The following is a 55,703-nucleotide window of genomic DNA, read 5'->3' as shown; positions in this document are numbered from 1 at the left end:
CGTGTTCAGGATACGCGCGCCCGAAGCGCCGATCGGGTGGCCGATGGCAATCGCGCCGCCGTTCACGTTCACGATCGACGGGTCCCAGCCCATGTCCTTGTTGACTGCGCAGGCCTGGGCGGCAAAGGCCTCGTTCGCCTCGACCAGGTCCAGATCGCCGACCTTCCAGCCTGCCTTCGCCAGCGCCTTGCGCGACGCATGGATCGGACCGACGCCCATGATCGACGGGTCAAGCCCGGCGGTCGCGTAGGAGGCGATCCGAGCCAGCGGCGTCAGCCCGCGCTTGGCGGCTTCCTCCGCCGTCATCAGCACCACTGCAGCCGCGCCATCGTTCAGACCCGAGGCGTTCGCCGCGGTGACCGAACCGTCCTTGGTGAAGGCCGGGCGCAGTTTCTGCATGCTCTCCAGCGTCGCGCCGTGACGGATGTATTCGTCCTGATCCACCAGGATGTCGCCCTTGCGGGTCTTCACGGTGAAGCCGATGATCTCGTCCTTGAACTTGCCAGCCTTCTGCGCGGCTTCCGCCTTGGTCTGGCTGGCCAGCGCGAATTCGTCCTGCATGTCGCGGGATATCTGCCACTGGTTGGCGACGTTCTCGGCGGTCTGGCCCATGTGATAGCCGTTGAAGGCGTCCCAGAGCCCGTCCTTGATCATCGAGTCGATGAAGTTCATGTCGCCCATCTTCTGCCCCGCGCGCAGATGCGCGACATGGGGCGAAAGCGACATCGATTCCTGCCCGCCCGCGACGATGATCTTGGCATCGCCCAGCTGGACATGCTGCGCACCCAAAGCGACGGCACGAAGGCCCGAGCCGCAAACCTGGTTCAACGACCAGGCGCTGGCTTCCTTGGGCAGCCCCGCCTTGATATGCGCCTGCCGTGCCGGGTTCTGTCCCTGGCCGGCGGTCAGCACCTGGCCCAGGATCGTCTCTTCGACTTCGGCCTTGTCGATTCCGGCCCGTGCCACCACGGCCTCGATCACCGCGGCCCCAAGATCGTGCGCCGGTGTGCTGGCAAACGAGCCGTTAAAACTGCCCACGGCGGTGCGGCCCGCCGACACGATTACGACATTGGTCATCTGGTTCCTCTCCCACTAGCGCCCGAGCACGGCACCACGGCACGAGGGGCTCGCGCCGCATCCATTCATGCCCTAAGGGCATCTTGCTGCAAGTGCAAGAACGATGGAGTCGCACAGGCGATTCCCGGAAATCCGGTGCAAATCGGTGTCGGTGGCAGGGGCCTGCACGGCGTCACGAGGCTTTCAGATTGGGCCGCCCATGCCGGAAGGCGCGGAAGTCGGGCGTCACCGTCGGCGGGCCGAAAAGGTAACCCTGCAGGCATCCGACCCCGGCCTGACGAAGCCAGTTCGCCTCCCCCTCGGTTTCGACCGATTCGGCGACAACATACATCCCCAGCTCTTGCGCGATCGCGATGGCAGCCTTGGTCGCGCCCTGTGCATCGGGCAGGCGGTCGATGTGCTTGATCAGGCTGCCGTCGATCTTGGCGATTTCGAAGGACAACTCCTGCAGCGTCCGCAGCGAGGTCATCCCGGCGCCGAAGTCATCTAGTGCAAAGACGATGCCATATTCGCGCATTTCCGTCATGAAGGGTTTCAGCACGTCAGGCACCTGCATCGCCGAGGCTTCGTTGATTTCCAGGATCAGGTTCGCCCCCAGACGGGGCGCCTCCTGCAGGGCGCGGCGCAGGATGTCGGACCAGGGGCGATAGCCAACTGACCGCGCCGACATGTTGATCGACACCCGGATCTGCGGGTTGCGCTGCATCGCCAGCAGGCCCAGTTGCAGCGCCGCGCAGTCGATTTCGCGCCCAAGCTGCCGTTCTTCCACCGTGGGCATGAAGTCACGCGCCGGTATCACCTGGTCGCGCAGGTTCAAAAGCCGGATGAAGCCCTCGAAGAAGCCGATGATCGACGAGTCGGCAGCATAGACGACGGGCTGGAACGCCAGCCGCATCCGTCCGTCCTTCAGCGCGGCGGCGACCATCGACAAGGTCTCGCGGTCCTGAGCCGAGATCGCCGCGTTCAACGGGCTGGAAACCAGCGGGTCGCGGTCGAACTTCGACACCCTCGGTCCCTTCATATAGCTCATGTCCTGCCCCCGGCCGCTGACTTCATGCTCGACACCCTAGGCCCGGATGGGTAAACGGAAGGTCAATATTCCTATTTTGTTCCAATTCGCCGGACCGCCTTCCCAAGGGCCTTCGCCATGAAAAATGCCGACAATTCGACCCGTTGCCCGTGGTGCGGCACTGATCCGCTGTACACGGCCTACCACGACCAGGAATGGGGCCGTCCGGAGCGCGATTCGCGCCGGTTGTTCGAACTCCTGATTCTGGAAAGCTTCCAGGCTGGCCTGTCCTGGATCACCATCCTGCGGAAGCGCGACACCTTCCGCGCCGCCTTCCAGGGCTTTGACCCCGTCGTCATCGCCACCTGGGGCGAGCCCGAGATTACCCGTCTCCTGCAAGACCCCGGCATCGTCCGCCACCGTGGCAAGATCGAGGGCACGATCCGCGGCGCGCAAGCCTATCTCGGGATCGAAGCGCGGCAGGGGTTCTCTCCCTTCCTGTGGTCCTTCGCCCCACCGCCCGGCCCACGTCCCGCGACGATGGCCCAGGTCCCGTCACAGAGTCCGCAATCCCAGGCCATGTCCAAGGCGCTCAAGGCCGAGGGGTTCAACTTCGTCGGCCCCACCATCACCTACGCCTTCATGCAGGCCTCCGGCATGGTCAACGACCACATCGCCGCCTGCGATTGGGCTGACCCCTTGGCCTTTTCCGCACCAACGGCCATATAAGGGGCCAAACATCCACCAAGGGGTCCACCATGCTGGGTCTGGGCGAAAAACCGCAAGCCGACGCGAACCTGATCAAGGACGCAACCGAGGCCAGTTTCCTGGCCGATGTGATCGAGGCCAGCCAGACGGTTCCGATCATCGTCGACTTCTGGGCCACCTGGTGCGGCCCCTGCAAGACGCTGGGCCCGATGCTGGAAACCGCGGTCAAGGCCGCGGGTGGCAAGGTGAAGATGGTCAAGGTCGATGTCGACCAGAACCAGCGCATCGCCGCGCAGCTTCGCATCCAGTCGATCCCCACCGTCTACGCCTTCTGGCAGGGCCAGCCCGTCGACGGCTTCCAGGGCGCCGTACCCGCCTCGGAGCTGAAAGCCTTCGTCGACCGCGTCTCGGCCCTTGCCGGTGACGGTGGCCTTGCCGAGGCGATCCAGGCCGCCGAGGACATGCTGACCGAAGGCGCCGCCGCCGACGCCGCCGAAACCTTCGCCGCCATCCTGGAGGAAGAGCCCGAGAACGCCGTCGCCTACGGGGGCCTCGTCCGCGCGCATCTCGCGCTGGGCAACCTCGACCAGGCCGAAGCCTTCATCACCGCCGCCCCCGCCGCCATCGCCAAGTCCAAGGAACTCGACGCCGGCCGCGCCCAGCTGGAACTCGCCCGGCAAGCCGCCAATGCGGGCCCCGAAGCCGAACTCCGCGCCGCCGTCGAGGCCAGCCCCGACGACCACCAGGCCCGTTTCGACCTCGCCGCCGCCCTCCTGGCCGCCGGAAACCCGCAGGAAGCCGTCGACCAGCTACTCGAACTCTTCCGCCGCGACCGCGAGTGGAACGACGGTGCCGCCAAGACCCAGTTGTTCACCATTTTCGACGCGTTGAAGCCGCAGGACCCCATCGTCCTGGCCGGTCGCCGTCGCCTGTCGTCGATGATATTTGCCTGACCCCAACCTCGGGCTACCTAGGTGTCCATGATCACCGCAGCCGACTTGCCGGACACCATTCCGGTCTTCCCACTGCCCGGGGCGCTCATGCTCCCCCGGGCGCGTCTTCCCCTGCACATCTTCGAACCGCGCTACCTCGCGATGATCGAAGACTGCATGAAGACCAAGCACCGCCTCATCGGCATGATCCAGCCGCGCGAAACCCCGGGCGGTGAGAAACGCCTTCAGGCCATCGGCTGCGCCGGTCGCCTGACGGGCTTCTCGGAAACCGAGGATGGCCGCTACATGGTTACCCTCTCCGGCGCCTCCCGTTTCCGCGTCAAGGAAGAGGTCCAGGGCTTCACCCCCTATCGCCGCTGCCTCGTCGACTGGGCCCCCTTCGGCCGCGACCTTGGCCCGACCGAAGAGGACCCCGGCTTCCGCCGCGCCGAGTTCATGTCCCTCCTTGGCCGCTACTTCACCCGGCTGGAACTTTCGACCGACTGGAACAGCCTGCGCGAGGCCGAGGTCGAGCTTCTGATCAACTCGCTCTCCATGCTGTGTCCCTTCACGCCCGAGGACAAACAGGCCCTCCTCGAAGCCCCCACCCTCGTCACCCGCCGCGAAACCATGGTCACGCTGATCGAATTCGCTCTGCGTGGCAGCGGCGAAGAGGAAATCCTGCAATGAGCCAACCCACCGACCGCCGCATGCTGGAGGCGCTGGTCTGCCCGGTCACCAACGCCGTCCTGACCTACGACGCCGAGAAACAGGAACTGATCTCCAAGGCCGCCCACCTGGCCTTCCCGATCCGCGACGGCATCCCGATCATGCTGGTCAGCGAAGCGCGGCAACTGGACTAAGCTTGGCAACAGTCTGACTCTCGGCTACTAGCCCACCAACGAACATGGAGCGGGGTGCAATTCCCGGCTGGCTCTTCCGGCCGCCGATCCGCCGGACAACCGTCAGACAGACCCTTGCAAAACTCCAACCGTCAGTCGCTGGCGGATTGGTCTGGACCGGAATTCACATGATCTCACTCGACGCCTACCGCAACCAGTGGTTCGGCAGCATCAAGCCCGACCTGTTGTCGGGCCTTGTCGTGGCCCTCGCCCTGATCCCCGAGGCGATAGCCTTTTCCATCATCGCGGGGGTGGACCCGAAGGTTGGCCTCTACGCCAGCTTCTCCATTGCCGTCATCACCGCCATCGCAGGCGGCAGGCCCGGGATGATCTCGGCCGCCACGGCGGCCACGGCGGTTCTGATGGTCACGCTCGTCAAGGATCACGGCCTGCAATACCTGCTGGCCGCCACCGTCCTTGCGGGCCTTCTGCAGATCGCGATGGGCCTCGCCCGACTGGGCTTCGTCATGCGCTACGTCTCGAAATCGGTGATGACCGGCTTCGTGAATGCGCTGGCGATCCTGATCTTCATGGCCCAACTGCCCGAGCTTGACCCCCGGCAGGTCACCTGGCTGACCTATGCCCTCGTCGCCGCAGGCCTCGCGATCATCTACCTCTTTCCCTATCTCACCAAAGCCATCCCCTCGCCCCTCGTGACAATCCTCGTGCTGACCGCACTGACGCTGACTTTCGGCTGGGATGTCCGCACCGTTGGAGACATGGGCGAGTTGCCCGACACGCTGCCGGTCTTCCTGATCCCCGACATTCCGCTGAACCTGGAAACCCTGCAGATCATCTTCCCCTACGCGCTTGCCGTGGCCGTCGTGGGCCTGCTGGAAAGCCTCATGACGCAGACGCTGGTCGATGACCTGACCGACACGAAATCCGACCGCAACCAGGAATGCATCGGCCAGGGCCTTGCCAATACCGCCACCGGCTTCATCGGCGGCATGGCGGGTTGCGCGATGATCGGCCAAAGCATGATCAACGTGAAATCCGGCGGGCGCGGGCGGCTCTCCTGTGGCTTCGCCGGGGTCATGCTCCTCATCTTCTGCGTCGGCCTTGGCGACTGGGTCAGCCAGATCCCGATGCCCGCGCTGGTGGCGATCATGATCATGGTATCGATCGGCACCTTCTCCTGGTCCTCGATCCGCAACCTGACCACACACCCGCGCTCGTCCTCGGTCGTCATGCTCGCGACCGTGGCCGCCGTGGTCTACACGCACAACCTCGCCATCGGTGTCCTGATCGGGGTGCTGCTCTCCGGCATCTTCTTCGCCCGGAAGATCGCGCAACTGTTCCGCGTCACCAGCACCGCCAGCGCCGACGGCCTCACTCGCACCTATCGGGTCGAAGGCCAGCTCTTCTATGCCTCGGTCGAGGATTTCATGGCTGCCTTCGACTTCAAGGAAGCCCTAGACCGAGTCGTGATCGACGTCACCGACGCGCATATCTGGGACATCTCCTCGGTTCAGGCGCTGGACATGGCGGTCCTGAAATTCCGCCGCGATGGGGCCGAGGTCGAGATCATCGGCATGAACTCAGCGTCCGAAACCATCGTCGACAAGCTTGCGGTCCACGACAAGCCCGGCGCGATGGACAAGCTTCTGGCCCATTGATGGGGAACCAGACATGACGCAAAGGATCATCGCACTGGTCGACGGCTCGATCTACTCGGCCAGCGTCTGCGACCACGCCGTCTGGGTTGCGGGCCGCACGGGCGCTCCGGTGGAACTTCTCAACGTCCTGGGCCGCCATGAAGGCCCCCAGACGCAAGATCTGTCCGGCGCGATCCGGCTTGGCGCCCATAGCGCTCTGCTAAAGGAGCTTTCCGACCTCGACGCGCAGCGCTCCAAGCTCATGGCACAGCGGGGCCGTGCCATTCTGGAAGATGCCCAGGCGATTTTGATCCGGGACGGGGTGGCCGAGATTGCCACACGCCTCCGCCACGGCGACATCGTGGAAACGGTGGACGAGGCCGCAAAAGACGCAGCAATGATCCTGATCGGCAAGCGCGGCGAGGCGGCGAATTTCGCCAAGGGTCATCTGGGCTCCAACCTTGAACGCATAGTCCGCGCCAGCAGCTTGCCGGTCCTCGTCGCCCCCCGCGCGTTCAAGCCGATTGCAAAGGTTCTTCTGGCCTATGACGGTGGCGGTTCCGCCCGCAAGGCGGTGGACCACATCGCTCGCAATCCCCTGTTCGCCGGTCTGGCGGTGCATGTGGTGACCGTCGGCTCTGCCTCTCCCGAGGTGACGAAGGGGCTGGCAGATGCGGCTGCCCGCTTGCAGGGTGCCGGGTTTTCGGTCCAGACCGCCGTGATACAGGGCCAGCCGGACACCGCGCTGGGCCAGATGGTGGAAAGTGACGGTTTCGACATGGTGGTCATGGGCGCCTACGGCCACTCCCGCATCCGCGGCCTGATCATCGGGTCCACCACGACCCAGATGATCCGTTCGTGCAAGGTGCCCGTCTTGCTGATCCGCTGACGACCATCAGCGGTTGAAGCTTGGGGCCAGACCGACCCCGCCCCCGCCGTCAGGAGAGGACGGGTCAGATCAGTCGTCAGGGACTCAGAACAGCCCGTCGCCGCCCTGGTCCTGCTCGATGACCTCGTCTGCAACCACTGCACCCGCCCCGCCGATGAGCAGCGGCGCGCAGCCCGAGGCCAGAAGCCCCATCATCAGAACCGCCAAGGTCAGACCCGTTTTCCGCATCTTCCTGCCTCCTGCCAATGTCTTGCCAAATGCTTAACGTCCACAGCCATGTACCTGATTTCGCTGGGCCCGCGAACCGCGCCACGCGTGGGCAGGTTCAGAACTCCACCCCCGGCTGGGCCTTGATCCCGGCCCGGAAGGGGTGTTTCACCAGCGTCATCTCCGTCACCAGATCCGCCGCCTCGATCAACTCTTCCTTCGCATTGCGACCCGTTAGGACCACATGAGTCAAGGGCGGCTTTTCTGATTTCAGGAACTCCAGCACCTCGGCGATATCCAGGTAGTCGTACCGCAGCGCGATGTTGATCTCATCCAGCAAGACCATCCGGACCTCCGGGTTCCGGATCAGCTCCTTCGCCTTCTCCCACCCCGCCCGCGCCGCCGCGATATCGCGGGTCTTGTCCTGCGTCTCCCAGGTGAACCCCTCCCCCATCGCATGGAACTGGCAGAGGTCGCTGAAATGGGTCGTGATCAGCCGCCGCTCTCCGGTATCCCAGGCTCCCTTGATGAACTGCACCACGGCCGAGGGCATCCCATGCGCGACGCAGCGCAGGATCATCCCGAACCCGGACGAAGACTTCCCCTTCCCCGCTCCGGTGTGGACGATGATCAGCCCCTTCTCGCCTTCCTTGCCGGCCATGATCTTGTCCCGCGCGGCCTTCTTCTTCGCCATCTTTTGGGCATGCCGGGCAAGGTCATCGACAGCAGCTTCGGGGGCAGGTGTCGCATCGGTGTCGGTCATGGTCGGTGGTGTCCTTGACAAGGGGGGGGTGCTTGCCTCAGGTGGGCTGGCGCTGGTTCCTGTTTATGACAGGCGAAGAGGGAATGCGACAGGTCGGATTCGACCCCAAGCAGCCGCCCCCGCGACCGTGACCGGAGAGGTCTCCAATGCCACTGGCCAAGGCCGGGAAGGCGGGGGGCCGTGGGGGCAACCCCGTATCCGCAAGCCGGGAGACCTGCCAGCGCAGACGGTAACCGGCGGACGGGGTGTTCCGCGACCGGTGATCGGCGGCCCATCAGCGGGCTGCCCCTCGCTGGCCCACCCTTGCCGCCTTAGAAAGGCTGAAATGGGCACGACCCTTTACGTCTGCACCACCTGCAAGGCCGGCTCGCCGGTACCCGAGGGCGATCTGCCCCCCGGCGCGCAGCTTCATGCCGCGCTGACTGCCAGCGGCGCGCCCGATGTCCGCATCGTCGGTGTCGAATGCCTGTCCGCCTGCAACACCGGCTGCGCTGTCTCGCTGACCAAACCGGGAGCCTGGTCCTACGTCTACGGCCGCCTCACACTGGACGACGTCCCCGCAATTCTTGAGGGCGCCACCAAATACGCCGCCACCGCAGACGGCATCGTCCCCTGGCGCGAACGGCCTACCGTTTTCCGCAAGCAGTCCATCGCCCGCATCCCGCCGCAAATCCTAGACGAGGCCGCCGAATGACCGACCTGACCAAAATCCCCGTGACCGTGATCACCGGCTTCCTTGGCGCGGGGAAAACCACCCTGATCCGCCACCTGATGCAGAACCCGCAGGGCAAGCGGCTGGCGATCCTCGTCAACGAATTTGGCACCGTGGGCGTCGACGGCGACATCCTGAAGTCCTGCGCCGATGAGAACTGCCCCGTCGAGAACATCGTCGAGCTTGCCAACGGCTGCATCTGCTGCACCGTCGCCGATGATTTCATCCCGACGATCGAGGCGCTGATGGCAATGCCCGTCCGCCCCGACCACATCATCATCGAAACGTCGGGCCTCGCCCTGCCAAAGCCGCTCCTCAAGGCCTTCGACTGGCCGGCGATCCGTAGCCGCATCACCGTGGATGGTGTCATCGCCCTTGCCGATGCCGAGGCCGTTGCCGCCGGCCGCTTTGCCCCCGACGTCGCCGCCGTTGACGCCCAACGCGCCGCCGACCCCTCGCTTGACCACGAGACGCCGCTGTCGGAGGTCTTCGAAGACCAGATCCTCTGCGCCGACCTGATCCTTCTCTCCAAGGCCGACCTGGCCGGCGAAGCCGGTCTTGCCACCGCGCGCGAGGTCATCACCGCCGAGATGAACCGCCCGATCCCGATGCTCTCGATGACCGAAGGCGTCATCGACCCCCGCGTCATCCTGGGTCTCAACGCCGCCGCGGAGGATGACCTGGCCGCCCGCCCCTCGCACCACGACGGCCACGACGACCACGAACACGACGACTTCGACACCATCGTCGTCGACCTGCCCGAAGTGACCGACCCCGAGGCTCTGTCCACTGCCATCCAGCGCCTTGCCGACGAACAGAAGATCCTGCGCGTCAAGGGCCACATCGCCGTCGCGGGCAAGCCGATGCGGATGCTCGTCCAGGCCGTCGGAGCGCGTGTCCGCATGCAATACGACCGGCCATGGGGCACCCAACCGCGCCGCTCGCAACTGGTGGTCATCGCCGAGCATGACGACATCGACGAGACCGCGATCCGCAAGGTCCTGGGGGCCTGACGGACGTGAACCGCACCCTCTTCACCCTCGGGCACGATGCGCCCCCCTCCCTCCACCATCGGGAAGGGCAGGGGTGGGCGCGCGGGTTGCCCCTCCGGAGGACGTGACCGATGCACGTCGTCTTCCGCGAAAGTCACGGGCTCGAGGAAACCGAGACCCCCTTCGACGTCGGGCAGGACCCGGCGGATCTGGTGGTTCTCAGTTTTTCCGACAGCGATCTCGGAGCGTTCACCGCAGGCTATGAGCGCATGCGTAGGGTGGGCAATACTGCCCACCCCACCGTGCGTCTTGCCAACATCATCGCGCTGAAGCACCCGATTTCCGTCGACACCTACGTCGAGCGGACGCTCTTCGCCGCCAAGGCCGTCCTCGTCCGGATCATCGGTGGTGAGGCCTACTGGCCCTATGGCCTTGCCACCCTGCAGGACCTTGCCCGGCGCAACGGCATCGCCCTCGCGGTCCTTCCCGCCGACGGCCGTCCGGATCCGCGCCTCGATGAACTCTCGACGCTCCCCGTTTCAACCCTGCGCCGCCTGCAGGCCCTGTGCGACGAAGGCGGGGCGGTGGCTGCCCACGCCGCGCTGGCGCAGCTTGCGCTTGCCGCCGGCATCTATGCGGCCCCCGTGATCGGGGACAAGACAGTACCGCAGATGGGCTTTTACGACCCCGAGCATGGCGCGATCCCTGCGCCGGAAGGCCCCCACTTCCTTCCCCTCTCCACGAAGGGGAATTCAAGCCGATCCGCTGCATCCACGAGTGCCCCGGTGCCAGCACATGGCGCCCTCCCCCTCGCGTCCGGGCGGGATGGGGAGGGGTGCACGCCCGCCACCAAGGGCACCGTCCTCGTCATCTTCTACCGCAGCTACCTGACCGCCGGTGACACCGCCCCCATCGACGGGATGATCCAAGCCCTCCGCGCTGAAGGCTTCACGGCCTTCGGTGCCTTCGCCCCCAGCCTGAAGGCCCCCGGCGTCGCCGATTGGCTCTCCGCATACCTTGGCGCAAACCCACCCGTCGCCATAATCAACGCCACCGCCTTCTCCGCCAAATCCGACGACGGCCGGACCCCTTTCGACGTCGCCACTTGCCCCGTCTTCCAGGTCGCCCTCTCCACCGCGCGCCGCCGCGACTGGGCGGCGTCCGACCGTGGCCTCTCTCCCGCCGACCTGGCGATGCACGTCGTCCTGCCCGAGGTCGACGGCCGCCTCTTCGCAGGCCTCATCAGCCACAAATCCCCCGGCAAGAAGCACGCCGATCTGCAATTCTCCCGCTTCGCCCACCGCGCTGACGCCGCCCGCATTCAGGCCGCGGTCGACCGAGTTGCCCACTGGCACCGCCTCGCCACAACCCCGGCGCAAGACCGCCAGCTTGCGGTGATCCTCTCCACCTACCCCGGCCGGGCGCACCAGATGGCACATGCCGTCGGCCTCGACGCACTGGCTTCCACCGAGACGCTTCTCGATACTCTGGCCACCGAAGGCTACAGCACCGCCGAAGGCACCCCGCTTCCACAGGCACTGACAGAACCCCTGACCTGGCCTCTGCAAGCCTACCAAGCCGCCCTCCAGACCCTCCCCGAGCCCCTTCGCCAGACCCTGCATGACGCCTGGGGGGACCCCACCACCGACTCCTCCGTCCAGGACGGCGAGTTCCACTTCCCCGCCACCCGCCGGGGCCACACGCTCATCGCGCTCCAACCCGAACGCGGCGAGGTCCAGACCCGCGACGACAGCTACCACGACCTCTCCCGCACCCCGCGCCACGCCTATGTCGCCTTCTACCTCTGGCTCCGCGGCCAATCCCCCCACGCGCTGATCCACATGGGCGCGCACGGCACGCTGGAGTGGCTGCCTGGCAAATCCGTCGCCCTGAGTGACACCTGCTGGCCCGAGGCGCTGATCGGCCCCACTCCGGTCATCTACCCTTTCATCGTCAACGACCCTGGTGAGGCCGCCCAGGCCAAGCGCCGCATCGGCGCCGTGACCCTTGGCCACCTGCCGCCGCCGATGGTGCAAAGCCAGACGCCGGCGGAACTCCTCCGCCTTGAACGCCTCCTCGACGAATACTCCACTGCCGACGGCCTTGATCCCGCGCGCCGCACCCGCCTGATCGCCTCGATCCGCGACGAGGCCCAAGCCTCCGGCGTCGCCGCCGACCTCGGCCTGCCGCCCGACGCCACCCCCGCCGAGGCGATCACAAGGATCGACCGCTTCGTCTGCGACCTGAAGGAAAGCCAGTTCGGCCACGGCCTGCACATCTTCGGCCAAGCCCAAGGCGAGACCGAGGGCCTCCTCACCGCCCTTAACGGCCACAAGGTCGCCCCCGGCCCCGCAGGCTCCCCCAACCGGGGCCGCTCCGATGTCCTCCCAACAGGCCGAAACCTCTTCTCCGTCGACCCCCGCGCCGTCCCCTCCCGCAACGCCCATGCCCAAGGCGTCAAGCTGGCCGAGGAACTGATCCGCCGCCACCTGCAGGACCACGGCGATTACCCGCGCGGCCTTGTCGTCGACCTCTGGGGCAGCGCGACGATGCGCACGGCCGGCGAAGAATTCGCGATGGCCCTCCACCTCGCCGGCCTCGCACCGAAATGGGACGACGGCTCCGCCCGAGTGGGGGGCTTCGAAATCCTCCCCCTCGCCATCCTCGGACGCCCGAGGATCGACGTCACGCTCCGAGTCTCTGGCCTCTTCCGCGATGTCTTCCCGACCCTCGCGCAGCTCTTCGAAGCCGGGTCCGAAGCGCTGAGCCAACGCGACGAAACCCCCGAAGACAACCCCTACACTACCCGCTCCGCGCGCGTCTTCGGCCCCAAACCCGGCCTCTATGGCCTTGGCATGGGCACCGCCGCCGACACCTTCACCGATGAGGCCCGCGCCGCCGCCGGCGAAGCCTGGCTGACCGCATCCAGCTGGGCCATCGGCCAGGACGGCCAGTCCACCGAAAACCGCGCCGCCCTCGAAACCCGCGTCCTGAACGCCGACGCCTTCGTCCATCCCCAGGACCTGCCAGAAACCGACGTCCTGATGGCTGCTGACTACGCCGCCCACGAGGCCGGTTTCGCCGCCGCGGTCGCCAAGCTGGGTGGCCAAACTCCCACCCTCTACCACCTCGACGCCACCCGCGTCGGCGACCCCCGCGCCCGAACCCTGACCGAGGAAATCGCCAGAACCGTTCGCGCCCGCGCCGCCAACCCCCTTTGGGCGGAAGGCATGATGAACCACGGCTACCGCGGTGCCGCCGAAATCGCCGCCACACTCGATCACATGGCCGCCTTCGCCCATCTCGCCCAGGTTGTCCCGCCGCATCTATTCGACCTCTACCACGATGCCACCTTGGGCCGCGACGAAGTCCGCGACTTCCTCCAGCGCGAAAACCCCGCCGCCCTGGCTGCAATGGAAGACCTCTTCCGCCGTCTCCGCGACGCGGGCCTCTGGCAGACCCGCCGCAACTCCATCGCCGCGACGCTGGACGGTGCGGCATGACCTTCCCCTTTCACGTTTGCCCAAATATCCCCGCCGGAGGCACCCCGAGCCGTTGCGCGTTCTTCACGCGCAAAAGGCGAGACAAAAGTCTTGCGCGGAACGCGCTCACTTTGAAAACCGCCCTCACCCCAGGTCACGCCGCATGACCGCCTGGGAGATCAAGGGCTGGTGCCCCGGCGCGCTGCGTCCGATGCAGTCCGGTGACGGGCTTGTGGTCCGCATCCGTCCGCCGCTGGGCCGCCTCACCGCCAAGCAAGCCCTTGCCATCGCCGATGCCGCCCAGACCCACGGCAACGGCATCATCGACCTCTCGGCCCGCGCCAACCTGCAACTGCGGGGCGTGACCGAGGCGTCCCACGGCCCCCTGATCGCCGACCTTGGCGCCCACGCCCTCATCGACCCCGACATTCAGACAGAATCTCTCCGCAATCTCATCGTCACCCCCTTCCGCGATGACGAGACCGCCGCTCTCGCCGCCACCCTCACGGCTGCCCTGACCCAAATGCCGAAGCTCCCCGGCAAATTCGGCTTTGCTCTCGATACCGGCCCGCATCCGGTGCTGACCGGAACCTCCGCCGACATCCGCATCGAACGTTCCACGGGCGGCACCCTGATCCTCCGCCCCGACGGTCATCCCCTTGGGCAGCCCGTCACCGATCTCCCGCGCGATGCCCTCGCGCTTGCCCAGTGGTTCGTCTCGAACGGGGGCATCACCGAGGGCCGGGGCCGCATGGCCGCCCTCATCGCCAAGGGCCTCGTCCCTCCCGGCTGCAGCCTCGCGCCCGCCGAACGACTTCCGACCCCGCGCCCGGGCCTCCACCCGGACGGAGCCCTCGTCGCCCTCGCCTTCGGCCAGATGCGCGCCGAAACTCTTCACGCCGTTGCGGCTCTGGGCCACGAGATCCGCCCGACCCCCTGGCGCATGCTCCTCCTGGTCGCAGCGATCACCCTTCCAGCGGTTCCCGGGCTCATCACCGACCCGGCCGACCCGGTTCTCCGGATCACCGCCTGCACCGGCGCACCTGGCTGCCCGCAAGGGCTGGGCGATACCCGCAGCCTGGCACGCGACCTCGCTCCACACCTTCCGCCAACCCGGACCCTCCATATCTCGGGCTGCGCCAAGGGTTGTGCCCACCCAGCCCCTGCCGACCTTACCCTCACCGCCACCGGCCAGGGCTATGACCTGATCCGAAGCGGCACCGCCTCCGACACACCCAGCCTGCGCGGTCTCACGCCGCAGGCCATCCAGGACCACCTGAAGGCCTTTCATGCCCCACATCTATGAAACCGACGGCGCGGCGATCTACGTGCAAAGCTTTGCCATGATCCGGGCCGAGGCCGACCTCGCCCGCTTCACGCCGGAGGAGGAGATCGTCGCCGTCCGGATGATCCACGCCGCCGGGATGGTCGACCTCGCGCCTCACATCCGCTTTTCCCCCGGCATGGCCATCGCGGCCCGTGCGGCGCTGGAGGCTGGCGCGCCGATCCTCTGCGACGTCCGCATGGTCAGCGAGGGGATCACGAAGAAACGCCTGCCCGCGGACAACCAGATCATCTGCACCCTGCAGCACCCCGACGTCCCTGCTCTGGCGGCAAGCATCAACAACACCCGCTCCGCCGCTGCCGTGGAACTCTGGCGCCCGCACCTTGAAGGCGCCGTGGTCGCCATCGGCAACGCGCCCACGGCGCTTTTCCACCTTCTGAACATGCTGGAAGACCCCACCTGCCCAAGGCCCGCCGCGATCATCGGTTGCCCGGTGGGCTTTGTCGGCGCGGCGGAATCCAAGGACGCGCTGATGGAGGCTCCGCCCGTCCCCAGCGTCATTGTCCAGGGCCGTCTCGGCGGGTCGGCTATCACCGTCGCGGCGATCAACGCCCTCGCATCCCGGAAGGAATGAGCATGGGTCGCGTGATCTGTGCCGGCCTCGGTCCCGGCGATCCCGAGCTGATGAGCCTCAAGGCTGCTCGCACCATCGGGACGGCAAAGCACATCGCCTATTTCCGCAAGGAAGGTCGGGCTGGTCAGGCCAGACGGATCGTCGAGGGGATGCTGCCCCTGGATGCCATCGAATACCCGATGGAATATCCGGTCACGACCGAGCTTCCCTTCGCCAGCCCGGAATACACCGATGCTCTGGCCCGCTTCTATGACGACTGGGCGGACCGCCTCGCGACCCTCGCGCAGACCGAGGATGTGGTTGTCCTCTGCGAAGGCGACCCCTTCTTCTACGGCAGTTTCATGCACCTGCATTCCCGCCTGCAGGGTCGGGTTCCGGTCGAGGTGATCCCCGGCATCACCGGCATGACCGGCTGCTGGAATGCCACCGACACCCCGATCACCTGGGGCGACGACGTGCTGACCGTGCTGATGGGCACGCTGCCGGAGGACGACCTCGTGCGCCACATGGAAGGTGCCGATGCGCTGGTCATCATGAAGACCGGCCGCAACCTCCCCCGCGTCCGCCGCGCGCTGGAACGGGCCGGCCGCCTGCACGCAGCCTGGGTGGTGGAACGGGGCACGATGCCCGGCCAGCGCATCGCGCGCCTGGCCGAAATCGACGTCGAAGACTGCCCCTACTTCGCCATCGTCCTGGTCCACGGCCACGGCCGCCGCCCGGAAATCGCGGAATGACCGGCTGGCTTGTCATCGCGGGCCTGGGGCCGGGGGATGACCGGCTGGTGACTCCAGAGGTGTCCGAAGTGCTGGCCGAAGCTACCGACGTTGTCGGCTACATTCCTTACGTCGCACGGGTGGCCCCGCGCCCGGGCTTGACCCTTCATCCCTCCGACAACCGCGTCGAACTGGACCGCGCCCGCGCCGCCTTGCAGATGGCATCCGAGGGCAAGCGCGTTGTCGTCGTGTCTTCCGGCGATCCCGGTGTCTTCGCGATGGCCTCGGCGGTGTTCGAGGCGCTGGAGGGCCGCGCGGATTGGCAAGCCCTCGATATCCGCGTCCTACCCGGGATCACCGCGATGCTTGCCGCCGCCGCCGCCGCCGGTGCGCCATTGGGGCATGATTTCTGCTGCATCAACCTGAGCGATAACCTTAAACCCTGGGAGGTGATCGAAACCCGCCTCCGCCACGCCGCCCGCGCCGATTTCGCGATGGCCTTCTACAATCCCCGCTCTGCCAGCCGCCCCGAGGGCTTCGTCAAGACATTGCAGACCCTTCGCGAGGAGTGCGGGCCGGACCGCCTGATCACCTTCGCCCGCGCGGTCAGTACCCCGGAACAGCGGATCACGACCGTCACCCTCGGAGAAGCTACGCCCGAAATGGCCGACATGCGCACCGTGGTGATCGTGGGCAACTCGGCCACCCGCCGCGTCGGTCGCTTCGTCTACTCACCCAGGAGCGCGGGATGAGCACGGTTCGGCACGGGGCCAAAATCCTTCGAAGGATTTTGACGGACTTTTCGAAAAGTCCGGGTCCCGGTTCAACCGTTCAGCCAGGACATGACGGCGGGCACGCTGTGCACCACCCGACGGGGCGGCAACACGGGCCGGTCGATCATCACCACCGGCAGCCCAAGCGCCCGAGCCGCCGCGATCTTGGCCACCGCGCCCTTGCCACCGGCGTTTTTGGCAACGACGACCTGGGTCCCATGCCCCTGCATCAGGGCAGTGTCTCCAGCCACGTCGAACGGGCCGCGGGCCACAACCACATCGGCGGGGAAAGGCAGGGCGGTCGGCTGATCTACCAGCCGGAGGAGATAGCGGTGCTGCGGCTGCGCGGCGAAGGCGTCGATATGCTGGCGACCGATCGCCAGGAATACCCGCTGTGTGGGGCCATCCAGCGCGGCAACGGCGGCGTCGATGTCGGCCACATGCGTCCAGCGGTCGCCCTCACCCGGCGTCCAGGGCGCGCGCTCCAGCGCGATCAGGGGGACGCCCTCGGCCGTGCAGGCGGCGACGGCATTGCTGCTCATCTGGGCGGCGAAGGGATGCGTGGCGTCGATCACATGGGTGATCGCTTCAGCCTGAAGGTAGGCCCGCAGACCCTCGACTCCGCCAAAGCCGCCAACCCGCATGTGGATCGGCTGGCCCATCGGCGCCTCGGTCCGCCCGGCGTAGGAGTAGACACCGGAAAGCCCCGACTTCGCGATGGCCTGGGCCAGAAGGTTCGCCTCGGTCGTGCCGCCCAGAAGGAGTATCCGTGTCATGCGTGATGCCTGGCTTACCATAATCGGGCTGAACGAAGATGGACCGGCTGGCCTTGCGCCCGCAAGCCACGCTGCCCTTGCCGATGCGAAAACGGTGTTCGGCGGTCCCCGGCATCTGGACTTGATCGGCGCCGGAGACAAGGGCCAAGCCTGGCCGGTGCCGTTCGATCCGACCCCCGTCCTGGCCCAGCGCGGCACTCCTGTCGTCGTCCTGGCCTCGGGGGATCCGTTCTGGTTTGGCGCGGGCGGCAGCCTGATGGCACATCTTACCCCCGGAGAATGGGTGTCGCACCCTGCGCCGTCTACCTTCCAGCTGGCCGCGAACCGGCTGGGCTGGCGGCTGGAGGAGACAATATGTCTTGGCCTCCACGCCGCTCCGTTCGCGCGCCTGCGTCCGGTTCTCGGCAAGGGAGTCCGGGTGATCTGCACGCTTCGCGATGGGTCCGCAGTGGCCGAGCTTTCCGCCTGGCTTGCCACCAACGGCCACCCCAACGCCCGCCTGACCGTGCTCGAATGCCTTGGGGGGCCGCGTGAGCGCATCACGCCGGGTCTGCCGGATGACCCGATCGGGGCCCCGGTCTCGGCGGCCATCGAGGCCACCGATCCCGGGCTGCCGCGGGCCAGTGGCTTGCCGGATGAGCTTTTCCAACACGACGGCCAGATCACCAAGCGACCCGTGCGCGCCCTGACCCTTTCCGCCCTTGCCCCGCGCCCAGGCGAGGTGCTTTGGGACATCGGTGCGGGTTCCGGCTCGGTCGGAATCGAATGGCTCCTGGCCGGCGGCGCGCGGGTCGAGGCGCTGGAGGCCGATCCCGCGCGCGCCGCCCGTGCCCGCGGCAACGTGGACAGCTTTGGGCTGTCGCACCGCCACCGCCTGACCGAAATCCGCGCTCCGGAGGGTCTGGAGCGCCTGTCTCGCCCCGATACCGTCTTCATCGGAGGCGGCGCGTCGGACGCCTTGCTGGCCAGGCTTTGGGACCTGATCCCGCCCGGCACGCGTCTTGTAATGAACGCCGTGACGCTGGAGACCGAGGCCCTGGTCCTTGACTGGTCGGCCCGTCAAGGGGGCGACCTTCTGAAGGTCGAACTGTCGGAAGCAGCCCCGATCGGCCGCAAGCGGGGCTGGCGCGCAGCACTGCCGATCCTGCAGTGGAGCGTCAGCCGATGATCGTGGCAGGATTCGGTTTCCGCGCCGGGGCAACCCTGGCCGCATTGCAGGACGCGCTGGCAAAGGCCGGAGGGCCGGTGGGTGTGACGCATCTGGCGACGCATGCGGCCAAGGCCGACGGACTGGTGCCCCTGGGCCAGGCGCTGGACCTGCCCGTGGTGGCCTTGGCGCCCGAGCGACTGCGGAGCGTGGCGACGCTGACCAGGTCCGACCGGGTGGAAGCGCTGTTCGGCACGGGCTCGATCGCCGAAGCGGCAGCTCTGGCGGCAGCGGGTCAGGGCGCGCGGCTGAGGGCGCCGCGGGCGGTGTCGGCGGACGGGACAGCGACGGCGGCGATTGCGGAGGGTGCCGGTGACGGACGCTTGTGAAATCGAGCGCCTTGCGGCGCGAGCCTTTTGTCTCGCCTCTGCGCGCGAAGGGCGCGCAACCGGCTCGGGCGTGCTCCGCAGGGGATATTTGGGCAAATGTGAAAGGGCAGGGGCTCGCCTCTGCAAGGGTGCGGCATGACGGTCCACTTCATCGGAGCCGGGCCGGGGGCGGCGGATCTGCTGACCCTGCGCGGGCGGGATCTGATCGCGGCCTCTCCGGTCTGTCTTTATGCCGGGTCGCTGGTGCCCGAAGGCGTGCTCTCGCATTGCGCGCCGGGCTGCCGCATCGTGAACACCGCGCCCCTGTCACTGGACGAGATCACGGCCGAGATCGTCTCGGCGCATGAAAAGGGCCAGGACGTGGCACGCCTGCATTCCGGGGACCTGTCGGTCTGGTCGGCAATGGGCGAGCAGTTGCGCCGTCTGCGCGCGTTGGCCATCCCCTATGACGTCACGCCCGGCGTTCCGTCCTTTGCGGCCGCCGCTGCCGCGCTGGGGGTGGAGCTGACTCTGCCGGGGCTGGCACAATCCGTCGTGCTGACGCGCACGGAAGGCCGGGCGACGCAGATGCCTTCGCGCGAAACCCTGTCCGCCTTTGGCGCGACGGGGGCGACGCTGGCCTTGCACCTGTCGATCCACCTGATCGACAAGCTGACCGCGGATCTGGTCCCGCACTATGGCGCGGAGTGTCCGGTGGCGGTGGTCTGGCGCGCCTCCTGGCCCGACCAGCGGATCATCCGCGCGACGCTTGCCACGCTGAAAGACGCGGTGCCGGCGGAGGTCGAGCGCACGGCCCTGATTCTCGTCGGTCCCGCGCTGGCCCAGGAAGGCTTCGAGGAAAGCCGCCTTTACGCTGGCGACTATGACCGCCGCTACCGGCCTGTCGGCACGCATCCGCGCTTTCCGGGGACCGGCGGATGATCCCGGGTCTTCTCATTGCGGCCCCGGCTTCGGGAACCGGCAAGACCACGGTCATGCTGGGACTTCTGGGCGCGCTGCGGGACCGGGGGCTGAAGGTCCAGCCGTTCAAGAACGGACCGGATTACATCGACCCGGCCTTCCACCGGGCAGCAAGTGGGCGCTTCTCGTTCAACCTGGACACCTGGGCAATGCCGCCCGTGATGCTGGACGGGATGTTGACGGTGGCCGACGGTGCGGACCTTGTCCTGGCCGAAGGGTCGATGGGGCTGTTCGACGGGGTCGCCGCGCCGGGAGCGACCGGCAACGGCGCCAGCGCGGACCTGGCACAGCGGATGGGCTGGCCGGTGGTCCTGGTGATCGACGCCAGCGGGCAGGCGCAAACCGCCGCTGCGGTGGCGCAGGGGCTGGTCCGGTTCCGTCCCGGCGTCCGGGTGGCGGGCGTGATCCTCAATCGTGTTGCCTCGCCCCGGCACGAGGCGCTGATCCGTGACGGAATGGCCGAGGCGGGGCTGATCGTCCTGGGTGTCCTGCCCAAGCGCGCGGCCATCGCAATGCCCGAACGCCACCTGGGCCTGGTGCAGGCCGAGGAACAGCCGGCCCTGCAAGCTTTGATCGCCGAGGCGTCGCAGCTGGTGCGGGACTGTGTGGACCTTGATGCTCTGATCGCGGCGGCGGCAACGACGGCCCAGCAGACCCTTTCGGCCCGGATCATCCCGCCGGGCCAGCGCATCGCCCTGGCACGGGACGTGGCGTTCAGTTTCGTCTACCCGCATCTTTTGCACGGCTGGCGCGCGGCCGGGGCCGAGGTCTTGCCGTTCTCGCCGCTGGCGGACCAGTCCCCGGACGCCACGGCCGACGTCTGCTGGCTTCCGGGCGGTTACCCCGAACTGCATGGCGCGACGCTGGCCGGGGCCGACCGCTTCCGCACCGGCTTGCGGGCCTTTGCCGCGACAAAGCCGGTGCACGGCGAATGCGGGGGCTACATGGCGATGGGCGAGGCGATCGTCGACAAGGACGGCGTCCGGCACCAGATGGCGGGCCTTCTGGGGCTGGTCACCAGCTACGAGAAACGGAAGATGCACCTGGGCTACCGCAGTGCCACCCTGGCACAGGCCATGCCGGGACATCCTGTTGGCAGTCTGCTGCGGGGACACGAGTTCCACTACTCCACCATCCTGACCCAACCCGACGCCCCGCTGGCCAAGGTCAGCGATGCCACCGGCACTGCGGTGGCCGAAACCGGCAGCACTCGACTCCAGCCGGGCGGCGGGCTATCGACCGGCACCTTCTTCCACCTGATCGCAAGCGCATGACCCGTCCCGCCCGCCCTGGCCCCGAAAGAGTCGCACCCCCCCTGAAGCCGTCACGTGCGTCTGTCCGGTCTCTTCGGGGCAAGCCATGACCGGCTTTGTCACCTTCGTCTCTGCCGGCCCAGGCGACCCCGAGCTTCTGACCGTCAAGGCGGTCAAGGCGCTGGAGCGGGCGGATGCGGTCCTGTTCGACGACCTCTCCTCCGGCCCGATCCTGGCCTTGGCAAAACCGGGGGCCGATCTGGTCGGCGTCGGCAAAAGGGCGGGGCGCGCTTCGCCGAAGCAGGACCATGTCAGCCGCCTTTTGGTGGACTACGCGCTGACCGGAGTTCACGTCGTCCGCCTGAAATCAGGCGACTCGGGCATCTTCGGGCGGCTGGAGGAGGAACTGACCGCCGTCCGCGCTGCCGGTATTCCCTGCGAGATCATTCCGGGCGTCACCTCTGCTTCGGCCGCCGCTGCCGCCGCCGGGATTCCCCTGACAAGACGCCAGCAGGCGCAAAGGGTCCAGTTCATCACTGCTGCCGATACCACCGGCAACCTGCCGCCCGGCCTGAACCTGCCCGCGCTGGCCGACCCCAATGCGACAACTGTCATCTACATGGGCAAACGCACCTTCCCCGCATTGGCCGCGGCGCTGATCGCCCACGGCCTACCGCCCGACACACCCGCGTTGCTGGCCGAGGCCGTCTCGACGCCCGAGCAGGTGCTCCACCGCTCCACCGTCGCCGACCTGGCCCGGACCCTGGCCGAGGATCGCAGCCCGCTACCGGGTCTGATCCTTGTGGGCAACCTTGCCGAGGGCGCATGACAACCCTTTGGCTGATCGGCATCGGCACGGGCAATCCGGATCATGTCACCGGTCAGGCGATCCGCGCGCTGAACGGGGCGGATCTGATCCTGATCCCGCGCAAGGGCGACGCGAAGTCTGACCTTGCCGACCTGCGTCGCCAGATCCTTGGCCAGGTGCTGAAAACTCCCGTCCCGGTTGCCGAATACGACGTACCGCAGCGGGCGGACCAGGATGATTACCTTGGCGCGGTGAACGACTGGCACGATGCCATCGCGCAGGTCTGGGCCGGGACCATCGCCATGCATCCCGGGTCCACAAACGTCGCCCTGATGGTCTGGGGCGACCCCTCGCTTTACGACAGCACCCTTCGCATCGCGGCCCGCCTGTCCGGCGTGACGGTCAAGGTCGTTGCCGGCATCACCAGCCTTCAGGCGCTTACGGCTGCACATGCCATCCCGCTGAACACTCTTGCGGCACCCGTGACCATCACCACCGGCCGCCAGTTGCGCGATCACGGCTGGCCCGAAGGCGCGACGACCCTGGCCGTCATGCTGGACAAGGGTGGGGCCTTTACCGCCATCGATGCCGGGAACACGCATATCTGGTGGGGCGCCTATGTCGGCATGCCCGAGGAGACGCTGATCCAGGGGCCGCTCGCCCAGGTCTCGGACACGATCCTTGCAACGCGCGCCTGCCTGCGGGCAGAGCATGGCTGGATCATGGATATCTACCTCCTTCGCCGGGGCGATGATGCCTGACCTGATCACCCGGGCGCTTCCGGTCTACGGCCTGCCGGATGACACGCCCCTGACCCTCCTCAACCGGTCCGAGAACGAGACTTGGCGGGCGGGTCCGCTGGTCCTGCGGCTCCACCGCCAAGGCTACCACACAAAGCCCGAGATCGCTTCGGAACTGGCCTGGCTGACCGCCTTGCAGGACCTTCCGGGACTGAACGCTGTCCGTCCGATTGCCGGAAAGCAAGGGTTGGTGACGGAACTGGACGGCCGCTTCCTTGTCGCTTTCGCGCCCATCGAGGGTCAGGAACTTCAGCCAGGGGACGACCTTGCCCGCTGGTTCGCACCGTTGGGAGAGATCACCGCCCGTTTGCACCTGCAGGCCCGCAGCTGGACCCCTCCCGCCGGGTTCGCGCGCAAACGCTGGGATCACGTGACGATCCTTGGCCCGCAGCCGCATTGGGGTCACTGGCGTCAGGCGCAAGGCCTGGATGCCGCAGGCGCAGCTCTGCTTGCCCGCGCCACCGACGCGCTGGCTTTGAAGCTGGCCGCGTATGGAACCGGGCCCAAGGTCTTCGGCCTGATCCACGCCGACCTTCGGCTGGCCAATCTGATGGTGCAGGACGACAGGCTTACTGCCATCGACTTCGACGACTGCGGCTTTGGCTGGTGGGTCTATGACCTTGCCGCGGCCCTGTCCTTCATCGAGACCGATCCGCGCCTGCCCGACCTCATCGCGGCTTGGGTCGAGGGCTACAGCCGCATCACGCACCTCCCCGACGAAGATCGCGCGATGATCCCCACGCTGATCTTCCTGCGCCGGGTGCTGCTGACCGCCTGGCTTGCGACGCGGGCGGACAGCGACACCGCACAGGCACTGGGCGGGGCGACCTACACTGTGGGAACGCTTGACCTGGCCGAGCGCTACCTGACCGACGGGCTGGCAGCCTTCCGTCCCTGACCGCTTATCGTTCGATGTCGTCTCCTCTTCAGAGCCGCAGCGAGGAGTGACGAAGTCCACGACGAGCGGACCGCCTACTCCTTCAGCAGCAACGCCAGCGCCAGTACCGTCATCGCCACTCCAACCAGCACCAGCCCCGGCTGCACCAGACCGTGCAGGACCAGTTCCCACAGCGCCACCCAGCTTGGGACGAGGTAGGTGTAGGCCATCACCTTCGCCGACGGCAGCCGCAGCGTCGCGTATTGCAGCAGCACGAATGTCACCGCACTTGCCGCCACGGCCACGTAGACCAGCGTCACCCAGACGATCCCCGGCAGTGCCGTCCAGTCGGTCGCGGCCATCGCGGGCCAGGCGTAAAGCGCCAGCAGCACCGTCCCGGCCACCATCATCCCGAAGGTGAAGACCACCGCCGGCTCGCCGCGGTTCAGCTTGCGGACCAGCGGAGCATAGGCCGCATGCGCCACGCAGCCGACGAAATAGATCGCTTCGCCCCGCCCGACCTCCAGCGCCCGCAGCGCCTGCAGGTCGGCGCGGAAGATCACCCACAGCGCCCCCGCACCGCCGATCGCAAGGGCCACCGCCATCCGCGCGGTCAGACGCTGCCGCAGGAACAGCCAGCCGAACCCGGCGGCCATCACCGGCGTCAGGGTGAAGACCGCTGCGGCAGACACCGGCGGCGCGGTCTTCAGGCCTTCGAACATCAGCACGAAGTACGCCCCCAAAAGACCGCCCAGCACCAGATAGCGCCAAGGCGCCGCCCAGGCCGTGCGCGGTATCCCGGTCGTCACCGCTGCCGCGATACCGACCAGCACGCCGGCCAGCACGAAGCGCACCACCGACAGCGCCCCCGGGTCGATATGCGGCGCGGCCAGTACGCCAAGCGAGAACGACCCGGCGACCAGGGCCGAGAACGCCAGCATCGCCAGATGCCCGCGCGCGGGTTGGGACAGCCCGGCCAGCATCAGGTGCAGGATTTCCAGTCCTTGGCCGCATCCTTGAGATGGGTAAGGAAGGCCTGCACCTTCCGCGTCCGGTGCAGGTCGACGTGGGTGATGATCCGCAACGGCGAATCCCAATCCGGCCGCGACGGCAGGATCTCGACCAGGTTCGGGTCGTCGGCTGCCCGGAAACTCATCATGAAACCGATCCCCGCGCCCTGCCGCACCGCAAGCTCCAGCGCGGCCGGTTCCGTCGCGGCATAGGCGATCTGGTCCGGATGCACCGTGGCCCGCAGCCAGCGGTGGAAGGGCGCGCGCGTGACCTCGGCATCGGTGCAGACGAAGCGATGGCCGCCGAAATCGGCTTCCGAGGCCGGCCTTCCGAACCGCTCGATGTAGGACCGCGACGCGTAGAGGCCCGCCTTGATCCGCGACAAGGGCTGCACCACGTTGTCGGGCTCTTCCGGCCCCGCCCCGGCGCGGATCGCCACATGCGCCTCGCCGTAGTCCAGCCGGAAGACGCGCATATCGGTCAGGAACCGCACCCGCACATCGGGGAACTTGTCCTGGAAGCTTCCCATGACCGGCGTCAAAAGATCGGCGATCCCCGCGATCGATGTCACCACAAGCTCACCTGCGACGGTCTCACCCTGACCCTTGATCCGGCTGACAAGGTGGGCGAACTGCTCTTCGGTCGTCTGTGCGACGGACAGCAGGTCGCGTCCCGATTCCGTTGGCGTGTAGCCGCGCGCATGGCGCTGGAAGAGCTTCGCCCCCAACCGCTTCTCCAGCGCGTCGATATGGCGGATAACGGTCGCATGATGCACCCCCAGCACCTCTGCCGCGCCCGAGACCGTGCCCAGCCGCGCCACCTGGAATGCCGTGCGGATTTCGTCCCAGTTTTCCATCCCGCGCTCCTTGGTGCATCTGTGCACATGAACCCCGCTTGGGGGCCGGTTTGCAAGGAGAAAGCCCACCGCGACAGGCTTGACGGCCGCACTTGCCTCCGCCCAAGCTGATACCGACAAAGGAGCATCCCATGCAGGTGATCCAGGACACGCCCGCGCGGCTCGTGCTTGAAGACCGGCCTTGGCTGCTGGGCAGCGTCCTCATCATCGGCATCCTTGTCCTGCTGGCGCTTGCCTTGGCGCTGTCCGGTGAAACGCTGTGGCTGACGGCGGGCTTCGGGCTTGCGGCCGCGCTTCTGGCGGTCTGCTTCGCCGTCTTTGTCCAACACGTGATCGTTATCTTCGACCGCGATGCGGAGGCGCTGGTGATCCGGTCCCGCAGCTTGATGGGGCAGGGCGAACGGACCATCGCCCTGTCCGACATCATTGCCGCCGAAGTCGAGACCTCGCGCTCGACCTCGACCACCAACACTGGCAGCCGGACCTCCAGCATCACGCACCGCGCCGTGCTGGCAACCCGCTCCGGTCCCATCCCGCTGACAGACATCTTCAGTTCAGGCAGCGGCGCCGAGATTGACGCGGCGGCCATCAACCGGTGGCTTCGCGTCCCGGCAGCCGAAGGCAAGGGACAGTCGTCCCGCTTGACTTGATCAGGGCCTTGTTCCCTCTTGTCGCGATAACTGGTGAGGTGCCCGCGCGTGTTCGAAGACCGACCGATTTATGGTCATATCCGCTTTTCCTTCTACGGCTTCACCGACACCCGCGAACGCCCGGATGACGAGGGCGCAGCACTGGCGCGGCTTTACGACGAAACCCGCATGGCCCGCCGCTTCTTCCTGTTCGAAAACCTGACGCTGCCAAGCCTGGTCCACCAGACGGACAAGGCATTCAAGACGGTCATCCTGTCCTCGTCCGTCATGCCCGACCGCTTCAAGAACCGCCTTTTGGCCATTGCCGCGCTGCTTCCGGGCGCGGTGGTCGAGTTTTCCGAACACCAGCGCGGCGACCTGGCCTTTCATCGGTTCATGGTCGAATCCTCCGGCTACAAGGGCCGGGGCAGTTCGGTGCATTTCCGGCTGGACGACGACGACGCCGTGTCGGTCGACTACATCGCCCGGCTGCGCCACCTCACGCGTGTGCTTTCGCCTTCGACCCACATCACCTTTCCAACGGGGATCTTCCTCTTTCCGGCCGGTCCCGATGCCGCGGAAGGCGTCTCGATGGTGCAGCAGCGCTTTCTGACGGCAATCGGTCTTGCCACGGTCAACGGCGGCGGCTTCCAGAAGAACCCCTATCAGATGATGCACGGCAATGTCTGGACCCGCTGGCCGGTGGTGTCCGATCCAGGCTTTCCCTCCCATATCCGCACCCAGCATTTCGACAACGATACCGCCGCACGGCAGGACAAGATCATCGGCGCGCTCCAGCGTGAGCGGATCAGCCGCCGCGGACGCCGCTATGCGGCAGAGGTGCAGCGCGCTCTGGCCAAGAGCTTTCCCTGGATCGATCAGGAGACACTGGACGGCCTCCTCGCCCGCTGCGATGCGGTGAGAAGCCTCGACGACCTGCCGCCCGTCGCCTGAGGCGCCCGTCGCAGCGCGGCCTTGACCAATGGTCTTGGCCTGTCAGACTGCAACCCATGCAGGTTCCTCAGATCAAGCCCCGCCCACCGGCGATGCTCCCCGCTCGACCAGCCATCTCCGCGCTGGTGCACCCTGACCCCCGCCAGACTGGCATCACCCCATGACGGCACCGGTCCACCTGCCGATGGGCCTGATGTGGAACATGCCGGTCCCCGTGGCCTGCTCTCTTGCCGTGGCGGCCGAGGGGGTTGCGGCCACCTGCGGACAATGCCCTCTGGACGATGCGGGCCATGTGCAATTTCCCGGCGATGCAGCGGCCCAAGCAGCACTGATCGCCCGGATGGGGCAGGGTGTCCTGTCGCACTTGCCGGGATTCAAGCCGGCTCTGCTGACAGTCTACCACGACTGCGCTGATCCGGCCGCGCTGCTTGCCCCGCTGGCCGCGGCCTTTCCCGAGGCGACCCTCGCTCCGGTGCGACTGCCGCATTTCTACTATCCCGGAATGCGGATCGAGGTGGACCTTTACGCCACCTCCGCACTGCCAACGCCTGTGCATTTTACCGAAGGCCCGGCCCGGTTGACCCTTGTCCAAGGCGGCGCTCTGACCTTCTGCCACCTTTCGGGTCCCGACATGGCCGCCTGTCTGCCGCTCCTTGCCCGGATCGACGCGACCTGCCTCCTCGCCGCACAGTGGTTCGCACCAGATGCCCCGCCAAGCCATCTTCCCGACCCCGCCGCCCGGGTGATCCCGCCCGCGCCCGGCGTCACCGCCATCCTGATCCTCGCCCCTTCACCCGTACGGATCACGACCACCCCGGGCGGAGCCATCCTCCGGCAATCCGGCCGGTTCGCATGGGCATCTGCCCACGGCACCGACCCCGATCTTGCCCGGGCCGCGCATCAGGCGATGGACGCGCTGGCGCTGGACCGGATGCCCGGCTTCGCCCCCCTGAAGGCCACCACCCACTATGTCGGCGGCCCCGGTCCCCAGGACCTGCACGGCAACCTCGCCGTCCGCCACGCCCGCTTCCCCCGCCCCGGCCCCGCCTCGACCGGCGTCCCGGTTGCCGGACTGGCCGGCGCGACCCTTGCCATCGACATGCTCGCGATCATTGACTCCCCTGCAGGTTCGGCGTAATCCCCGCCGCAATTCCCCGGAGGCAGCAGCTTCCGGTCCCTTGGGCATTGCCCGGGATCGCCATCCGTCAGCGCAGTTGCGCCCACGGGTGTCCTTCCGCTTTGCGCCAAGGGTTCGCCGTCCCATATCGGGGCAAAACGTCAGATGAGGTGACACGATGTTCGAAAGCCTTTCCGAACGCCTTGGTGGCGTCTTCGACCGTCTGACCAAGGCCGGCGCGCTCAGCGAAGCCGACGTCGTCACCGCCCTGCGCGAAGTTCGCGTCGCCCTGCTGGAAGCTGACGTTTCTCTCCCCGTCGCCCGCGACTTCATCAAGCGTGTCACCGAAAAGGCCACCGGGTCGGCCGTCACCAAGTCGATCACTCCCGGCCAGATGGTCGTGAAGATCGTCCATGACGAGTTGATCCGCGTCCTCGCCGGGGATGACACGCCCGAAGCGCTGAAGATCGACAATCCGCCCGCGACGATCCTGATGGTCGGTCTGCAGGGTTCGGGCAAGACGACCACCACTGCCAAGCTGGCGAAGCGGCTCAAGGAAAAGAACGGCAAGAAGGTCCTGCTCGCCTCGCTCGACACCAACCGCCCCGCCGCGATGGAGCAGTTGGCGATCCTCGGCACCCAGATCGGCGTGGACTCGCTGCCAATCGTCAAGGGCGAGACGGCGGTGCAGATCGCCAAACGCGCCAAGACGCAGGCCAACCTGGGCGGCTATGACGTCCTCTTCCTGGATACCGCCGGTCGCCTCCACATCGACGAAGTCCTGATGGACGAAGTCCAGTCTGTCCGCGACATCGCCCAACCACGCGAGACGCTGCTGGTTGTCGACGGCCTGACCGGCCAGGACGCCGTCAACGTCGCGAGCGAGTTCGACGGCAAGGTCGGCATCTCTGGCGTCGTCCTGACCCGGATGGACGGTGACGGCCGCGGCGGCGCGGCCCTGTCGATGCGCGCCGTGACCGGCAAGCCGATCCGCTTCGTCGGCCTTGGCGAAAAGATGGACGCGATCGAGCCTTTCGATCCCGAACGCGTTGCGGGCCGCATCCTGGGCATGGGCGACATCGTCGCCCTCGTCGAACGTGCGCAGGAGACCTTCGAGGCCGAGCAGGCCGAACGCATGGCCAAGCGCTTTGCCAAGGGTCTGTTCAACATGAACGACCTGAAGATGCAGCTGGACCAGATGCTCAAGATGGGCGGGATGCAGGGCCTGATGGGGATGATGCCCGGCATGGGCAAGATGGCCAACCAGGCCGAGGCTGCGGGCCTGAACGACAAGATGCTGCACCACCAGATCGCGCTGATCAACTCGATGACCAAGAAGGAACGCGCGAACCCCGACCTTCTGGCCGCCAGCCGCAAGAAGCGCATCGCCGCCGGGGCTGGCCTCGACGTGTCCGATCTCAACCGCCTGCTGAAACAGCACAAGCAGATGGCGGACATGATGAAGAAGATGGGCAAGGGCGGCATGATGAAGAACATGATCAAGCAGTTCCTTGGCAAGGGCGGCATGCCCGACCCGTCCAAGATGTCGCCCGACCAGCTGGCCGAGATGGCCAAGGGCATGCAGCAGGGCGGCGGCCTTGGCGGCATGGGTGGCGGCCTTCCCCCCGGCATGGGCGGCCTCCCGCGCGGGATCACCCTGCCTGCGGGCCTGTCTGGGTTGATGAAGAAGAAATGACCCCTCTGCCCGCGCACCAGATCAGCGTGACGATCCCGGTCATCGAGACCGGCCGCCTGGTCCTGCGCGAACCGCGTGAGGCGGACTTCCCCGCCATGCTCGCCTTCAACGACAGCCCCCGCGCCAGCTTTGTCGGCGGTGGGCGTGACCGGCAATGGGTCTGGCGCGGGCTTCTGGCCAACATCGGCCACTGGGTCCTGCGCGGTTACGGCCTTTTCTCGGTGGACACCAAGGCCGGCGACTTTATCGGCCGCATCGGCATGATCTACCACGACGGTTGGGACGAACCCGAACTCGGCTGGCACCTCTTCGACGGCTGCGAAGGCTTGGGCTACGGCGTGGAAGCCGCCCTTGCAGCACGCGACGACTACCACGCCCGCATCACCGCCCAACCGCCGATCAGCTACATCGACCCGGAAAACCCCCGCTCTGAAGCCCTTGCCCGCCGCTTGGGCGCCGCACCGGAACGCAAGACCGAGGTCTTCGGCAAGCTGATCAACATCTGGCGCCACCCCGCCCCAACGGTGTCGGCATGACCCGGCGCGCCCCGCACGAAATCGCCGTCCCCGGCCCGGCCGCCAGCTTCGCGGCCACGCTCTCCGGCATGCTGCCAGAGATCGAGACCGCTCGCCTGCGCCTGCGCGCGCCCCGACTGTCCGACTTCGACGCCTGGGCCGAGATCCTGACCGGCCCCGCCGCGCCGTATCTTGGCGGACCCTTCGACCGCGACGACGCCTTCATGGAATTCCTCGCCTCCTGCGGAACCTGGCTTCTGCGCGGCCACGGTCCCTGGACGGTCGAGCCGAAGGCGGGCGGCGAGGTCCTTGGCTTCGTCCTTCTGGGCTTCGAACCCGGCGATGCCGAACCGGAACTCGGTTACCTCTTCCGCCCCTCTGCCGAAGGCCGGGGCTTTGCGACCGAGGCTGTGACCGCCGCCCGCACCCATGCCTTCACCGCGCTGGGTCTGGACCGCGTCGTCAGCTACATCGCGCCGGAAAACGCCGCCTCGACCCGGCTCGCGCGGCGCGTCGGCGCGGTTCAGGACGGCACACATGACGGCAGCCAGGTCTGGGTGCACCTGCCGATGCCCGCCAGACAGAATGCCGACGCGAAGACGTCGCAGAGGGAGAACTGATGGACGCCACAACCCGCGCTTCCGAGCTTCTGAAAGACCACCGCGCCTCCATCGACCGCCTGGATGCGATCCTGGTCTACACGCTGGCCGAGCGCTTCAAGCAGACCCAGGCCGTGGGGCGTCTCAAGGCTGAACACGACCTGCCGCCCTCGGACCCGGACCGCGAGGCCCGGCAGATGGCGCGGCTTGACCAACTGGCGCAAGAGGCCGATCTCGACCCCGACCTCGCCAAGAAATTCCTGACCTTCATCATCAGCGAAGTCATCAGGCATCACGAGAAACTGCAGAAATAACAACCACGCAGGGTGCGAAACACGCATCTTCGACCCAAACCCAAGGAGACTACACTATGGCCATGAAAATCCGTCTTGCGCGCGGTGGTTCCAAGAAGCGCCCGTTTTATTCGATCGTCGCCACCGACAGCCGCATGCCACGCGACGGCCGCTTCCTGGAAAAGCTGGGGACCTACAACCCGCTTCTCGCCAAGGATGACGAAAAGCGCGTCGTCATGAACCTCGACCGCGTGAACCACTGGCTGTCCGAAGGCGCCCAGCCGACCGATCGCGTCGCCCGCTTCCTGGAAGCTGCCGGTGTGCGTCCGAAGGCCGCCCGCAACAACGCCAAATCCGGCACCCCGGGCAAGGCGATGGCCGAACGGGCTGCCAAGAAGGCCGCCCGCGCTGCCGAGCCTGCCACCGAGTAATGCTACCCGGCCTGGGCCTTCTTCGGCGCGGGATCACGCTTCTGCTCTGCGGGGCCGCCTTCTGGGCGGGCCTGCAACTGGGGCAGGGGCAGCAGGCGGATGCCTGCCGTGATGCCGGAGGGGCCTGGGACCCACGCGGGTTTTGCGCTGGAGCCGTGCCATGACTGATGATCTGATCTGCATCGGTGCCATCGCTGGCGCCTTCGGCGTTTCCGGAGAGGTCCGGCTGAAAAGCTTCTGCTCGGAACCGACCGACATCGTCGCCTACGGCCCCCTTCTGTCCGAAGACGGCAGCCGGGAATACCAGGTCACCCTGACCCGTCCCGTTGCGGGCGGGCTTGGCGCCCGGATCAAGGGCGTCTCCACCAAGGATGAGGCCGATGCCCTGCGCGGAGTAACGCTTCACGTGCCCCGCGACCGTCTGCCTTCGTTGCCCGACGACGAGTTCTACCACGCCGACCTGATTGGCCTCGCTGCCCATGATCCCGGCGGTGAACTGATCGGCAAGGTGACTGCCGTCTACAACCACGGGGCTGGGGATATCCTCGAAATATCGACCACCCGTCATAAATCGGCCCTGCTTTTGCCCTTTACCACAGCAATCGTGCCCAATGTCGATCTGGCCGCTGGCCGCATCATTGTCGACGTGCCGGAAGATAGTGAGTGATCAGACCACCGCGGCTACGGTGGCGCTTGAGGGAAGGGAGTAGGTCGTGCTGACACGCATGCGCCTTGTGAAGGGCATCGCTGCCTTGCTCTACGTTGGCCCGCTGATTGCCGGCCTCTGCGGCTTTGGCTGGAGCATGGTGTTCTCCTTCACCGCGATCTTCGTGGTCTGGCTGATGGTGCTGCGTCCCGAACAATGGCCCTCGACTCCGGCCGAATGGCTGACGGCTCAGGCCTGGCTGGCCGCCCTTGCCCAAGTCCTGTCGCAACTTCTGCTTGTCAGCATCCTGTTCGGCATCGGACGTGGACTTGGTGGGCTGGCGGACATCGGCACGGTTGCCCTCGATCCGCTTCTGCCGCTTTCGATTTCATTCCTGGCCATTCCGCTCTGCCGCATGCTCTGGGACGCCCGCGAGGCGGCAAGCCAGGGTTACTTCCTAGATGACGAGGCCGAGGCGGCGCACTCCGACAGTGCCGCCGGGACGGCCGCGGCCGCGATCATCCCGCTTCTCAACCTGCCCGACAACGCCCCCGATGAAACGGTGACCGTTGCCGTCGCCGACGCGCTGGACGTTCCGGCCGCAGAGCTGCGGTTGAATGCCCTCACCGCCGCGCTGTCCAACCCGAACCGCAGTCACGCGGCACTTCGGCGGGCGCTGGTCTTCTGGGCCACCGAGCCCGAGATCGTCGCACCGGGCCAGGTTGCCGAAAGCATGGCCAGCGCCTTCGACATCGCCAACACCAACCTCGATCTCCTGCGCATTTACGTGCCCCGGGCGATGGCCCTGATCTCCGCCTTCCCCACCCGTGCCGATGACTTCCCGGCGCCGGAGCGTCTGCGGCTTACGGCCGACAACCTGCCCCAATCGGACCTTCCCGATCATCTTCAGGCCGACCTGCGGGACGGACTTCGCGCCCTTGCCCGGTCGGTCGAGGCTGCGCGTGGCTCACACTCGGCGTCCACTGCCGCCGAACCGCCGCGTCACGCCAAGGCTGCTGTCCGCACGGCCTGATCCGGGGCTTTCCAGCGCAAGGCTTTCGCGTTAAGCCCGGCCTATGTCCGACGCCCCTGAAACCCCGAAAAGCCACGGACGGCTGGCGATGCGCCCCAGCCTGCAACCCCGCGACCTCATGCAAGAGCCGCGCGTGGTGAAGGGTGCGTTCACGGCGAAGATCATCACCCTTTTCCCAGATGCTTTTCCCGGCACGCTGGGCCTGTCGCTTACCGGCAAGGCGCTGGACTTCGGCTTGTGGCAGCTGGAAACCCTGGACCTGCGCACCTTCGGCGAAGGCAAGCACCGCAACGTCGATGACACCCCCGCTGGCGGCGGCGCGGGCATGGTCCTGCGCGCCGACGTGGTGGACGCGGCCTTCCGCCAGGCCCGCATCGGCACCCCCGTCGACCGCGCGCGCTGGCCGGTGATCTACCTCTCCCCCCGCGGCGCGCCCTTCACGCAAGCGACCGCCCGCCGCCTCGCGCAGGCCGAAGGGCTGACCCTCCTTTGCGGACGCTTCGAAGGCGTCGACCAGCGCGTCCTTGACCACCACCAGGTCGAGGAGATCAGCCTCGGCGACTTTGTCCTGACCGGGGGCGAGATCGCCGCGCAGGCCATCCTCGACGCCACTGTCCGCCTGATCCCCGGCGTCCTCGGCAACGCCGCCTCGACCGAGGAGGAAAGCTTCTCCGACGGCCTTCTGGAACACCCGCAATACACCCGGCCCACCACCTGGGAGAGCCAGGACATCCCCCCCGTCCTGCAATCCGGTAACCACGCCGAAATAGCCAAATGGCGCCGCGCGCAAGCGGAAGCCCTGACCCGCGCCCGTCGTCCGGATTTGTGGGAAAAGCGCAAGCCCTGACGGCCCGCGCGCCCTTGACCGGACGCGCCCTTCCCCCTATAGCCGCACGGTCCGGGGTGTTCACCCATCGGACCCGATTCCCTTTGCCTGCCTGCCTTCTTCCGCAGGGTCATCGCACGGGGCGCGGACATCACAAAAGCAGGCGCCACCTGCGGCGGGCTTCTTGCGAAAGCAAGCGGGACCCGGGCGAAGACCGGAAGCTCTGGCGCGGCATCACCTCTGCGGGAAACACCGCAGGCAAAATGGAGACAGCGCATGAACCTCATCGCGCAGATCGAGGCGGAGCAGATCGCTTCCCTTGGCAAGACCATCCCGGACTTCAAGGCCGGCGACACCATCCGTGTCGGCTACAAAGTGACCGAAGGTACACGCAGCCGGGTGCAGGCCTATGAAGGCGTCTGCATCGGCCGCAAGGGCGGCGCCACGATCGCGGCCTCGTTCACCGTCCGCAAGATTTCGTTCGGCGAAGGCGTGGAACGTGTGTTCCCGCTCTATTCGACCAACATCGACACCATCGAGGTCGTGCGCCGCGGCAAGGTTCGCCGCGCCAAGCTGTACTACCTCCGTGACCGTCGCGGCAAATCGGCCCGTATCGCCGAGAACACCACTTACAAAGCCAAAGCTGAATAAGGAGCGGGATGATGAAAGCCGAAATCCACCCCGAATACCACAACATCACCATCAAGATGACCGACGGCTCGACCTACGAGACCCGGTCGACCTGGGGCAAGTCGGGCGACCAGATGTCGCTCGACATCGACCCGCTGGCCCACCCGGCCTGGACCGGCCAGTCTGCCAAGCTGATGGACACCGGCGGCCGCGTGACGAAGTTCAAGAACAAGTACGCCGGCCTGGGCTTCTGATCCACACCGAAACGACCCGCGAACGCCGCCCCTTGCCCGGGCGGCGTTCTGCATTTGGAACAACCCCCGCCCGCGCCGGTTCCCCTTGCTGACCCCATCCCAGCGAGGAACCCAAATGCACCACTCAGAAGCCACCCGCGATATCTTCATCGCCGGCCTGCGCAATGCCCATGCGATGGAAAGCCAGGCCTTGGCCGTGATCGACACCCAACTCGGACGGCTGGAAAGCTATCCCGAGATGATCTCCATGCTGCAACAGCACCGGCACGAGACCGAAGGCCAGATCGCCCGGCTGGACCAGATCTTCGAAGGCCTTGGCGAAAGCGCGTCGACCTTCAAAGACACCGCGATGTCCGCGATGGGCTCGATGCAGGCGATGGGCCATGCCCTTGCCGGAGACGAAATCCTCAAGAACCACATGGCCGACTACATGTTCGAACACTTCGAGATCGCCGCCTACACGTCCCTGATCACGATGGCCCAGTCGATGGGTCACAGCTCTGCCCTGCCGCTTCTGCAGCAGAACCTCGCCGAAGAGCAGCGCTTCCAGCAGATGCTGCTCGACAGCCTGCCGGCTGTGACTGAAAAGTTCCTCCAGCGCACCGCAAGCGGCCAGAAGGCTGACGTCTGACCGACGCGCACCGCGCCACCTTGCACTGCCGGACAGCCCCGGGCTAAGACGCCCGGGCAGTCTGGCAGTTGGAAGGTGGCATGGCGCGGATCATCGTCGTCGGGAACGAGAAGGGCGGCTCGGGCAAGTCCACCACCTGCATGCACGTCGCCACCGCGCTGGCCCGGATGGGCCACAAGGTCGGCGCGCTGGACCTCGACCTCAGGCAAAAAAGCTTCGGCCGCTACATCGAGAACCGCCGCGCCTATCTGGCGCAGTCCGGCCTTGATCTGCCGACGCCCGACTATCGCGACCTCCCCGAGGCCGATCCCGCCAGCGAAAACGCCCAGGACCAGCGCCTGACCCGCGCGATCGAGGCGATGGACGCAGAGATGGACTACATCGTCATCGATTGTCCCGGCAGCCACACGCGCCTGTCGCAGGTCGCCCATACCTTGGCCGACACGCTGATCACCCCCCTGAACGACAGCTTCGTCGACTTCGACCTTCTGGCGCGGCTTGACGGGTTGACCGGCAAGATCAAGGGTCCCTCGATCTATTCCGAAATGGTCTGGGGCGCGCGGCAGACCCGCGCCCAGGCAAAGCTGCAGCCGATCGACTGGATCGTGGTCCGCAACCGTCTTGGCGCGCAACAGATGCACAACAAGAAGAAGGTCGGTGCCGCACTGGAGGAGCTGTCGCGTCGTATCGGTTTCCGCGTGATCAGCGGATTCTCCGAACGGGTGATCTTCCGCGAGCTCTTTCCCCGCGGCCTGACCTTGCTGGACCTGAAGGACACCGGCGTCGATCAGCTAAGCCTGTCGAACGTCGCCGCCCGGCAGGAACTGCGGGACCTGGTGGCCGGTCTCAGACTTCCGGCTCTGCAGATCGGTTTTTGAACACCGGGCCACCAAGGCCGACGTGGTTCACGATCCGGGTCCGGTTGACCTTCTTCAGCCGCTTGTCGAACGTCGTTTCCTCTTCCGACTTCCGGACGCGGCCAAGGCCAATCTTCTTCAGCAGCTTGATCGTCTTTTTCATGGGGCATCCCCTTTCGGTCTTACCCTCTTTTCCTGCGTAAGCGGGGCAGGACTATGGCAGGTTAGGTCAATTGCTGAGTCGGGTTTGCGCTCATTTGGCGACAAACCGTGTCCGTTTCCGCCACACAATTTAAGCGTGTGCCAACGCAGCCTACAGCCCCCGTGCCCCCAACCAGTCCGCCCAGGCCCGCTTCGAGCCTGCGAAGACGTTGATGTCCACCCGCCCCGCGATCCCGGGCACCACCCCGGTCGAGGTGTACTGCCAGAAGGTCCAGGCGTTCCCGTCATAGACCCCGTGCGGATGGTCGGCCACGGACCGCAGCCAGAACTCCACCCCTCGCAGCCGCCACAGCTCGGTGTCGTCGAAGAAATCCACGGTGGTGTAGATCATCGGCCGCTGGCCGTAGTGCCGTTCCAGGATGTCCAGGAAGACCCGCGCCTCCGCCCGGATCGTGGCCCCGTCGCGGCGGATGGTGCAGGTCGGGCTGAATGGGGTCCATTCCATGTCCAGCACCGGGGGCAGGGCGCCTGGGCTGCGGGGGACGTGGCGGATGAACCAGCGCGCCTGCTCGGCCGCCGGGCGGCAGTGGTAGAAGAAGTGGTAGGCCCCCCGCTTCACGCCCGCCGCCCCGGCCCCGCGCCAGTGGCTGTCAAACAGCGGGTCTACCATGTCGCCGCCCTCGGTCGCCTTGATGAAGGCGAAGTTCACTCCGTTGCCCCGCGCCGTGGTCCAGTCCACCTGAGTCTGGAACCGCGACAGGTCGATCCCGTGCACCGGGTAGCGATCCGGAGACCGCCCCGGCCAGTCGGTCGGATCGCTGTCGGTGAAGTTCGAACTGGTGACCGAGACCTCCAGCCCATCGGAGGGCAGGTCTGGACGGGTGGCCCCGCACGCGGCAAGGGCAAGAAGGAAAAGGACGGCAATGCTGCGGATCATGGCCCAAAGCCTGCCGTGGCTGGCAGGGACTGTCACGCCGGAAATGGGGGTCGGACCGGGCCGCCCGGCCCGATGCGCAACCTTCCGCCCAAGCGGGCGGAGGCCCTATCCGAAGCGCGCTGGCGAAAGCTGCGCCACCAGCCCCGCATCCAGTTCCGGTGCCCGCCCGCCGATCAGGTCCGCCGCCAGCCGGCTTGCCGCCGCACTGGTCTGGAACCCGTAACCGCCCTGACCCGCCAGCCAGAAGAACGTCGGCTCCCGCGGATCGGGACCGATCACCAGCACCCGGTCCGGCGCGAAGGTCCGCAGCCCCGCCCAGTTGGAAATCAGCCGCGTGACCGGCTCGGTCACCATCTCTTCATAGCGCGCCAGCCCCTCGGCCAGGACCATGTCGTCCGCCCAGGCGTCATGCGGCTCCATCAGGTCTTCCTCGGCAGGCGACACGATCAGCGCCCCCGCGTCGGGCTTGGCGTACCAGTCCTCGCCCGGTCCGAACATCATCGGCCAGCGGCTCACGTCATGCCCGCCCGGCGCCGGGATCCGCGCCATCGACCGGCGGTACGGCGTGAACCCCAACGGCCGCACCCCCGCCAGCGAGGCCACCTGATCCACCCAAGCCCCCGCCGCATTGACGATCATCCGCGCCGTGAACTCGCCCGCCGACGAGGTGACCCGCCAACCCGCCCCGTCCTTCGCAATCCCGGTGACCCTCGCCTTCGTCACGATCCGCGCCCCGCGGCCCTTGGCGTCCCGTGCAAAGCCCTGGACCAGAAGGTCCGTATCCACGTCCTCGGCATGGGCGGCATAGCCCGCCATCGCCACCGTATCCGGGTTCAGGATCGGCACGATGCCCCGCGCCTCCTCGACGCTGATCCGGTCGAACTCCATCGCCACGAGGTCATGCTCGAAGGCCTCGGCCCCCTCCGCCTTGCCCACCAGCAGCAGCCCGCGCGGCGACAGAACCCCCGGCACCGACCGGAAATAGGCCTCGGACGCCATCGACAGACCCACCACGGCCGGAGCGCCATAACGCGGCTCGAACAGCGCCGCCGACCGGCCACTGGCATGATGCGCCAGCGCCTCCTCCGCCTCCAGCACGATGACCGAGCCCAGCTCCGACATCCGCGCCGCTGCCGAGACCCCGGCGATCCCGCCGCCAATAATCAGGAAATCCGCGTCCATTCCGACCCTCCCGCTGCGAAAAAGGGGCACAGGAAAACCCGTGCCCCTTCCTTCATGTCCAGATATCCGAAGACGCCGGGGGCCGGAACCCCCGCCCGGATCACTGCGGGATGTCGCCGGTGATGCCTTCGACGTAGAAGTTCATCCCCAGCAGGTCACCATCGGGAGCGGTCGCGCCCTCGGCCAGCCAAGGCGAGCCGTCCTGCTTGTTGATCGGCCCGGTGAACGGGTGGTAGGTCCCCGCCGCGATGGAATCGCGCAGCGCCTCGGCCTCGGCCTTCACTTCGGCCGGAACCGCCGCGGTGATCTCGCCGATCTCGACCTCGCCGCCCGCGATGCCTTCCCAGGCGTCGGCTTGCTCGTAGGTCCCGTCCAGAAGCGCACCGACGCGCTTCACATAGTAGGGCGCCCAGTTGTCGATGATCGACGACACCCGCGGCCCGTCCTTGTACTCGGCCATGTCCGAGGCCTGGCCAAAGCCGATCACCGCGCCATTGGTCTTCGCCGCCTCGGCCAGAGGAGCAGTGGAGTCGGTGTGCGACGCGATCACGTCCACGCCCTGATCGATCAGCGCCTTGGCAGCGTCAGCTTCCTTGGCCGGGTCGAACCAGGTGAAGGCCCAGACGACCGAAAGCTCGACGTTCGGGTTGGCCTTCTTGGCGTGCAGGTAATAGCTGTTGATCCCCATGACGACTTCGGGGATCGGGAACGACGCGATGTAGCCGATCTTGTTCGACTTGGTCATCTTGCCCGCGATGTGGCCCTGCACCGCGCGGCCCTCATAGAAGCGCGCGTTGTAGGTGCTGACGTTGGCGCTGTCGCGCTTGAAGCCCGTGGCATGTTCGAACTTCACGTCGGGGAACTTGGCCGCGACGGCGTTGGTCGGGTCCATGAAGCCGAAGGACGTCGTGAAGATGATGTTGCAGCCGCCCAAGGCCATCTGGGTCAGCACGCGCTCCGCATCCGCGCCTTCCGGCACGTTTTCCTGCCACTGGATCTCGACCTTGTCGCCGAACTTCTCCTGGACGGCCAGAGCGCCCTCGTGGTGCTGGAAGGTCCAGCCGCCGTCGCCGATCGGGCCGACGTAGACGAAGCAGGCCTTCACCTTGTCCATGCCCTGCGCAAATGCGCCGCCCGAAGCCAGCAGCAGCCCCATGGCAGCGGTGGCCAGCAGATTTCTGCGTTTCATTCTTGATACTCCCCGTAGTGGCGGCGCCATTGCGGCCCCGCAAGTTGATGCCTCAGCGCGAGGCGTGAAAGTTCTGGCCCAGCGAAGCCGGAGCCCCGTTGGCCTTGCCCTTGCGTCCCGCCGACATGATGACCAGCACAAGGATGGTTATCAAATAGGGCGCCATGGACAAGTACTCGACCGGGATGCCTGATCCCGCCACCTGCAGGTTCAACTGCAAGACAGTTATCCCGCCGAAAAGATAAGCTCCGATCAACACGCGCCACGGCTTCCAGCTGGCAAAGACCACGATGGCAAGCGCGATCCAGCCCGCCCCCGCCGTAATCCCGTCCACCCATTGCGGCACGCGCGCGAGGCTGACATAGGCCCCGCCCATCCCTGCCATCGCCCCGCCAAAGGCGATGCACATCAGCCGGATCCGGTTGACCTTGTACCCCAGCGCATGCGCCGCCTCATGGCTTTCGCCGACGGCCCGGATGATCAGCCCCACCCGGGTCGCCTTCAGCACCCACCACAACACAGCCGTCATCAGGATGCTGAAATAGACCACCCAGTCATGCCCGAAAAGGATCGGCCCCACCACCGGCAGGTCCGCCAGCGCATCCGGCAGCAGTTGCTCGGTCGGCGGCGGCTTGATCCCGTTGTAGCCCTGTCCGCCCAGGGAACTCACCCCCAGCCCGAACAGCGTCAGCGCCAAGCCCGTCGCCACCTGGTTCGCGAGAAACACCTGGGTCAGCGCCGCAAAGATCAGGCTCAGCAACGCGCCCGCCGCCGCCCCGCCGAAGAACCCGATGACCGGGCTCCCCGTCTCGACCGCCACGACGAACCCGCCCAAAGCGCCGATGATCATCATGCCCTCGACGCCCAGGTTCAGCACGCCCGAGCGCTCCACCACCGTCTCTCCCAGCGCCGCCAGCAGGATCGGCACCGCCGAAGCCATCAGGGTCGCGATCAGGATGACCGGATTGATACCGCCAATGTCCATCTCAGTGCGCCCCCACATGCAGTCGGAACCGATAATTCGTCAGCACATCCACCGCGAGCAGGAAGAACAGCAGCATCCCCTGGAACACCTGGATCGCCGCATCCGGCAGGCCGAGGTTGGTCGAGGCCATCTCGCCCCCCACATAGGTCAGCGCCATCAGGAACCCCGCCAGCACGATCCCCAGCGGATTGAGCCGCCCGAGGAACGCGACGATGATCGCCGTGAACCCGTACCCCGTGTTGAAGTCGATGCTGATCTGACCCGCCGGCCCCGTCACCTCGAACAGCCCCGCCAGCCCCGCCAGCGCTCCCGATATGCCCATGCACATCACCACCAACCGCGCCGGGTTGACCCCGTGGAACCGCGCTGCCCGCGGGGCCTGTCCTGCCAGCTTGATCTGGAACCCGGCCTGGTGCCGCGTCAGCAAAATATAGGCCAGGACCGCCGTCACCAGTGCGGCCACGCCGCCCCAATGCAGGCCCAAGGGCTCATACAGGAACGCGTTCTCCGCCGCCGGATAGCTGGAGAAGTTGCGGCTTCCCGGAAAGCCCATCCCTTCGGGGTTCTTCAGAAAACCCGTGGAGGCCTTGGCCAGGATGGTCTCGGCCACATAGACCAGCATCAGGCTGACAAGGATCTCGTTCGTGTTGAACCGCGTCTTCAGGATGGCCGGGATCATCGCCCAGGCCCAGCCACCGAATGCGCCGGCAACCACCATCACCGGAAAGATCCAGCGGCTTTCCGTCGGAAACACCGCCAGCCCCACCCCGGCGCCGACGATGGCCCCCATGATGTACTGACCCTCGGCCCCGATGTTCCAGATCCCCGCCCGGAACCCCAAGGCGAGGCCAATGGCGATCAGGATCAGCGGCCCCGCCTTCACCAGAAGCTGCCCGCGCAGGTAAAAGGCGAACTCGCCGAAGACCGGGTCCCAGAAGATCGTGCGGATCACCTCGAACGGGTTCTTGCCCATCGCGGCGAACAGGATACCCCCCGCTATCATCGTGAGGATCACCGCGACGGGCGGCGTCGCATATAGCCAGAACTTGCTGGGGGTGGGACGCTTTTCAAGCCTGAACATGCGACCGCCCTTTCATCTGTCCAAAAATATCCCGGGGGTGTGGGTGCTGGCCCCCACTGCAACGCCGCCGCAAAAGATCACGCGACATGATGCGCAACCTCCATGCCATGCGCCCCGCCCATCATCAGCCCGATCTCGTCCATCGTCAGCCCTTCGGTCGGCCGGGGCTTCGTCAGCCGCCCCTCGTTCAGGACCGCAAAGGTATCCGCCACTTCCAGCAGCTCATCCAGGTCCTGGCTGATCACCACCACCGCCGCTCCTTCGCCCGCCCGATCCAGGATGGACTGCCGGATCTGTGCCGCCGCCGCCGCATCCACGCCCCAGGTCGGCTGGTTGATCACGATGACACTCGCTCCCTGCATCAACTCGCGCCCCATCAGGAACTTCTGCAAGTTCCCGCCCGACAAGGCCCGCGCCGCCACATCCGGCCCCGGAGTCCGGACATCATAGGCCGCGATGATTTCCTCCGCGAACTTGCGCGTTCCGGCCCAGTCGACGAACCCGTTCTTCGTCAGCCCCTTGCGGACCCCCGCCGTCAGGAAAGCGTTCTCGACCAAGGACATGTCCGGCGCCGCGGAATGTCCATACCGATCCTCCGGTGCTGCCACCAACCCCGCGCGCCGACGCTCCACCGGCCCACGGTCGCCCACCGGCTGCCCGGCGATCCGCACCTTGTCCGCAGAAGCCCGCAGCTCCCCCGACAATGCGAGCAAAAGCTCATCTTGTCCGTTGCCGGCGACCCCCGCGATCCCCAGCACTTCACCCTTCGCCACGGTAAAGCTGACCCCTTTCAACGAGGTCCCGAACGGAATCGGCGACTCCACCGACAGGTCCGATACCCCCAGCGCCACCTCGCCCTTCGCCCCCAACCGCCGCTCGGGCGTCTTCAGCGCCTGCCCGACCATCAGCTCCGCCATCTCCCGCGCCGTCCTCTCGCGCGGGGTGCAGGTGGCCACCACCTTCCCCCGCCGCAGGATCGTCGCCTCGTCGCAAAGGCTTTTGATCTCTTCAAGCTTGTGGCTGATATACAGGATCGCCGTCCCTTCGCTGGACAATTGCCGCAGCGTCTTGAACAGGATCTCCACCTCCTGCGGTGTCAGAACAGATGTCGGCTCGTCCATGATCAACAGCTTCGGGTCCTGCAGCAGGCACCGGATGATCTCCACCCGCTGCCGTTCCCCCGCCGACAGATCCCCCACCATCCGCGACGGGTCCAACGGCAGCCCATACTCCTCCGACACCGCCCGGATCTTCGCCGCCAGCTCCCGCATCGGCGGCGGGTTCTCCATCCCCAGCGCGACGTTCTCCGCCACGTTCAGCGCCTCGAACAGGCTGAAGTGCTGGAACACCATCGCCACCCCCAGCCGCCGCGCCTCTGCCGGTTTCGACGGCTGATAGGCCTGCCCCCGCAGCGTCATCTGGCCAGAGTCGGGCCGCACCAGACCATAGATCATCTTGACCATGGTCGACTTCCCCGCCCCGTTCTCTCCCAGAAGCGCGTGAATCTCCCCCTCACCGATGGAAAAGGTGACGTCACTGTTCGCCACCACCCCGGGATAGGCCTTGGTGATCCCCTCCACTCGCAGCAATTCCGGTCGCGTCATGCCCGCATCTCCCTTGCCGCCGTCTTGGGCGCCCTCAACAGTTCCGCCACCACACCAATTGCAATCGCCTGCGGATGCTTGCCCAACCCCGGATCGCCAATCGGACACCTGATCCGCGCCACCGCCTCGCCGGAATGCCCCAGCGCCTTCAGCCGCGACCGGAACCGCCCCCACTTCGTCGCCGACCCGATCAGCCCCAACCCCATGAAGCCCCGGTTCAACAGCCGGTGACACAACTCCAGATCCAGGGCGTGGGAATAGGTCAGTACCAGATGCTCCGCTCCCAAAGGCGCATGATCCGCCACCAAAGCCGGATCACTGGCCGGAACCACCGTCACCCCCTCCGGCACCACAGCCGGAAACCGCTCAGGCCCAACATCCACCCAAGTCACCGCAATCCCCGGCAGCGGAGCCAGCACGGACACCAACGCCCGCCCTACATGCCCCGCACCCCAGACCCAGACCTGCCGTTCCACCTCCGCCACCGGCTCCACCAGCCAGCCAGCCGCCAGTGCCGTCGCAGGCCGCACCCCTTGCCCCCGCGCCGCCGCCAAGACCCGCTTCACCGCCAGCGGCATCTCCCCGGCACCCCGCACCACGACGCCCGCCACGACCTCCGGCACCGCCCCGAACACCTCGGTCCAAAGCACCACCGCCCCACCGCAGCACTGGCCCAGCGACGGCCCCAACGCCACCCGCTCCACCGCGCGTCCGCCACCAGCCAGCATCGCCCGCGCCTTCGCCGCCGCCTCGAACTCCAGCGCCCCGCCGCCAATCGTCCCCGACTGCCCGTCTGCAAAGACCAGCATCGACGCCCCAACCTCACGGGGGGAAGACCCCTCCACGCCCGCGATCACCACCCGCGCCACCCGCCCGTGCGTCGCCAAAGCCGCCGTCAGTGCCCCGAGGTCAAACACGGCCCTCGACCCTCCGCACCGCCATCAGCACCCGCTCCGCCGTGGCAGGAGCATCCAGCGCCGGATACACCGATCCATCCCCGCAAGCCGCCACCGCATCCGACAGCGCGTACAGCGCCGAAATCCCCAGCATGAACGGCGGCTCTCCCACCGCCTTCGACTTGCCCACCGCATCCTCGCGGTTGGGTTTGCCCCAGAGCGCGACGTTGAACACATCCGGCCGGTCCGAACAGGCCGGGATCTTGTAGGTACTCGGCGCATGTGTCGCCAACCGACCCTTCCCGTCCCAGACCAGTTCCTCCGTCGTCAGCCACCCGGCCCCCTGCACATAGGCGCCCTCGACCTGCCCGATGTCCAAAGCCGGGTTCAGCGAGGTCCCCGTGTCATGCAGCAGATCAGCCCGCAAAATCCGGTTCTCCCCGGTCAGCCGGTCGATCACCACCTCGGTCACCGCCGCCCCGTAAGCGAAGTAGAAGAACGGTCGCCCCGTCCCCTTCACCCGATCCCAGATGATCTTTGGCGTGGCGTAATACCCCGTCGAGGACAGCGATACCCGCGCCTGATAGGCCCAGGCCACCACGCGTGCCCAATCATAGACCTCGCCCGCCACACGCACCGTGCCATCCACGAACCGCACTGCGGAGGGCTCCACCTGATGCTTCTCGGCAATGAACTCCGCCAGGCGCCCCCGGATCGTCTCCGCCGCCGCCTTCGCCGCCATTCCGTTCAGGTCCGACCCCGAAGACGCCGCTGTGGCCGAGGTATTCGGCACCTTCCCCGTATCCGTCGCCGTGATCTTCACCATCGCCGTATCGACGCCAAAGACCGAGGCCGTCACCTGCGCCACCTTCTGGAACAGCCCCTGTCCCATCTCGGTCCCGCCGTGGTTCAACGCGATGGAGCCGTCCTGGTACACATGCACCAGCGCCCCCGCCTGGTTCAGCCAGGTCAGCGTGAACGAGATCCCGAACTTCACCGGCGTCAGCGCGATCCCGCGCTTCAAGACCGGCGAACCCGCGTTCCACCGGGCGATCTCCGCCTTCCGCGCCCGGTAGTCCGACGAACGCTCCAGCTCCGCCACCAGCTCATGCCCGATGAAATCCTCCACCGGCATATGGTACGGCGTCGTCTGCACCCGCCCGTCCGGCGGCAAGGCATGTGACCCCACCGGAGCCGCCGCCCCGCGCGAGGTCAGATCGACCTCCCCGCCCTTGGAACTCCCCTGGCCTTTCATCTTTGCCGAAATATCCCCGCCGGAGGCATCCGCCGCCTGCATCGCGCGATAGAAGTTGGACTTGCGCACCTCCAGCGGCTCGCGTCCCACGACAAACGCCACGTGGTCCATGACCCGCTCGATCCCGACCATCCCCTGCGGCCCGCCGAACCCGCGATAGGCCGTGGCGCTGCAGGTGTTGGTCTTCAGTCGGTGCGATTCAATCCGGACGTGGGCCAGGTGATAGCAGTTGTCCGAGTGCAGCATCGCCCGGTCGGCCACCGGCAGGCTCAAATCCTGCGACCATCCGCAGCGAAACAGATGCGTGAACTCCAAGCCCAGGATGCGCCCCTCGTCATCCACCCCCGCGCGGTACAGAATCCGCAGGTCATGCCGCTTCCCCGTGATGACCATGTCGTCATCCCGGTCATAGCGCATCCGGGTTGGCCGCCCCGTCAGCCGCGCCGCAACCGCACAGGCAATCGCCAGCGCGTTCCCCTGGCTCTCCTTCCCGCCGAACCCCCCGCCCATCCGGCGCACCTCGACCCGCACCGACGACATCGGCAGATGCAAGGCGTGCGCCACCTTGTGCTGCACCTCCGTCGGGTGCTGGGTCGAGGAGTGGACGACCATGTCGCCCCCCTCCTGCGGCAGGCAGGCCGCGACCTGCCCCTCCAGATAGAAATGCTCCTGCCCCCCGACCTCGAAGGACCCCTCGACGACCCGAGGCGCAGACGAGATCGCCCGCGACGCATCCCCCTTCGCCCAGACCACTGGCCCCTGCTCGAACCGGCTGTTCGCCGCCAAGGCGTCATCGACAGTCAAAAGCGCCGGAAGCTCCCGGTAGGAAACCTTCCCCAACCGTGCCGCCTTCCGCGCCGCAAGGTGACTGTCGGCAACGACCAGAAACACCGGCTGCCCGACGTAATGCACCGTTCCCACCGCCAGCAGCGGCTCGTCATGCGCGGAAGGGCTGCAATCCGGCATCTCCGGCAAATCCTCCGCCGACAGCACCGCCACCACGCCCGGAGCCGCCCGCACCGCAGACAGGTCCAGCCCGGTAATCTCGCCATGCGCGACCGTAGACAAGCCGAACGCCAGATGCAGCGCATTCGCCGGGAACGACAGATCATCGATGTACCGCGCCTGACCCGTCACATGCAGCGGCGCGGCGTCATGCGGCAGCGGTTTGCCCATGCTCATGCCGACACCTCCAGCACCGAGACCGGCACGCCGTTGAGATCCTGGAAATACCGCCGCAACAGGTTCTGCGCCGTCAGCATCCGGTAGCCCGCACTGGCGCGCATGTCCGACAACGGAGAGAAGTCACCCGCCATCGCCTCCGCCGCCGCTTCCACCAAAGCCTCGGTCCAAGCCTTCCCAACCAAAGCCGCCTCCGCCAACGCAGCCCGCTTCGGCACCCCTGCCATGCCCCCGAACGCGATCCGGGCCGAGGTCACCAAGCCCCCCTCAACCGTCACGTTGAAACACCCGCAGACCGCCGAGATGTCCTGATCGAACCGCTTGGAAATCTTGTAGCAGCGCAGGGCCGGGGCAAACTCCGGGAACGACACCCCCGCCACGAACTCCCCAGACCGCCGATCCTGCTTGCGATACTCCAGGAAGAAATCCTCCAGCGGCATCACCCGCATCTCGTCCCCGCGCCGCAGATGCAGCGTCGCCCCCAGCGCAATCAGCGCCGGTGGCCCATCCCCGATGGGCGAGCCGTTCGCGATGTTCCCCCCGATCGTCGCCGCGTTCCGCACCTGCACGCTGGCATACCGCCGCAAAAGCTCACCAAACGACGGCAACCGCTCCGCCACCGCGTCCCGCAGCGCGCTGATTGTCACGCAGGCGCCCACATGCAGCTGCCCGGCCTGCACTTCGATTCCCTTCAGGTCCTCGACGCCGCCAAGAAACGCCACCGGAGCCAACTCCCGCAGCTGCTTGGTCACCCAAAGCCCCACGTCCGTTGCACCCGCCACCAGCACCCCGTCGGGGTTCGCCAGATACCACTCCGCAAGCGCGTCCGAGTCCGCAGGCCGGAACACCCCCGCCTCCCCCGCCGCAAAGCCAGCCAAGGCCTCCCGGTCCGCAATCATCCACTCCGGCACGGCCTCACCCGCCGCCGCCTCCGCCGCCCGCACAATCGGCGCATACCCCGTGCACCGGCACAGGTTGCCCGCCAGTTGATCGTCGTGATCCCGCGCCCCGTTCAGATGCGCAACCGCCATGCTGACCACAAAACCGGGAGTGCAGAACCCGCACTGCGACCCGTGATGCGCCACCATCGCCGCCTGCACCGGATGCATCTCACCCTGCGGCCCCGACACACCCTCCACCGTCCGCACGGCCTTCCCGTGCAGCTGGGCCAAGAACAGGATGCAGGCGTTCAGCGCCTTGGACCCCGACGCATCCGTCACCATGACGGTGCAGGCCCCACAGTCGCCCTCGTTGCAGCCTTCCTTGGTCCCGGTCAGCCCGCGCACGTCGCGCAGCCAATCCAGGAGAGTCCGCGTCGGGGCTTCCCCCTCGATGCGGACCGGCGTTCCGTTCAACAGAAACGCAATGCTCATTCTCAAGCCCGCCGCGGTCTCCCCATTCAAGGCATTCTGCGTGGTCGCCCGATGCGGCGTAAAGCGACCCACGCGCCCTTTCTTGTGGTTATCATTTCATCAAGCGCGGCCTGCCGATTCAAGGCAAGAACAAACTATTCGGGAAAAGGCGAAGCAGTTACCGGATTATGCCGAGGAATTAGCCAGACCCGCCGCCGCTGCAGGCTGACGCAGAGGTAAGGCAATCCTTACTCCACCCCGGAAACGGCCCCGTATATACACCCCGAACCGTTAGCATACACACAAATGGATTTTCCCATGGACTTCGAAACCACCCTCAAATTCGCTCACGTTCTCGCCGCCGTCCTCTGGGTCGGCGGCGGTTTTACCACCATCATCGCCGGCATCGTCCTTGCGGGCCGCTCCACCGCGCAGACCCAGCTTGCCATCGTCCAGGCGGTCGTCCTTCTCGCCCCGCGGCTCTTCATCCCGGCTTCCATCCTGACCTTGGCGACCGGAGTCACCCTCCTCTTCGTCGCCGGCTGGGGCTGGCAGCCCTTCACCGTCCTCGGCCTGGCCGGAGTGATCTTCACCGCCGGGTTCGGCGCCCTCGTCCTCGGCCCCTCCTGCGAGCGCGCTCTGAAACTGGCCGACACCCATGGTGCCGACGCCGCGATCCCCTCCCTCCGCCGCGTGCAGCGCCTGGCGATGATGGACTACGCCGTCCAGTTCGCCATCGTCTTCCTGATGGTGGTGAAACCCTCGTGGAGCGACTTTGCCGCCTTCGGCGGCATCGCTTCGATCATCGCCCTCGCGGCACTCGCCGCCCTGCGTCCGATCCCGCACGCCAACGTCTAAGGGGTCTTCCCCCATCGCGCCGGGCCGGGTAACCCTACACCCATGCCCGGCGCGCACCCCCGATTCATCCACCTTCGCACCCACACCGAACACTCGCTTCTCGAAGGCGCGGTGCCGGTGAAAAAGCTGGTCGATCTCTGCAAGGCCGCGGGGATGCCCGCCGTCGCCGTAACCGACACCAACAACATGTTCGCAGCACTGGAGTTTTCGGTCACCGCGATGGGGGCAGGGGTGCAGCCCATCGTCGGCTGCCAGATCGCCGTCGCCCACGACCCCGCCCAGCCCGGCGAGAAACCCCGCCAGCCCGCGCCCATCGTTCTGCTCGCCCAGACCGAACAAGGCTACATGAACCTGATGCGGCTCAACACCCGGCTCTACATCGACGGATCGATGACCGGCTCGGCCAACCTGCCGCAGGTGACGCTGGACGAACTCCAGCAGAACGCCGATGGCCTCATCTGCTTGACCGGCGGCCCCGATGGCCCCTTGGGGCGCTTCCACGCCACGGGCCAGCAGGCCAAGGCCCGCGCCATCCTAGAACGGCTGACCACGATCTACCCCAACCGCCTTTACGTCGAACTGCAACGCCATCCCGGCCCCGGAGGCGCGCTGGCCGAACAGGAGGCGCTGGCCGAACGGGGCGCCATCGACCTTGCCTACGAACTCGGCCTTCCCCTCGTCGCAACCAACGACGTCTACTTCCCCAAGACTGAAATGTACGAGGCGCACGATGCCCTCATCTGCATCGCCGAGGGCGCTTATGTCGACCAGCAGCAACCTCGCCGCCGCCTGACGCCGCAGCACTACTTCAAGTCTGAATCGGAAATGGCCGCCCTCTTCGCCGACCTGCCCGAGGCGCTGGAAAACACGGTCGAGATCGCCAAGCGCTGCGCCTATGCCGTCGCCAAACGCAAACCGATCCTGCCGAAATTCGCCGATGACGAGGTGAACGAACTTCGCCGTCAGGCGAACGAAGGCCTGCAGGCCCGCCTCAAGGTCATCCCCCATTCCGCCACGCCCGAAGAATACCAGGCCCGGCTGGATTTCGAGCTTGGGATCATCGAAAAGATGGGCTTCCCCGGCTACTTCCTGATCGTCGCCGACTTCATCAAATGGGCCAAGGACCACAACATTCCCGTGGGTCCGGGCCGGGGTTCGGGCGCAGGCTCACTGGTGGCCTATGCGCTGACGATCACCGACCTTGACCCCTTGCGCTACGCGCTTCTCTTCGAACGCTTCCTGAACCCGGAACGCGTCTCGATGCCCGACTTCGACATCGACTTCTGCATGGACCGGCGTGAAGAGGTCATCACCTACGTCCAAGGGAAATACGGCCGCGACAAGGTGGCCCAGATCATCACCTTCGGCGCTTTACTCTCCAAGGCCGCCGTCCGCGATGTGGGCCGCGTGCTGCAACTCTCCTACGGTCAGGTCGACAAGCTGTCGAAGATGATCCCGCTGGAAGGCGTCAAGCCGGTCAGCATCACCAAGGCCCTCGCCGATGAACCCCGCCTGCGGGAAGCGAAGAAGGAAGAGGTCGTCGCCCGCCTTCTCGACTACGCGGAAAAGATCGAAGGCCTCTACCGCAACGCCTCGACCCACGCCGCCGGGGTGGTGATCGGCGACCGCCCGCTGGACCAGCTGGTCCCGCTCTATCAGGACCCTAGGTCCGACATGCCGGCCACCCAGTTCAACATGAAATGGGTCGAACAGGCCGGGCTGGTTAAGTTCGACTTCCTTGGTCTGAAGACCCTGACCGTGATCCAGAACGCGATGGACCTTCTGGCCCTGCGCAGCATCAGCTTCGACATCAACCTGATCCCGCTGGACGACAAACCCAGTTACGACCTTTACGCCGCCGCGAAGACCGTCGCCGTCTTCCAGGTGGAAAGCTCGGGCATGATGGACGCGCTGCGCCGGATGAAGCCGACCTGCATCGAGGATATCGTGGCACTGGTGGCCCTCTATCGCCCCGGCCCGATGGAAAACATCCCGACCTACTGTGAGGTGAAGAACGGCCTCAAGGACCTGGAATCGATCCACCCCACCATCGACCACATCCTCGCCGAAACGCAGGGGATCATCGTCTACCAGGAACAGGTGATGCAGATCGCTCAGGTCATGGCGGGCTACTCCTTGGGCGGCGCCGACCTTCTGCGCCGCGCAATGGGCAAGAAGAACCCCGAGGAAATGGCCCGCGAACGACCGAAGTTCATCGAAGGCGCCAAGTCCACTCACAACATCCCCGCCGCCAAGGCCGGGGAAGTCTTCGACCTTCTGGAAAAATTCGCCAACTACGGCTTCAACAAATCCCACGCCGCCGCCTACGCAGTGGTCAGCTACCAGACCGCCTACCTCAAGGCGAACTACCCGGCCGAGTTCATGGCCGCCGTCATGAACTGCGACCTCCACCTCACCGACAAGCTTGCCGTCTACAAGCGTGAGGTCGACAAGCTCGGCCTGAAAACCATCGCCCCTTGCGTCAACGCCTCGCTTGCCACCTTCACCGTGCGCGACAACGCCCTCGTCTACGGCCTCGGCGCCCTGAAAAACGTCGGCGTCGATGCGATGCAGCTGATTGTGAACGCGCGCCAGAAGGACGGGGGCGACAAACCCTTCGCCACACTCTTCGACTTCGCCCGCCGCGCCGATTTCAAGCGGATCGGCAAGCGCCCCCTCGAAATGCTCGCCCGCGCCGGCTGCTTCGACCAGCTCGATCCCAACCGCGCCCGCGTCTTCGAAGCGCTGGACCCCCTCGTCGCCTACTCCGCCGCCATCCACGAGGCTGCCGCCTCCTCCCAGGTTTCCCTCTTCGGCACCGCCGGCGCCGACATCCCCGAACCCCGCCTCCCGTTCCGCGACGACTGGCTCCCGGTCGAGCGCCTTGCCCAGGAACACCAGGCCATCGGCTTCTACCTCTCCGGCCACCCGCTCGACGACTACATGTCCGCCCTGCGCAAGAAGGGGGTCGAGACTCTGACAGAAGTCACCCGCAAAGCCGAACGCGGTCCCTGCATCGCCAAGCTGGCGGGGTCGGTGTCGTCAAGACAGGAACGCAAATCCGCCAAGGGCAACCGCTTCGCTTTCGTCCAGCTTTCCGACCCGACCGGCCTGTACGAGGTCACCTGCTTCTCCGAAGTCCTTGAAGCCTCCCGCGACCACCTCGACGCGGGGTCCAACGTCGTCCTCACCGTCAAGGCCGAGCTTGAAGGCGAAACGCTCAAGCTCCTGGCGCAATCCATCACCCCCATCGATGCCGCCACTGCCACCGCCGGCGCGCAGGACCTCCGCATCCACCTCGTCCGCCCCGAGGCCGCGATCTCCCTCGCCGGCCTCCTCGCCAAGGTCGAGGGCCGCAGCCGCGCCTCGATCACCCTCTGCGTCACCGACCCCGAGGGCCGCGAGATCGACATCGACCTCCCCGGCCAATACCCCGTGACCCCCCAGATCAAGGGCGCGATCAAGGCCATGCAGGGCGTCCTCGCGGTCGAGGAAATCTAGCGCGGCAGGATCGCGCCACGGACCGAGACCACCCGCTCGGCAAGCCCCGCCGCCGCCGCTAGACAGTCCGCCACCTCCGCGCCGCGGTCCATCGCCGCGAGAAAACCGGCGTTGAAACTGTCCCCCGCGGCAGTCGTGTCCACCACGTTCACGTCCTCCGCAGCGGGCCGGTGCGTCCGGCTTCCGTCCAGGGCGATGGCCCCGTCGCCGCCGCACTTCAGCGCTCCCTGCCGAATGCCAGCCCTGGCATAGCGCGCCAGGATATCGTCGGTCAGCCGGTCCCCGAACAGCGCCGCCTCGTCGTCGCGTGACGGAAAGGCGATGTCGGTCAGCCCGATAAAACGGGACATCTGCTCCCGCGCAGTGACAAGATCGGGCCACAGTACCGGTCGGTAGTTCGTGTCGAAAGCCACCCGCCCGCCCCGGTCGCGGAACCGGACCAACCCCTCCGCCAGCCGGTCACGCGCGCCCTGATCAAGGATCGCAAGGCTGATCCCGGACAGGCACAGCGTGTCGAAGCCGTCCAGGAACGCCGGGCTCAGGCTGCTTTCGGGGCCGAACATCCGCCGCGCCGCCGAGGTCGACCGCCAGTAGGAAAAGCTGCGCTCGCCATGCTCGTCGGTGTCGATCAGGTACAGCCCGGGCATCTGGCCCGGAAGCCGCGCGACATGCGCCGTGTCCAGCGCCTCGGCCCGCAATGCGTCGATGATCCGGTCGGACTGCCGGTCCGTCCCCAGCGCCGTCACATAGGCGACGCGCCCCCGGCCCAAGGCCCGCGACAGGTAGACCGCGGTGTTGAACGTATCGCCCGCCACCCCGATCCGGGCCGTATCGCCGCCCGTGCGGGCAACCTCGACCATCACCTCGCCCAGACAGGCGATCCGGCCAAGCTGGCCCATTCACATCACTCCAAAGGTCTCGAAGGCCTCCACTGTGCTCATGCCGTTCTGAATGGCAAGCCGGACCTTGCTTTCCGTGGACACCTTCTCGAAGGCCTTGGTGATGGCTTCCTCTGCCGCCTCGGCCGGGATCACCAGCACACCGTCGCGGTCGCCATAGACGATATCACCAGGGCGAATAGCCACGCCCTCGATCTCGATGGGAACCCGATAGTCCACCACCTTGCCGCGCGGACCCTGGTCCTGCGCGAAACTCCCCATGCAGAAGGTCGGGAAGTTCAGGTCCAGGATTTCCGACGTATCCCGGCAATAGCCATCCAGCACCGCCCCCGCCGCTTTCAGGTGGATCGCCCGCGTCGACATCAGGCCCCCCCACAGCGCATAGCGCGGCGAGGACCCGGTGCAGATATAGACCTCGTGCGGCTTCAGGTCGTCCAGCGCCCGGAACATCAAGCCGAAGGGCTTGGCCGTCAGCGGGTTCTGCCCGGCGACCGAGGCCCCAAAGTGATCCGCCTCCAGCACCGGCATCGCCCGGCCCAGCACCACCATGTCGTCCCGCACCGGACGCAGACGCGGCGGCAGGAACTGGTGCAAGAGGCCCATCGTGTCCAGGATGTCCCCCACAACGGCGGTGAACAACTCGCGCTTCATCGCGGCGAACATCTCGGCATCATCGGCAAAACGCATGGTCTGGTCCCTTCAGTGCAAGCGGCGCGCGACGTCGATGCCGTGCATGACGCCACGAAGTTCTGCCAGGCCACGCAGCCGCCCGATCAGCGAGTAACCGGGGTTGATCCGATCCTTGGTCAGATCGTCGGCCATCAGGTGACCGTGGTCCGGCCGCAGCGGAATGCGCCAGTCCTTGCGCCCCTCCGCCCGCCGCCGCGCCTGCTCGTCCAGCAGCACCGCGATCACGGCGGGCAGGTCGGACGAACCGCCCAGATGATCCGCCTCATGGAACGACCCGTCCGGCTCTCGCGTCACGTTGCGCAGGTGGGTGAAGTGGATGCGCGGCGCGAACTCCTTCGCCATCGCCGTCAGGTCATTGTCCGCCCGCGTGCCAAAGGACCCGGTGCAGAAGGTCAACCCGTTCGCCCGCGTATCGGCCGCCGCGAAGATGCGCCGCACGTCCGCAGCGTCCGACACCACGCGGGGCAGGCCGAACAGGGGGAAGGCCGGGTCGTCGGGATGGATGCAGAGGTTGATCCCCACATCCTCCGCCACCGGCACCACCGCGCGCAGGAAGTGGTTCAGGTTCTCCGCCAGGTCCGCAGGACTGATCCCGTCATAGGCGGCCAGCGCCTGCAGGAACCCCGCCCGGTCATACTTCACCTCGGTTGCAGGCAACCCCGCGATCAGGTTTCGTTCGACGCGGGCAATTGCCGCCTCGTCCAGCGACGCCAACCGCGCCTTGGCCTCCTCCAGCCGCTTGGCCGAGTAATCCCCCTCCGCCCCCGGTCGCCGCAGCACGAAGACGTCATAAGCCGCGCAATCCACCGCGTCGAAGCGTAGCGCCAGCGCCCCGTTCGGCATTGGGTGGCGCAGTTCCGTCCGCGTCCAGTCCACCACCGGCATGAAGTTGTAGCAGACCGTACCGATCCCGTTCCGCGCCAAAGCCGCCAGCGTATCCTGCCAATGGCCGATGTAGCGGTCCCGCTCCGGAGTCCCCAGCTTGATCGACGGATGGACCGGAATGCTCTCCACCACCGACCAGCGCAGCCCCGCTGCCGCGATGGTGGCCTTGCGCCGGGCGATGGCCTCATCCGGCCAAGGCGAGCCGTCGTAGATCTCGTGGATCGCCGTCACGATCCCCGTCGCCCCGGCTTGCGCGATATGCGCCAGCGGCACCGGATCGCTGTCGCCATACCAGCGGAAACACTCCTCCATCTGCTCCATCCCTGCGCCTCTTATTGTTGGACCAGCCCGGCTCTTGATACCGCCTCGCCCACGAAAATC

Annotated in this window: 57 protein-coding genes, 1 riboswitch and 1 other annotated feature (1 of these 59 cut by a window edge); of the genes, 37 read left to right on the top strand and 20 right to left on the bottom strand. The window is 66.8% G+C overall.

What is annotated here, in order from left to right; translation table 11 throughout:
* Positions 1–1,077 carry the 5' portion of an acetyl-CoA C-acetyltransferase gene (locus Q0C42_RS03455; RefSeq protein WP_295071996.1) on the bottom strand. It extends 99 nt beyond the left edge of the window, so 1,077 of the gene's 1,176 nt are visible here — the first part of the coding sequence; its start codon is at positions 1,075–1,077; the stop codon falls past the left edge of the window.
* Positions 1,078–1,249: 172 nt separating this feature from the next.
* Entirely contained in the window at positions 1,250–2,107 is an 858-nt protein-coding gene (locus Q0C42_RS03450; RefSeq protein ID WP_295071993.1) for an EAL domain-containing protein, read from the bottom strand.
* A 117-nt stretch (positions 2,108–2,224) separates the two neighbouring features.
* Between Q0C42_RS03450 and Q0C42_RS03445 the strand changes: the two genes are divergently transcribed.
* The 6 genes from Q0C42_RS03445 to Q0C42_RS03420 all read left to right on the top strand — a co-directional run bounded on the left by Q0C42_RS03445 (position 2,225) and on the right by Q0C42_RS03420 (position 7,115).
* Positions 2,225–2,815, top strand: a complete 591-nt coding sequence (locus tag Q0C42_RS03445; RefSeq protein WP_295071990.1) for a DNA-3-methyladenine glycosylase I — start codon at positions 2,225–2,227, stop codon at positions 2,813–2,815.
* A gap of 29 nt (positions 2,816–2,844) precedes the next feature.
* Positions 2,845–3,747, top strand: coding sequence for a thioredoxin (gene trxA, locus Q0C42_RS03440; RefSeq protein ID WP_295071987.1), 903 nt, complete (start codon positions 2,845–2,847; stop codon positions 3,745–3,747).
* A gap of 27 nt (positions 3,748–3,774) precedes the next feature.
* Positions 3,775–4,416, top strand: coding sequence for an LON peptidase substrate-binding domain-containing protein (locus Q0C42_RS03435; RefSeq protein WP_295071984.1), 642 nt, complete (start codon positions 3,775–3,777; stop codon positions 4,414–4,416).
* Entirely contained in the window at positions 4,413–4,589 is a 177-nt protein-coding gene (locus Q0C42_RS03430) for a Trm112 family protein (RefSeq protein WP_295071981.1), read from the top strand. The genes Q0C42_RS03435 and Q0C42_RS03430 overlap by 4 nt, the downstream gene beginning before the upstream one ends.
* A 43-nt stretch (positions 4,590–4,632) precedes the next feature.
* Positions 4,633–4,690, top strand: a sequence feature (sul1 is cis-regulatory element that is thought to sense ions involved in sulfur or methionine metabolism; They are found in Alphaproteobacteria).
* 66 nt (positions 4,691–4,756) lie between these two features.
* Complete coding sequence (locus Q0C42_RS03425) at positions 4,757–6,247, top strand: SulP family inorganic anion transporter (protein WP_295071978.1); 1,491 nt, start codon at positions 4,757–4,759, stop codon at positions 6,245–6,247.
* 13 nt (positions 6,248–6,260) lie between these two features.
* On the top strand, positions 6,261–7,115 hold the full coding sequence (locus tag Q0C42_RS03420; RefSeq protein ID WP_295071975.1) for a universal stress protein: 855 nt from the start codon (positions 6,261–6,263) through the stop codon (positions 7,113–7,115).
* Positions 7,116–7,199: 84 nt separating this feature from the next.
* Here Q0C42_RS03420 and Q0C42_RS03415 read toward each other — a convergent pair whose 3' ends face one another.
* Together Q0C42_RS03415 and cobO are read right to left on the bottom strand one after the other, a co-directional pair.
* Positions 7,200–7,343 (bottom strand): hypothetical protein, encoded by a 144-nt coding sequence (locus tag Q0C42_RS03415; protein ID WP_295071973.1) that lies wholly within the window; start codon positions 7,341–7,343, stop codon positions 7,200–7,202.
* A 97-nt stretch (positions 7,344–7,440) separates the two neighbouring features.
* Positions 7,441–8,085 carry a cob(I)yrinic acid a,c-diamide adenosyltransferase gene (gene cobO / locus Q0C42_RS03410; RefSeq protein ID WP_295071970.1) on the bottom strand — a complete coding sequence of 215 codons (645 nt, stop codon included), beginning with the start codon at positions 8,083–8,085 and terminating at the stop codon, positions 7,441–7,443.
* A gap of 36 nt (positions 8,086–8,121) precedes the next feature.
* A riboswitch (cobalamin riboswitch) is annotated at positions 8,122–8,322 on the top strand.
* A gap of 88 nt (positions 8,323–8,410) precedes the next feature.
* Here cobO and Q0C42_RS03405 point away from each other — a divergent pair.
* From Q0C42_RS03405 to cobJ, 7 genes are all read left to right on the top strand, one after another.
* Positions 8,411–8,779, top strand: coding sequence for a DUF1636 domain-containing protein (locus Q0C42_RS03405; RefSeq protein ID WP_295071966.1), 369 nt, complete (start codon positions 8,411–8,413; stop codon positions 8,777–8,779).
* The gene (gene cobW, locus Q0C42_RS03400) at positions 8,776–9,810 is read left to right on the top strand and encodes a cobalamin biosynthesis protein CobW (protein WP_295071963.1); all 1,035 of its coding nucleotides are present in this window, start codon (positions 8,776–8,778) and stop codon (positions 9,808–9,810) included. Before Q0C42_RS03405 ends, cobW begins: the two co-directional genes overlap by 4 nt.
* A 110-nt stretch (positions 9,811–9,920) precedes the next feature.
* Complete coding sequence (gene cobN, locus Q0C42_RS03395; protein WP_295071960.1) at positions 9,921–13,292, top strand: cobaltochelatase subunit CobN; 3,372 nt, start codon at positions 9,921–9,923, stop codon at positions 13,290–13,292.
* 142 nt (positions 13,293–13,434) lie between these two features.
* Positions 13,435–14,577, top strand: a complete 1,143-nt coding sequence (cobG, locus tag Q0C42_RS03390; RefSeq protein ID WP_295071959.1) for a precorrin-3B synthase — start codon at positions 13,435–13,437, stop codon at positions 14,575–14,577.
* Entirely contained in the window at positions 14,561–15,190 is a 630-nt protein-coding gene (locus Q0C42_RS03385) for a precorrin-8X methylmutase (protein ID WP_295071956.1), read from the top strand. The genes cobG and Q0C42_RS03385 overlap by 17 nt, the downstream gene beginning before the upstream one ends.
* Before the next feature lie 2 nt (positions 15,191–15,192).
* On the top strand, positions 15,193–15,924 hold the full coding sequence (locus tag Q0C42_RS03380; RefSeq protein WP_295071953.1) for a precorrin-2 C(20)-methyltransferase: 732 nt from the start codon (positions 15,193–15,195) through the stop codon (positions 15,922–15,924).
* Positions 15,921–16,655: a precorrin-3B C(17)-methyltransferase gene (gene cobJ / locus Q0C42_RS03375; RefSeq protein WP_295071950.1), complete on the top strand. Its 735-nt coding sequence runs from the start codon at positions 15,921–15,923 to the stop codon at positions 16,653–16,655. Before Q0C42_RS03380 ends, cobJ begins: the two co-directional genes overlap by 4 nt.
* 71 nt (positions 16,656–16,726) lie before the next feature.
* Here the strand turns inward: cobJ and Q0C42_RS03370 are convergent, their stop codons facing one another.
* Positions 16,727–17,452 (bottom strand): cobalt-precorrin-6A reductase, encoded by a 726-nt coding sequence (locus tag Q0C42_RS03370; RefSeq protein ID WP_295071947.1) that lies wholly within the window; start codon positions 17,450–17,452, stop codon positions 16,727–16,729.
* On the opposite strand from Q0C42_RS03370, the gene cbiE reads away from it, so the two are divergent.
* The 7 genes from cbiE to Q0C42_RS03335 all read left to right on the top strand — a co-directional run bounded on the left by cbiE (position 17,451) and on the right by Q0C42_RS03335 (position 23,707).
* Positions 17,451–18,620 carry a precorrin-6y C5,15-methyltransferase (decarboxylating) subunit CbiE gene (gene cbiE, locus Q0C42_RS03365; RefSeq protein ID WP_295071944.1) on the top strand — a complete coding sequence of 390 codons (1,170 nt, stop codon included), beginning with the start codon at positions 17,451–17,453 and terminating at the stop codon, positions 18,618–18,620. The genes Q0C42_RS03370 and cbiE overlap by 2 nt on opposite strands.
* On the top strand, positions 18,617–18,988 hold the full coding sequence (locus Q0C42_RS03360; RefSeq protein WP_295071941.1) for a cobalamin biosynthesis protein: 372 nt from the start codon (positions 18,617–18,619) through the stop codon (positions 18,986–18,988). The genes cbiE and Q0C42_RS03360 overlap by 4 nt, the downstream gene beginning before the upstream one ends.
* A gap of 135 nt (positions 18,989–19,123) precedes the next feature.
* On the top strand, positions 19,124–19,909 hold the full coding sequence (gene cobM, locus Q0C42_RS03355) for a precorrin-4 C(11)-methyltransferase (RefSeq protein WP_295071938.1): 786 nt from the start codon (positions 19,124–19,126) through the stop codon (positions 19,907–19,909).
* On the top strand, positions 19,906–21,222 hold the full coding sequence (locus tag Q0C42_RS03350; RefSeq protein ID WP_295071935.1) for a cobyrinate a,c-diamide synthase: 1,317 nt from the start codon (positions 19,906–19,908) through the stop codon (positions 21,220–21,222). Before cobM ends, Q0C42_RS03350 begins: the two co-directional genes overlap by 4 nt.
* Before the next feature lie 85 nt (positions 21,223–21,307).
* Positions 21,308–22,030, top strand: a complete 723-nt coding sequence (gene cobA, locus Q0C42_RS03345; RefSeq protein WP_295071932.1) for a uroporphyrinogen-III C-methyltransferase — start codon at positions 21,308–21,310, stop codon at positions 22,028–22,030.
* A complete protein-coding gene (gene cobF / locus Q0C42_RS03340) occupies positions 22,027–22,770 on the top strand; it encodes a precorrin-6A synthase (deacetylating) (protein WP_295071929.1) in 744 nt (247 codons plus the stop codon). The genes cobA and cobF overlap by 4 nt, the downstream gene beginning before the upstream one ends.
* A complete protein-coding gene (locus tag Q0C42_RS03335; protein WP_295071926.1) occupies positions 22,721–23,707 on the top strand; it encodes a phosphotransferase in 987 nt (328 codons plus the stop codon). Before cobF ends, Q0C42_RS03335 begins: the two co-directional genes overlap by 50 nt.
* A 74-nt stretch (positions 23,708–23,781) precedes the next feature.
* Here the strand turns inward: Q0C42_RS03335 and Q0C42_RS03330 are convergent, their stop codons facing one another.
* Positions 23,782–24,669 (bottom strand): DMT family transporter, encoded by an 888-nt coding sequence (locus Q0C42_RS03330; protein ID WP_295071922.1) that lies wholly within the window; start codon positions 24,667–24,669, stop codon positions 23,782–23,784.
* The gene (locus Q0C42_RS03325) at positions 24,669–25,553 is read right to left on the bottom strand and encodes a LysR family transcriptional regulator (RefSeq protein ID WP_295071919.1); all 885 of its coding nucleotides are present in this window, start codon (positions 25,551–25,553) and stop codon (positions 24,669–24,671) included. The genes Q0C42_RS03330 and Q0C42_RS03325 overlap by 1 nt, the downstream gene beginning before the upstream one ends.
* Positions 25,554–25,684: 131 nt before the next feature.
* Between Q0C42_RS03325 and Q0C42_RS03320 the strand changes: the two genes are divergently transcribed.
* From Q0C42_RS03320 to Q0C42_RS03250, 15 genes are all read left to right on the top strand, one after another.
* A complete protein-coding gene (locus Q0C42_RS03320; RefSeq protein ID WP_295071916.1) occupies positions 25,685–26,203 on the top strand; it encodes a hypothetical protein in 519 nt (172 codons plus the stop codon).
* 48 nt (positions 26,204–26,251) lie between these two features.
* Entirely contained in the window at positions 26,252–27,136 is an 885-nt protein-coding gene (locus Q0C42_RS03315) for a glycosyltransferase (protein WP_295071913.1), read from the top strand.
* A gap of 160 nt (positions 27,137–27,296) precedes the next feature.
* The gene (locus Q0C42_RS03310) at positions 27,297–28,274 is read left to right on the top strand and encodes a hypothetical protein (RefSeq protein WP_295071911.1); all 978 of its coding nucleotides are present in this window, start codon (positions 27,297–27,299) and stop codon (positions 28,272–28,274) included.
* 157 nt (positions 28,275–28,431) lie between these two features.
* Positions 28,432–29,949, top strand: coding sequence for a signal recognition particle protein (gene ffh / locus Q0C42_RS03305; RefSeq protein ID WP_295071910.1), 1,518 nt, complete (start codon positions 28,432–28,434; stop codon positions 29,947–29,949).
* Positions 29,946–30,485 (top strand): GNAT family N-acetyltransferase, encoded by a 540-nt coding sequence (locus Q0C42_RS03300; protein ID WP_295071907.1) that lies wholly within the window; start codon positions 29,946–29,948, stop codon positions 30,483–30,485. The genes ffh and Q0C42_RS03300 overlap by 4 nt, the downstream gene beginning before the upstream one ends.
* Complete coding sequence (locus tag Q0C42_RS03295) at positions 30,482–31,084, top strand: GNAT family N-acetyltransferase (RefSeq protein ID WP_295071905.1); 603 nt, start codon at positions 30,482–30,484, stop codon at positions 31,082–31,084. The genes Q0C42_RS03300 and Q0C42_RS03295 overlap by 4 nt, the downstream gene beginning before the upstream one ends.
* Positions 31,084–31,377 carry a chorismate mutase gene (locus tag Q0C42_RS03290; RefSeq protein ID WP_295071902.1) on the top strand — a complete coding sequence of 98 codons (294 nt, stop codon included), beginning with the start codon at positions 31,084–31,086 and terminating at the stop codon, positions 31,375–31,377. Before Q0C42_RS03295 ends, Q0C42_RS03290 begins: the two co-directional genes overlap by 1 nt.
* A gap of 56 nt (positions 31,378–31,433) precedes the next feature.
* Entirely contained in the window at positions 31,434–31,787 is a 354-nt protein-coding gene (gene rpsP / locus Q0C42_RS03285) for a 30S ribosomal protein S16 (RefSeq protein WP_295071899.1), read from the top strand.
* 160 nt (positions 31,788–31,947) lie between these two features.
* Positions 31,948–32,454 carry a ribosome maturation factor RimM gene (gene rimM, locus Q0C42_RS03280; RefSeq protein WP_295071896.1) on the top strand — a complete coding sequence of 169 codons (507 nt, stop codon included), beginning with the start codon at positions 31,948–31,950 and terminating at the stop codon, positions 32,452–32,454.
* Positions 32,455–32,500: 46 nt separating this feature from the next.
* Entirely contained in the window at positions 32,501–33,466 is a 966-nt protein-coding gene (locus Q0C42_RS03275; protein WP_295071893.1) for a hypothetical protein, read from the top strand.
* Between the two features lie 43 nt (positions 33,467–33,509).
* Complete coding sequence (gene trmD / locus Q0C42_RS03270) at positions 33,510–34,313, top strand: tRNA (guanosine(37)-N1)-methyltransferase TrmD (protein ID WP_295071891.1); 804 nt, start codon at positions 33,510–33,512, stop codon at positions 34,311–34,313.
* A 255-nt stretch (positions 34,314–34,568) separates the two neighbouring features.
* Entirely contained in the window at positions 34,569–34,943 is a 375-nt protein-coding gene (gene rplS / locus Q0C42_RS03265; protein WP_295071888.1) for a 50S ribosomal protein L19, read from the top strand.
* Positions 34,944–34,954: 11 nt separating this feature from the next.
* Positions 34,955–35,176: a 50S ribosomal protein L31 gene (rpmE, locus tag Q0C42_RS03260; protein WP_295071885.1), complete on the top strand. Its 222-nt coding sequence runs from the start codon at positions 34,955–34,957 to the stop codon at positions 35,174–35,176.
* A gap of 115 nt (positions 35,177–35,291) precedes the next feature.
* Positions 35,292–35,807, top strand: coding sequence for a ferritin-like domain-containing protein (locus Q0C42_RS03255; RefSeq protein ID WP_295071882.1), 516 nt, complete (start codon positions 35,292–35,294; stop codon positions 35,805–35,807).
* A gap of 80 nt (positions 35,808–35,887) precedes the next feature.
* Positions 35,888–36,685, top strand: coding sequence for a division plane positioning ATPase MipZ (locus Q0C42_RS03250; RefSeq protein WP_295071879.1), 798 nt, complete (start codon positions 35,888–35,890; stop codon positions 36,683–36,685).
* Here the strand turns inward: Q0C42_RS03250 and Q0C42_RS03245 are convergent.
* The 10 genes from Q0C42_RS03245 to xdhA form a co-directional block, all read right to left on the bottom strand.
* The gene (locus tag Q0C42_RS03245; RefSeq protein WP_295071876.1) at positions 36,654–36,827 is read right to left on the bottom strand and encodes a hypothetical protein; all 174 of its coding nucleotides are present in this window, start codon (positions 36,825–36,827) and stop codon (positions 36,654–36,656) included. The two genes, Q0C42_RS03250 and Q0C42_RS03245, sit on opposite strands and share 32 nt — an antisense overlap.
* A 150-nt stretch (positions 36,828–36,977) precedes the next feature.
* A complete protein-coding gene (locus Q0C42_RS03240; protein WP_295071873.1) occupies positions 36,978–37,763 on the bottom strand; it encodes a GH25 family lysozyme in 786 nt (261 codons plus the stop codon).
* A 105-nt stretch (positions 37,764–37,868) separates the two neighbouring features.
* Positions 37,869–38,945, bottom strand: coding sequence for an FAD-binding oxidoreductase (locus Q0C42_RS03235; RefSeq protein ID WP_295071870.1), 1,077 nt, complete (start codon positions 38,943–38,945; stop codon positions 37,869–37,871).
* Between the two features lie 100 nt (positions 38,946–39,045).
* Positions 39,046–40,134: a BMP family ABC transporter substrate-binding protein gene (locus Q0C42_RS03230; protein WP_295071867.1), complete on the bottom strand. Its 1,089-nt coding sequence runs from the start codon at positions 40,132–40,134 to the stop codon at positions 39,046–39,048.
* Positions 40,135–40,186: 52 nt separating this feature from the next.
* Positions 40,187–41,119, bottom strand: a complete 933-nt coding sequence (locus tag Q0C42_RS03225; protein ID WP_295071866.1) for an ABC transporter permease — start codon at positions 41,117–41,119, stop codon at positions 40,187–40,189.
* Between the two features lies 1 nt (position 41,120).
* Positions 41,121–42,200: an ABC transporter permease gene (locus Q0C42_RS03220; protein ID WP_295071864.1), complete on the bottom strand. Its 1,080-nt coding sequence runs from the start codon at positions 42,198–42,200 to the stop codon at positions 41,121–41,123.
* A gap of 77 nt (positions 42,201–42,277) precedes the next feature.
* The gene (locus tag Q0C42_RS03215; RefSeq protein ID WP_295071861.1) at positions 42,278–43,804 is read right to left on the bottom strand and encodes an ABC transporter ATP-binding protein; all 1,527 of its coding nucleotides are present in this window, start codon (positions 43,802–43,804) and stop codon (positions 42,278–42,280) included.
* A complete protein-coding gene (gene xdhC / locus Q0C42_RS03210; protein ID WP_295071858.1) occupies positions 43,801–44,721 on the bottom strand; it encodes a xanthine dehydrogenase accessory protein XdhC in 921 nt (306 codons plus the stop codon). The genes Q0C42_RS03215 and xdhC overlap by 4 nt, the downstream gene beginning before the upstream one ends.
* On the bottom strand, positions 44,714–47,137 hold the full coding sequence (gene xdhB, locus Q0C42_RS03205; RefSeq protein WP_295071855.1) for a xanthine dehydrogenase molybdopterin binding subunit: 2,424 nt from the start codon (positions 47,135–47,137) through the stop codon (positions 44,714–44,716). The genes xdhC and xdhB overlap by 8 nt, the downstream gene beginning before the upstream one ends.
* Entirely contained in the window at positions 47,134–48,510 is a 1,377-nt protein-coding gene (gene xdhA, locus Q0C42_RS03200) for a xanthine dehydrogenase small subunit (RefSeq protein WP_295071853.1), read from the bottom strand. The genes xdhB and xdhA overlap by 4 nt, the downstream gene beginning before the upstream one ends.
* A gap of 297 nt (positions 48,511–48,807) precedes the next feature.
* On the opposite strand from xdhA, the gene Q0C42_RS03195 reads away from it, so the two are divergent.
* Together Q0C42_RS03195 and dnaE are read left to right on the top strand one after the other, a co-directional pair.
* Entirely contained in the window at positions 48,808–49,347 is a 540-nt protein-coding gene (locus Q0C42_RS03195) for a DUF2269 family protein (protein WP_295071850.1), read from the top strand.
* Between the two features lie 42 nt (positions 49,348–49,389).
* The gene (gene dnaE, locus Q0C42_RS03190) at positions 49,390–52,848 is read left to right on the top strand and encodes a DNA polymerase III subunit alpha (protein WP_295071847.1); all 3,459 of its coding nucleotides are present in this window, start codon (positions 49,390–49,392) and stop codon (positions 52,846–52,848) included.
* Here dnaE and Q0C42_RS03185 read toward each other — a convergent pair.
* The 3 genes from Q0C42_RS03185 to uxuA are packed head-to-tail and all read right to left on the bottom strand — an operon-like array spanning position 52,845 to position 55,643.
* Positions 52,845–53,747 carry a sugar kinase gene (locus Q0C42_RS03185; protein ID WP_295071844.1) on the bottom strand — a complete coding sequence of 301 codons (903 nt, stop codon included), beginning with the start codon at positions 53,745–53,747 and terminating at the stop codon, positions 52,845–52,847. The two genes, dnaE and Q0C42_RS03185, sit on opposite strands and share 4 nt — an antisense overlap.
* Positions 53,748–54,434, bottom strand: a complete 687-nt coding sequence (locus Q0C42_RS03180; RefSeq protein ID WP_295071842.1) for an RraA family protein — start codon at positions 54,432–54,434, stop codon at positions 53,748–53,750.
* Positions 54,435–54,446: 12 nt separating this feature from the next.
* Complete coding sequence (gene uxuA / locus Q0C42_RS03175) at positions 54,447–55,643, bottom strand: mannonate dehydratase (protein WP_367115712.1); 1,197 nt, start codon at positions 55,641–55,643, stop codon at positions 54,447–54,449.
* Positions 55,644–55,703: the final 60 nt, after the last annotated feature.

It is taken from the genome of Tabrizicola sp. (genome assembly GCF_022842145.1).
Lineage (GTDB): Bacteria > Pseudomonadota > Alphaproteobacteria > Rhodobacterales > Rhodobacteraceae > Tabrizicola.
This window is presented reverse-complemented; position numbering and strand designations above follow the sequence as displayed.

Coding starts and splice junctions, on each gene's coding strand:
- Q0C42_RS03180 (WP_295071842.1), bottom strand. CDS start 54,434: ATGCGTTTTGCCGATGATGCCGAGATGTTCGCCGCGATGAAGCGCGAG.
- Q0C42_RS03225 (WP_295071866.1), bottom strand. CDS start 41,119: ATGGACATTGGCGGTATCAATCCGGTCATCCTGATCGCGACCCTGATG.
- cobO (WP_295071970.1), bottom strand. CDS start 8,085: ATGACCGACACCGATGCGACACCTGCCCCCGAAGCTGCTGTCGATGAC.
- cobG (WP_295071959.1), top strand. CDS start 13,435: ATGACCGCCTGGGAGATCAAGGGCTGGTGCCCCGGCGCGCTGCGTCCG.
- Q0C42_RS03310 (WP_295071911.1), top strand. CDS start 27,297: ATGACGGCACCGGTCCACCTGCCGATGGGCCTGATGTGGAACATGCCG.
- cobJ (WP_295071950.1), top strand. CDS start 15,921: ATGACCGGCTGGCTTGTCATCGCGGGCCTGGGGCCGGGGGATGACCGG.
- Q0C42_RS03300 (WP_295071907.1), top strand. CDS start 29,946: ATGACCCCTCTGCCCGCGCACCAGATCAGCGTGACGATCCCGGTCATC.
- ffh (WP_295071910.1), top strand. CDS start 28,432: ATGTTCGAAAGCCTTTCCGAACGCCTTGGTGGCGTCTTCGACCGTCTG.
- Q0C42_RS03360 (WP_295071941.1), top strand. CDS start 18,617: ATGATCGTGGCAGGATTCGGTTTCCGCGCCGGGGCAACCCTGGCCGCA.
- Q0C42_RS03380 (WP_295071953.1), top strand. CDS start 15,193: ATGGGTCGCGTGATCTGTGCCGGCCTCGGTCCCGGCGATCCCGAGCTG.
- Q0C42_RS03195 (WP_295071850.1), top strand. CDS start 48,808: ATGGACTTCGAAACCACCCTCAAATTCGCTCACGTTCTCGCCGCCGTC.
- Q0C42_RS03350 (WP_295071935.1), top strand. CDS start 19,906: ATGATCCCGGGTCTTCTCATTGCGGCCCCGGCTTCGGGAACCGGCAAG.
- Q0C42_RS03335 (WP_295071926.1), top strand. CDS start 22,721: ATGGCTGGATCATGGATATCTACCTCCTTCGCCGGGGCGATGATGCCT.
- cbiE (WP_295071944.1), top strand. CDS start 17,451: ATGCGTGATGCCTGGCTTACCATAATCGGGCTGAACGAAGATGGACCG.
- Q0C42_RS03295 (WP_295071905.1), top strand. CDS start 30,482: ATGACCCGGCGCGCCCCGCACGAAATCGCCGTCCCCGGCCCGGCCGCC.
- xdhA (WP_295071853.1), bottom strand. CDS start 48,510: ATGAGCATTGCGTTTCTGTTGAACGGAACGCCGGTCCGCATCGAGGGG.
- trxA (WP_295071987.1), top strand. CDS start 2,845: ATGCTGGGTCTGGGCGAAAAACCGCAAGCCGACGCGAACCTGATCAAG.
- uxuA (WP_367115712.1), bottom strand. CDS start 55,643: ATGGAGCAGATGGAGGAGTGTTTCCGCTGGTATGGCGACAGCGATCCG.
- rpsP (WP_295071899.1), top strand. CDS start 31,434: ATGGCCATGAAAATCCGTCTTGCGCGCGGTGGTTCCAAGAAGCGCCCG.
- Q0C42_RS03245 (WP_295071876.1), bottom strand. CDS start 36,827: ATGAAAAAGACGATCAAGCTGCTGAAGAAGATTGGCCTTGGCCGCGTC.
- Q0C42_RS03255 (WP_295071882.1), top strand. CDS start 35,292: ATGCACCACTCAGAAGCCACCCGCGATATCTTCATCGCCGGCCTGCGC.
- cobM (WP_295071938.1), top strand. CDS start 19,124: ATGACGGTCCACTTCATCGGAGCCGGGCCGGGGGCGGCGGATCTGCTG.
- xdhB (WP_295071855.1), bottom strand. CDS start 47,137: ATGAGCATGGGCAAACCGCTGCCGCATGACGCCGCGCCGCTGCATGTG.
- Q0C42_RS03230 (WP_295071867.1), bottom strand. CDS start 40,134: ATGAAACGCAGAAATCTGCTGGCCACCGCTGCCATGGGGCTGCTGCTG.
- Q0C42_RS03430 (WP_295071981.1), top strand. CDS start 4,413: ATGAGCCAACCCACCGACCGCCGCATGCTGGAGGCGCTGGTCTGCCCG.
- rimM (WP_295071896.1), top strand. CDS start 31,948: ATGACTGATGATCTGATCTGCATCGGTGCCATCGCTGGCGCCTTCGGC.
- Q0C42_RS03250 (WP_295071879.1), top strand. CDS start 35,888: ATGGCGCGGATCATCGTCGTCGGGAACGAGAAGGGCGGCTCGGGCAAG.
- Q0C42_RS03425 (WP_295071978.1), top strand. CDS start 4,757: ATGATCTCACTCGACGCCTACCGCAACCAGTGGTTCGGCAGCATCAAG.
- Q0C42_RS03420 (WP_295071975.1), top strand. CDS start 6,261: ATGACGCAAAGGATCATCGCACTGGTCGACGGCTCGATCTACTCGGCC.
- cobF (WP_295071929.1), top strand. CDS start 22,027: ATGACAACCCTTTGGCTGATCGGCATCGGCACGGGCAATCCGGATCAT.
- trmD (WP_295071891.1), top strand. CDS start 33,510: ATGTCCGACGCCCCTGAAACCCCGAAAAGCCACGGACGGCTGGCGATG.
- Q0C42_RS03450 (WP_295071993.1), bottom strand. CDS start 2,107: ATGAGCTATATGAAGGGACCGAGGGTGTCGAAGTTCGACCGCGACCCG.
- Q0C42_RS03415 (WP_295071973.1), bottom strand. CDS start 7,343: ATGCGGAAAACGGGTCTGACCTTGGCGGTTCTGATGATGGGGCTTCTG.
- Q0C42_RS03385 (WP_295071956.1), top strand. CDS start 14,561: ATGCCCCACATCTATGAAACCGACGGCGCGGCGATCTACGTGCAAAGC.
- Q0C42_RS03220 (WP_295071864.1), bottom strand. CDS start 42,200: ATGTTCAGGCTTGAAAAGCGTCCCACCCCCAGCAAGTTCTGGCTATAT.
- Q0C42_RS03215 (WP_295071861.1), bottom strand. CDS start 43,804: ATGACGCGACCGGAATTGCTGCGAGTGGAGGGGATCACCAAGGCCTAT.
- Q0C42_RS03405 (WP_295071966.1), top strand. CDS start 8,411: ATGGGCACGACCCTTTACGTCTGCACCACCTGCAAGGCCGGCTCGCCG.
- Q0C42_RS03445 (WP_295071990.1), top strand. CDS start 2,225: ATGAAAAATGCCGACAATTCGACCCGTTGCCCGTGGTGCGGCACTGAT.
- cobA (WP_295071932.1), top strand. CDS start 21,308: ATGACCGGCTTTGTCACCTTCGTCTCTGCCGGCCCAGGCGACCCCGAG.
- cobW (WP_295071963.1), top strand. CDS start 8,776: ATGACCGACCTGACCAAAATCCCCGTGACCGTGATCACCGGCTTCCTT.
- Q0C42_RS03185 (WP_295071844.1), bottom strand. CDS start 53,747: ATGGGCCAGCTTGGCCGGATCGCCTGTCTGGGCGAGGTGATGGTCGAG.
- dnaE (WP_295071847.1), top strand. CDS start 49,390: ATGCCCGGCGCGCACCCCCGATTCATCCACCTTCGCACCCACACCGAA.
- Q0C42_RS03370 (WP_295071947.1), bottom strand. CDS start 17,452: ATGACACGGATACTCCTTCTGGGCGGCACGACCGAGGCGAACCTTCTG.
- Q0C42_RS03320 (WP_295071916.1), top strand. CDS start 25,685: ATGCAGGTGATCCAGGACACGCCCGCGCGGCTCGTGCTTGAAGACCGG.
- rpmE (WP_295071885.1), top strand. CDS start 34,955: ATGAAAGCCGAAATCCACCCCGAATACCACAACATCACCATCAAGATG.
- Q0C42_RS03290 (WP_295071902.1), top strand. CDS start 31,084: ATGGACGCCACAACCCGCGCTTCCGAGCTTCTGAAAGACCACCGCGCC.
- Q0C42_RS03435 (WP_295071984.1), top strand. CDS start 3,775: ATGATCACCGCAGCCGACTTGCCGGACACCATTCCGGTCTTCCCACTG.
- Q0C42_RS03235 (WP_295071870.1), bottom strand. CDS start 38,945: ATGGACGCGGATTTCCTGATTATTGGCGGCGGGATCGCCGGGGTCTCG.
- Q0C42_RS03330 (WP_295071922.1), bottom strand. CDS start 24,669: ATGCTGGCCGGGCTGTCCCAACCCGCGCGCGGGCATCTGGCGATGCTG.
- rplS (WP_295071888.1), top strand. CDS start 34,569: ATGAACCTCATCGCGCAGATCGAGGCGGAGCAGATCGCTTCCCTTGGC.
- Q0C42_RS03240 (WP_295071873.1), bottom strand. CDS start 37,763: ATGATCCGCAGCATTGCCGTCCTTTTCCTTCTTGCCCTTGCCGCGTGC.
- Q0C42_RS03325 (WP_295071919.1), bottom strand. CDS start 25,553: ATGGAAAACTGGGACGAAATCCGCACGGCATTCCAGGTGGCGCGGCTG.
- cobN (WP_295071960.1), top strand. CDS start 9,921: ATGCACGTCGTCTTCCGCGAAAGTCACGGGCTCGAGGAAACCGAGACC.